At 66.8% G+C, this 57027-nt stretch carries 52 protein-coding genes and 2 pseudogenes (2 of these 54 running past the window's edge); 21 read left to right on the top strand and 33 right to left on the bottom strand.

Going from position 1 to position 57027, the window contains the following annotated elements; translation table 11 throughout:
• From ACLMAL_RS20885 to ACLMAL_RS20870, 4 genes are all read right to left on the bottom strand, one after another.
• Positions 1-16, bottom strand: partial view of a low temperature requirement protein A gene (locus ACLMAL_RS20885; protein WP_412000606.1) — the beginning only. The gene continues 1133 nt to the left of window position 1, outside the view; 16 of the gene's 1149 nt are visible here — the first part of the coding sequence; its start codon is at positions 14-16; the stop codon falls past the left edge of the window.
• A 43-nt stretch (positions 17-59) separates the two neighbouring features.
• Complete coding sequence (locus ACLMAL_RS20880; protein ID WP_412000605.1) at positions 60-950, bottom strand: RNA polymerase sigma-70 factor; 891 nt, start codon at positions 948-950, stop codon at positions 60-62.
• Between the two features lie 91 nt (positions 951-1041).
• On the bottom strand, positions 1042-2214 hold the full coding sequence (locus ACLMAL_RS20875; protein ID WP_412000604.1) for an NAD(P)/FAD-dependent oxidoreductase: 1173 nt from the start codon (positions 2212-2214) through the stop codon (positions 1042-1044).
• A gap of 205 nt (positions 2215-2419) precedes the next feature.
• Complete coding sequence (locus tag ACLMAL_RS20870) at positions 2420-3115, bottom strand: NAD(P)-dependent oxidoreductase (protein ID WP_412000603.1); 696 nt, start codon at positions 3113-3115, stop codon at positions 2420-2422.
• Positions 3116-3217: 102 nt separating this feature from the next.
• Here ACLMAL_RS20870 and ACLMAL_RS20865 point away from each other — a divergent pair, with 102 nt between their 5' ends.
• The 5 genes from ACLMAL_RS20865 to ACLMAL_RS20845 all read left to right on the top strand — a co-directional run bounded on the left by ACLMAL_RS20865 (position 3218) and on the right by ACLMAL_RS20845 (position 7965).
• Positions 3218-3706 (top strand): MarR family winged helix-turn-helix transcriptional regulator, encoded by a 489-nt coding sequence (locus ACLMAL_RS20865; RefSeq protein WP_412000602.1) that lies wholly within the window; start codon positions 3218-3220, stop codon positions 3704-3706.
• A gap of 358 nt (positions 3707-4064) precedes the next feature.
• Complete coding sequence (locus tag ACLMAL_RS20860) at positions 4065-5588, top strand: multicopper oxidase family protein (RefSeq protein WP_412000601.1); 1524 nt, start codon at positions 4065-4067, stop codon at positions 5586-5588.
• 162 nt (positions 5589-5750) lie between these two features.
• The gene (locus ACLMAL_RS20855) at positions 5751-6482 is read left to right on the top strand and encodes an ABC transporter ATP-binding protein (protein WP_412000600.1); all 732 of its coding nucleotides are present in this window, start codon (positions 5751-5753) and stop codon (positions 6480-6482) included.
• Positions 6479-7273, top strand: a complete 795-nt coding sequence (locus ACLMAL_RS20850) for an ABC transporter permease (RefSeq protein ID WP_412000599.1) — start codon at positions 6479-6481, stop codon at positions 7271-7273. Before ACLMAL_RS20855 ends, ACLMAL_RS20850 begins: the two co-directional genes overlap by 4 nt.
• Before the next feature lie 50 nt (positions 7274-7323).
• A complete protein-coding gene (locus ACLMAL_RS20845; RefSeq protein WP_406238261.1) occupies positions 7324-7965 on the top strand; it encodes a TetR family transcriptional regulator in 642 nt (213 codons plus the stop codon).
• A gap of 110 nt (positions 7966-8075) precedes the next feature.
• On the opposite strand, the gene ACLMAL_RS20840 is transcribed toward ACLMAL_RS20845, so the two are convergent.
• From ACLMAL_RS20840 to ACLMAL_RS20825, 4 genes are all read right to left on the bottom strand, one after another.
• Positions 8076-8309 carry a Trm112 family protein gene (locus ACLMAL_RS20840; protein ID WP_412000598.1) on the bottom strand — a complete coding sequence of 78 codons (234 nt, stop codon included), beginning with the start codon at positions 8307-8309 and terminating at the stop codon, positions 8076-8078.
• A gap of 21 nt (positions 8310-8330) precedes the next feature.
• Positions 8331-8828: a GtrA family protein gene (locus tag ACLMAL_RS20835; RefSeq protein ID WP_412000597.1), complete on the bottom strand. Its 498-nt coding sequence runs from the start codon at positions 8826-8828 to the stop codon at positions 8331-8333.
• On the bottom strand, positions 8825-11077 hold the full coding sequence (locus ACLMAL_RS20830; RefSeq protein ID WP_412000596.1) for a hypothetical protein: 2253 nt from the start codon (positions 11075-11077) through the stop codon (positions 8825-8827). The genes ACLMAL_RS20835 and ACLMAL_RS20830 overlap by 4 nt, the downstream gene beginning before the upstream one ends.
• A gap of 120 nt (positions 11078-11197) precedes the next feature.
• Positions 11198-13438, bottom strand: a complete 2241-nt coding sequence (locus ACLMAL_RS20825; protein WP_412000595.1) for a hypothetical protein — start codon at positions 13436-13438, stop codon at positions 11198-11200.
• Positions 13439-13584: 146 nt separating this feature from the next.
• On the opposite strand from ACLMAL_RS20825, the gene ACLMAL_RS20820 reads away from it, so the two are divergent.
• Both ACLMAL_RS20820 and rffA read left to right on the top strand, forming a co-directional pair.
• Complete coding sequence (locus ACLMAL_RS20820; protein ID WP_412000594.1) at positions 13585-14682, top strand: glycosyltransferase family 2 protein; 1098 nt, start codon at positions 13585-13587, stop codon at positions 14680-14682.
• On the top strand, positions 14672-15811 hold the full coding sequence (rffA, locus tag ACLMAL_RS20815; protein WP_412000593.1) for a dTDP-4-amino-4,6-dideoxygalactose transaminase: 1140 nt from the start codon (positions 14672-14674) through the stop codon (positions 15809-15811). Before ACLMAL_RS20820 ends, rffA begins: the two co-directional genes overlap by 11 nt.
• A 2-nt stretch (positions 15812-15813) precedes the next feature.
• On the opposite strand, the gene ACLMAL_RS20810 is transcribed toward rffA, so the two are convergent.
• From ACLMAL_RS20810 to ACLMAL_RS20800, 3 genes are all read right to left on the bottom strand, one after another.
• Positions 15814-16413: a class I SAM-dependent methyltransferase gene (locus ACLMAL_RS20810; RefSeq protein WP_412000592.1), complete on the bottom strand. Its 600-nt coding sequence runs from the start codon at positions 16411-16413 to the stop codon at positions 15814-15816.
• 162 nt (positions 16414-16575) lie between these two features.
• Positions 16576-19524 (bottom strand): acyl-CoA synthetase, encoded by a 2949-nt coding sequence (locus ACLMAL_RS20805; protein WP_412000591.1) that lies wholly within the window; start codon positions 19522-19524, stop codon positions 16576-16578.
• A gap of 175 nt (positions 19525-19699) precedes the next feature.
• Complete coding sequence (locus ACLMAL_RS20800) at positions 19700-20485, bottom strand: hypothetical protein (RefSeq protein WP_328411849.1); 786 nt, start codon at positions 20483-20485, stop codon at positions 19700-19702.
• A gap of 304 nt (positions 20486-20789) precedes the next feature.
• Here ACLMAL_RS20800 and ACLMAL_RS20795 point away from each other — a divergent pair, with 304 nt between their 5' ends.
• The 5 genes from ACLMAL_RS20795 (at position 20790) to ACLMAL_RS20775 (ending at position 26060) form a co-directional block, all read left to right on the top strand.
• Positions 20790-22196: a family 2B encapsulin nanocompartment shell protein gene (locus tag ACLMAL_RS20795; RefSeq protein ID WP_412000590.1), complete on the top strand. Its 1407-nt coding sequence runs from the start codon at positions 20790-20792 to the stop codon at positions 22194-22196.
• Between the two features lie 15 nt (positions 22197-22211).
• Entirely contained in the window at positions 22212-23729 is a 1518-nt protein-coding gene (locus tag ACLMAL_RS20790) for a family 2 encapsulin nanocompartment cargo protein terpene cyclase (protein WP_412000589.1), read from the top strand.
• 41 nt (positions 23730-23770) lie between these two features.
• Positions 23771-24643 carry a geranyl diphosphate 2-C-methyltransferase gene (locus ACLMAL_RS20785; protein ID WP_412000588.1) on the top strand — a complete coding sequence of 291 codons (873 nt, stop codon included), beginning with the start codon at positions 23771-23773 and terminating at the stop codon, positions 24641-24643.
• Positions 24640-25209 carry an isopentenyl-diphosphate Delta-isomerase gene (gene idi / locus ACLMAL_RS20780; RefSeq protein WP_412000587.1) on the top strand — a complete coding sequence of 190 codons (570 nt, stop codon included), beginning with the start codon at positions 24640-24642 and terminating at the stop codon, positions 25207-25209. Before ACLMAL_RS20785 ends, idi begins: the two co-directional genes overlap by 4 nt.
• A 500-nt stretch (positions 25210-25709) precedes the next feature.
• Positions 25710-26060 carry a hypothetical protein gene (locus tag ACLMAL_RS20775; RefSeq protein WP_406238235.1) on the top strand — a complete coding sequence of 117 codons (351 nt, stop codon included), beginning with the start codon at positions 25710-25712 and terminating at the stop codon, positions 26058-26060.
• On the opposite strand, the gene ACLMAL_RS20770 is transcribed toward ACLMAL_RS20775, so the two are convergent.
• The 3 genes and pseudogenes from ACLMAL_RS20770 to ACLMAL_RS20760 form a co-directional block, all read right to left on the bottom strand.
• Positions 26061-26789 carry an aspartate/glutamate racemase family protein gene (locus ACLMAL_RS20770; RefSeq protein WP_412000586.1) on the bottom strand — a complete coding sequence of 243 codons (729 nt, stop codon included), beginning with the start codon at positions 26787-26789 and terminating at the stop codon, positions 26061-26063. It lies immediately after the preceding gene.
• Positions 26789-28286 (bottom strand): annotated as a pseudogene (locus ACLMAL_RS20765) (NCS1 family nucleobase:cation symporter-1). Before ACLMAL_RS20765 ends, ACLMAL_RS20770 begins: the two are co-directional and overlap by 1 nt.
• Before the next feature lie 86 nt (positions 28287-28372).
• A complete protein-coding gene (locus ACLMAL_RS20760; protein ID WP_412000585.1) occupies positions 28373-29095 on the bottom strand; it encodes a GntR family transcriptional regulator in 723 nt (240 codons plus the stop codon).
• 137 nt (positions 29096-29232) lie between these two features.
• On the opposite strand from ACLMAL_RS20760, the gene ACLMAL_RS20755 reads away from it, so the two are divergent.
• The gene (locus ACLMAL_RS20755; protein ID WP_412000584.1) at positions 29233-30405 is read left to right on the top strand and encodes a serine hydrolase domain-containing protein; all 1173 of its coding nucleotides are present in this window, start codon (positions 29233-29235) and stop codon (positions 30403-30405) included.
• 104 nt (positions 30406-30509) lie between these two features.
• A complete protein-coding gene (ilvA, locus tag ACLMAL_RS20750) occupies positions 30510-31730 on the top strand; it encodes a threonine ammonia-lyase (RefSeq protein WP_412000583.1) in 1221 nt (406 codons plus the stop codon).
• A 50-nt stretch (positions 31731-31780) separates the two neighbouring features.
• Here ilvA and ACLMAL_RS20745 read toward each other — a convergent pair whose 3' ends face one another.
• From ACLMAL_RS20745 to ACLMAL_RS20685, 13 genes are all read right to left on the bottom strand, one after another.
• A complete protein-coding gene (locus tag ACLMAL_RS20745) occupies positions 31781-32755 on the bottom strand; it encodes an ABC transporter substrate-binding protein (RefSeq protein ID WP_412000582.1) in 975 nt (324 codons plus the stop codon).
• Positions 32756-32809: 54 nt separating this feature from the next.
• Positions 32810-33853: an ABC transporter permease gene (locus tag ACLMAL_RS20740; protein WP_412000581.1), complete on the bottom strand. Its 1044-nt coding sequence runs from the start codon at positions 33851-33853 to the stop codon at positions 32810-32812.
• 34 nt (positions 33854-33887) lie between these two features.
• A complete protein-coding gene (locus tag ACLMAL_RS20735; RefSeq protein WP_412000615.1) occupies positions 33888-34667 on the bottom strand; it encodes an ATP-binding cassette domain-containing protein in 780 nt (259 codons plus the stop codon).
• Positions 34668-34896: 229 nt separating this feature from the next.
• Positions 34897-35199 (bottom strand): DMT family transporter, encoded by a 303-nt coding sequence (locus tag ACLMAL_RS20730; RefSeq protein WP_412000614.1) that lies wholly within the window; start codon positions 35197-35199, stop codon positions 34897-34899.
• A gap of 31 nt (positions 35200-35230) precedes the next feature.
• On the bottom strand, positions 35231-36652 hold the full coding sequence (argH, locus tag ACLMAL_RS20725; RefSeq protein ID WP_412000580.1) for an argininosuccinate lyase: 1422 nt from the start codon (positions 36650-36652) through the stop codon (positions 35231-35233).
• Between the two features lie 97 nt (positions 36653-36749).
• Entirely contained in the window at positions 36750-37952 is a 1203-nt protein-coding gene (locus ACLMAL_RS20720; RefSeq protein ID WP_412000579.1) for an argininosuccinate synthase, read from the bottom strand.
• Between the two features lie 517 nt (positions 37953-38469).
• Positions 38470-38985: an arginine repressor gene (locus tag ACLMAL_RS20715; protein ID WP_328411815.1), complete on the bottom strand. Its 516-nt coding sequence runs from the start codon at positions 38983-38985 to the stop codon at positions 38470-38472.
• An 87-nt stretch (positions 38986-39072) separates the two neighbouring features.
• The gene (gene argF, locus ACLMAL_RS20710) at positions 39073-40014 is read right to left on the bottom strand and encodes an ornithine carbamoyltransferase (RefSeq protein WP_412000578.1); all 942 of its coding nucleotides are present in this window, start codon (positions 40012-40014) and stop codon (positions 39073-39075) included.
• On the bottom strand, positions 40011-41249 hold the full coding sequence (locus ACLMAL_RS20705; protein ID WP_412000577.1) for an acetylornithine transaminase: 1239 nt from the start codon (positions 41247-41249) through the stop codon (positions 40011-40013). Before ACLMAL_RS20705 ends, argF begins: the two co-directional genes overlap by 4 nt.
• A complete protein-coding gene (gene argB, locus ACLMAL_RS20700; protein ID WP_328411811.1) occupies positions 41246-42181 on the bottom strand; it encodes an acetylglutamate kinase in 936 nt (311 codons plus the stop codon). The genes ACLMAL_RS20705 and argB overlap by 4 nt, the downstream gene beginning before the upstream one ends.
• A complete protein-coding gene (argJ, locus tag ACLMAL_RS20695) occupies positions 42178-43410 on the bottom strand; it encodes a bifunctional glutamate N-acetyltransferase/amino-acid acetyltransferase ArgJ (protein WP_412000576.1) in 1233 nt (410 codons plus the stop codon). The genes argB and argJ overlap by 4 nt, the downstream gene beginning before the upstream one ends.
• Entirely contained in the window at positions 43407-44465 is a 1059-nt protein-coding gene (argC, locus tag ACLMAL_RS20690; protein WP_328411807.1) for an N-acetyl-gamma-glutamyl-phosphate reductase, read from the bottom strand. The genes argJ and argC overlap by 4 nt, the downstream gene beginning before the upstream one ends.
• A 364-nt stretch (positions 44466-44829) precedes the next feature.
• Entirely contained in the window at positions 44830-45537 is a 708-nt protein-coding gene (locus ACLMAL_RS20685; RefSeq protein WP_412000575.1) for an ArsR/SmtB family transcription factor, read from the bottom strand.
• A gap of 64 nt (positions 45538-45601) precedes the next feature.
• Between ACLMAL_RS20685 and ACLMAL_RS20680 the strand changes: the two genes are divergently transcribed.
• From ACLMAL_RS20680 to ACLMAL_RS20665, 4 genes are all read left to right on the top strand, one after another.
• On the top strand, positions 45602-46405 hold the full coding sequence (locus tag ACLMAL_RS20680) for an isocitrate lyase/PEP mutase family protein (RefSeq protein WP_412000574.1): 804 nt from the start codon (positions 45602-45604) through the stop codon (positions 46403-46405).
• 109 nt (positions 46406-46514) lie between these two features.
• A complete protein-coding gene (locus ACLMAL_RS20675) occupies positions 46515-47099 on the top strand; it encodes a dihydrofolate reductase family protein (protein ID WP_412000573.1) in 585 nt (194 codons plus the stop codon).
• Between the two features lie 11 nt (positions 47100-47110).
• Positions 47111-47452, top strand: a complete 342-nt coding sequence (locus ACLMAL_RS20670) for a YciI family protein (protein WP_412000572.1) — start codon at positions 47111-47113, stop codon at positions 47450-47452.
• The gene (locus tag ACLMAL_RS20665; protein ID WP_412000571.1) at positions 47445-48689 is read left to right on the top strand and encodes an RNA polymerase sigma factor; all 1245 of its coding nucleotides are present in this window, start codon (positions 47445-47447) and stop codon (positions 48687-48689) included. Before ACLMAL_RS20670 ends, ACLMAL_RS20665 begins: the two co-directional genes overlap by 8 nt.
• 207 nt (positions 48690-48896) lie before the next feature.
• Here the strand turns inward: ACLMAL_RS20665 and ACLMAL_RS20660 are convergent, their stop codons facing one another.
• Positions 48897-49613, bottom strand: coding sequence for an SDR family oxidoreductase (locus ACLMAL_RS20660; protein WP_412000570.1), 717 nt, complete (start codon positions 49611-49613; stop codon positions 48897-48899).
• 108 nt (positions 49614-49721) lie between these two features.
• Here ACLMAL_RS20660 and ACLMAL_RS20655 point away from each other — a divergent pair, with 108 nt between their 5' ends.
• The gene (locus tag ACLMAL_RS20655; protein WP_412000569.1) at positions 49722-50627 is read left to right on the top strand and encodes a LysR substrate-binding domain-containing protein; all 906 of its coding nucleotides are present in this window, start codon (positions 49722-49724) and stop codon (positions 50625-50627) included.
• Between the two features lie 157 nt (positions 50628-50784).
• On the opposite strand, the gene ACLMAL_RS20650 is transcribed toward ACLMAL_RS20655, so the two are convergent.
• Positions 50785-51276 carry a pyridoxamine 5'-phosphate oxidase family protein gene (locus ACLMAL_RS20650; protein ID WP_328411791.1) on the bottom strand — a complete coding sequence of 164 codons (492 nt, stop codon included), beginning with the start codon at positions 51274-51276 and terminating at the stop codon, positions 50785-50787.
• Between the two features lie 64 nt (positions 51277-51340).
• Here ACLMAL_RS20650 and ACLMAL_RS20645 point away from each other — a divergent pair, with 64 nt between their 5' ends.
• Positions 51341-52327: a helix-turn-helix transcriptional regulator gene (locus tag ACLMAL_RS20645; protein WP_412000568.1), complete on the top strand. Its 987-nt coding sequence runs from the start codon at positions 51341-51343 to the stop codon at positions 52325-52327.
• A 29-nt stretch (positions 52328-52356) separates the two neighbouring features.
• On the opposite strand, the gene ACLMAL_RS20640 is transcribed toward ACLMAL_RS20645, so the two are convergent.
• Complete coding sequence (locus ACLMAL_RS20640) at positions 52357-53568, bottom strand: epoxide hydrolase family protein (protein WP_412000567.1); 1212 nt, start codon at positions 53566-53568, stop codon at positions 52357-52359.
• Between the two features lie 63 nt (positions 53569-53631).
• Between ACLMAL_RS20640 and ACLMAL_RS20635 the strand changes: the two genes are divergently transcribed.
• Positions 53632-54600, top strand: a complete 969-nt coding sequence (locus tag ACLMAL_RS20635) for a helix-turn-helix transcriptional regulator (RefSeq protein ID WP_412000566.1) — start codon at positions 53632-53634, stop codon at positions 54598-54600.
• Positions 54601-54633: 33 nt separating this feature from the next.
• On the opposite strand, the gene ACLMAL_RS20630 is transcribed toward ACLMAL_RS20635, so the two are convergent.
• The 3 genes and pseudogenes from ACLMAL_RS20630 to ACLMAL_RS20620 all read right to left on the bottom strand — a co-directional run.
• A complete protein-coding gene (locus ACLMAL_RS20630; RefSeq protein ID WP_412000565.1) occupies positions 54634-56097 on the bottom strand; it encodes a GntP family permease in 1464 nt (487 codons plus the stop codon).
• Between the two features lie 91 nt (positions 56098-56188).
• A complete protein-coding gene (locus ACLMAL_RS20625; RefSeq protein WP_412000564.1) occupies positions 56189-56812 on the bottom strand; it encodes a bifunctional 4-hydroxy-2-oxoglutarate aldolase/2-dehydro-3-deoxy-phosphogluconate aldolase in 624 nt (207 codons plus the stop codon).
• A pseudogene (locus tag ACLMAL_RS20620) lies at positions 56809-57027 on the bottom strand (N-acyl-D-amino-acid deacylase family protein) (it continues 1391 nt past the right edge of the window). The gene ACLMAL_RS20625 and the pseudogene ACLMAL_RS20620 overlap by 4 nt, the downstream one beginning before the upstream one ends.

The raw sequence follows: 57027 nt of genomic DNA, 5'->3' as shown, positions 1-57027 counted from the left end.
TGGTCTCGCTGGTCACCGCAAGATCGTAAGGCGACTGGCGGTTTTCCGCCGTCCGTACCTCAGCCGAGGGTGTCGGTCCCCATGTACAACCCCTCGAGCTTGTGCGGATTGACCTGGAAGCGGAGGTTCTGGATCCGGCCGTCGACGATGTCGTAGGTGAAGGCGGCGCCGGGGTTTCCACCGATGAGGGCGAGCGCACCGAGTTCGCCGTTGATGTCGGCGGATTCGAGGGCGAAACCGGCCGCGACCGGTTTGGCCAGCACGCCCAGGATCCAGCGGGCCACATGGTCGGGGCCGTGCAGTGGACGCCGCGCCGCGGTCACCACGCCGCCGCCGTCGGACCACGCGGTCACATCGGGGGCCAGCAGATCCATCAGCGCATTGAGGTCGCCGCCCGAGCACGCGGCCATGAATTGGTCGGTGATGTGCGCCCGCTCGGCCTTGTCGGTGTCGAACCGCGGACGACGGGACTGCACGTGAGCCCTGGCCCGGTGCGCGATCTGACGGACCGTGGTCTCGGGCTTGTCGAGGGTGTCGGCGATTTCGGCGTGCGAGTAGCCGAAGACCTCACGCAGCAGGAAGACCGCCCGTTCGACCGGGCTCAAGGTTTCCAGCACCACCAGCATCGCGGTGGAGACGGTGTCGGCCAACTCGGTCTCCTCCGCGATATTCGGCGAGGTCAGCAGCGGCTCGGGAAGCCAAGGGCCGACGTAGGTTTCGCGGGTGGCCTTGGCGGAGGTCAGCCGGTTCAACGACAGGTTGGTGACCGTGCGGACCAGATAGGACTTGGGATGCTGAACAGTCGACTGATCGGTGTCGTTCCACTTCAACCAGGTGTCCTGGAGGATGTCCTCCGCATCGGTGACGGTGCCCAGCATCCGGTAGGCGGTGGCGAACAGCAGCCGCCGATGTTCGATGAAGGGATCCTGTGCCGGCGTTCGGTCGACCATCGACGGTTCCACCTCCCCGAGTATTCAGGCCGTACAAGTCAGGTGAACCTATCGCCCGCCATAGGGTGTGCGGCGGGCGGTATGCGTGGCGTCATGCTGTCGCACGGGTGGCTTCGCCGCCCTTGGACAGCTGCACCGACATCGTCATCTTCTTGCTCATCTTGAAGGTCGGTACCGGGCTGCTGCTGACGGCCTCCTTGTAGATCACCGCGGCACGACCGGTCAGGTAGAACCGGCCTGCAGTGTCGTCGACCTTGGTGAACTGGATGACCGCGTCCTTGCGTCCCAGGCTGACCGGCTGATGGAAGTAGCCGAAACGGAACGGCTCGACCTTCTTGCCGCGCAGCGCCCGCGCGATGGCGTCGGCGGTGTATGCGGCGGTCGGCATGCCGGACTGGCAGGTGCCGTGGACCTGGCCCCAGACCTGGCGCACCGCGGCAGCATCGCCGATGGCGTGAATATTCGGGTGCGACACCGACCGTAGGGTCGGGTCGACCACGATCAGACCGCGCGCGTCGGTTTCGATGCCCGCCTGGGCGGCCAGTGGAGACACGCGGACGCCGGTGGTCCACAGCGTCAGATCTGCGGGAACCAGTGCACCGTTGGCCAGCTCGACCGCGTCCGGCAGCACCTTGGTGACGGCATTGCCGATCTCACGTGCGACACCGAGACGGTCCAGCGCCTTGTTCAGGTAGGCGCGGGCCCGCTCGCCCATCATCGCGCCGGGCTCGGTGCTGCTGATCAGTGTGACCTTCAACCTCGGGTGGTTCTCGGCGATTTCGGCCGCGGCCTCGATACCGGTCAGGCCGCCGCCACAGACCGCGACGGTGCCGCCGTCGGCTTCGGCTGCCGCGAGGTGTTCGGACAAACGGTGCGCGGTGCGGGGATCATTCAGGGTCCAGGCGTGGTCGGCGGCGCCGGGCACGATGGTGGTATCGGTGCTGCTGCCGAGGGCGTAGACGAGGGTGTCATAGTGCAGGGCCGCGGCGCCGTCGACGATGACCCGCTGTCCGACCGTGTCGATGGAAGTGGCCCAGCCCTGGACGAATTCGACGCCGGTGCCCGCCAGCAGGACCGGGATCCGGTGGTCGGCCAATTCCTGGCCCGCCGCGATCTGGTGCATCCGCAGCCGCTCGGTGAACCGGGCGAACGGGTTGACAACGGTGATCTTGGTGTCGAGTTTGCGCGTCCGCCGGGCCAGCCGCACAGCGGCGAGCATGCCGGTGTAGCCGGCGCCGAGGATGACGATCCGCTGCGTGTTCATGGCGCTTCTCCCATGGTCCATGTCACCGGTTCGGGGTTCGTTGGTTGGTGACGACCATGGGACAAACAACGGCCGCGGAACGTGACAGCCACCCTTTGTGATCCACGCCACTATGCCGAAACCAGCCAGAAAACGGCTGCGACCAGCTCGAACACGGAGTAAGCCAGCAACTCGCGCCGCGGACGACCGGTCCCCACGCCCTGCATCAGCTCTTGCCGAGCGCCTCCTTGCGGATCAATTGCAGCAGGCTCGGGTTATCGGTTGTCGTGACGACCCCGACGATTTTGCGCACGAATCGGTCGTCGCCGACCAGCCGGAGCAGACTCGCTGCCAGATCGATGCGCGCGGTATAGCGACTGTCGACATGCCCCTCGACCATCGTGTAATCCGTGACGGCGGGCAGTTCGTACAGCCCGCCGGGACGCACGATCGTCCACTCGAGATCGCTGGCCCGCAGCAGCGTTTCCATTCGTCGCATGTCGTCATAGAGGGTCTTGCCCATGACCCGCACGATGTAGGGCTGTAGCACTCGGTTGAAGAGGAACCCGGCATCCGAGTAGGGCTTCGGGTCGACCGCACTGGACGAAACCACACCGATGCGACGCACGCCGTGGCGGTGCATGGCGGCCACGATGTTGCCGACCCCGGTGGAGTAGGTGGTGATCGCCCCTTTGCCATAGGGCACGCCGAGCGCGGAAAGCACGGCGTCGGCGCCCGCGATGGCCGTGTCGACCGATTCCAATTGGTGGACATCGCCCCCGAAGACGACAAGCCGCTCGTGGGCGATCGGGAATTCGGCCGGCCGCCGCGTGACGGCGACGACGTCGTGGCCAGCGTCGAGGGCCTGGGCGGTCAGCAGCCGGCCGGTGGGGCCGTTGGCTCCGAAAACGATGATGCGCATGGCGGATTTCCTTCTGCAGATGTTCGGCACGCCTCTGGCGCTCGTTCATCCGAGCGCCGTATCATATGAGAATCATATCATCTATTTTGAAGGTCATACAATATGAATGACGTATCAAATGCAGATGCGCGGCGGCATCGACAGTCGGCGCGCGCAGTCAAAGAGTCGCTTCGCGACCTGAACATCCAACTGTCGCTACTGAATCGCCAGTTCGGAGCCAGGGTCGAACTCAAGGACGCCGACTGGAATTGCCTCGATCTCATCAACCGGCACGGCCCGCTCAGCCCCGGCGCGCTGGCCAAGCTCGCCGGCCTGCACCCGGCAACCATCACCGGCGTACTCGATCGACTGCAGCGCGGCGGCTGGATCACTCGCGAACGCGACCCCGACGCGACCGATCGCCGCGCCGTCACCGTACGCGCGACCCGCGACCGCAATCCGGAGATCTATCGCATGCTCTCCGGCATGAACACCCGCATGGACGACCTCTGCGAGCGGTACAGCGACGCCCAACTGGAGGTGATCGCGGACTTTCTGCGCCGCACCGCCGAGGCAGGGCGCGACGCGACCGCCGAACTCGCCGACGACTGACTCGCGACGAATTAGTCTGCGGTTCAACCATTTCCGGTTGCCGCGCGACGAGATACGGATGCGCCGCGGCTCGGTGATGGGTGAACAGACGATCATCGACCAATTCTCCGCGTTCGATGATCACGCGCCGCCCGGACCAGGCGCGGCGGGAGTGGATCGAAGCGGGCGTGTGCCTGCGCACCGGCACGGTGATCTGCACCGAGAAGGCCTCGGACACCAAAGAATTCGAACACACCAGCCCGCGCGGGTGTGGCAGACATCGACAATCGGTGAGTAGCACGTATCAGGGGCCGGGTCAGGGGTGAAATAGGGACGCTCCCCGATGTGTCCGGACGGTCCGGATTCCTACTGTCGGTGCATGTCTTCGGTTCCTCGACCGCGCTGGTGGCGACGGTTGCTCATCGGCGTTGTCGCATTCGCGACGGTATTCGTGCTCGCGGTGGGCGGCGGCGTCACCTGGGTGTATGTCAACGCGGTCGTCTCCACGGTCGACAGCACGAAATTCGAGAACGAGCTCGCTGTTCCGCCGCTGGCGCAATCGCAGCCGCGGCCGGACGGCACCCGGGTGTTCGAGCTCGATATGCGTTCGGGGCGAAAGGAATTCCGGGCCGGTCAGACAACGGACACGTGGGGATTCAACGGCGACTACCTCGGCCCGACGTTGCGGGCGAAGCGTGGCGAAAAGGTCGAGGTTCGAGTCCGCAATTCGCTACCCGAAGCCTCCACCGTGCACTGGCACGGCATGCATCTGCCCGCGTCGATGGACGGTGGCCCGCATCAGATGGTGGCGGCGGGAGCGACATGGACGCCGCAGTGGACGATCGATCAGCCCGCCGCGACGCTCTGGTACCACCCGCACCCACACGGCGCGACCGAGCAGCACGTGCGGCGTGGACTGGCGGGTATGTTCCTGCTCGACGACGAGATCTCCGAATCGCTTCCGCTGCCGAGCAATTACGGCATCGACGATCTGCCGGTCATTGTGCAGGACGTGAAGTTCCGCGGGGCCGCACTCGATTCGGGACATGCCATCTTCCGTGACGTCGGGTTCCTCGGCGACCAGACGATGGTCAACGGCACCCTGACGCCGTACCGCAATGTCGGTGACGAGCTGGTCCGGCTCCGATTGCTCAACGCCTCCCCCGCACGCGTCTACACCTTCGGCTTCGCCGACAACCGCTCGTTCTCCCTCGTCGCCACCGACGGCGGACTGCTGGAACGCCCCGCCACGCTCGACCGGCTGCAGCTCTCACCGGGCGAGCGGGCCGAGATCGTGGTGCGGGTCCGTCCCGGTGAGCGCACGGTACTGCGCAGCAACAAGCTCGACGCCGGACTCGACTTCTGGACCGGCAGGTTCGCGGGCGGCGACGACTCGTTCGACATACTCGAGCTGCGCGCGGCCGCAGCGCTGCGCCCCTCGCCCGAACTGCCCGCGACACTGGCACATCCGTCCACCCCGGACGGTACCGATTCGGTGCAGGAACGTCGCTTCGAGTTGAACCTGAGCGGGATCAACGGCCAGAAGATGGCGATGGACCGGATCGACCTGACCGTCACACGAGGCACTACCGAGACCTGGATCGTGCACAACAACGACGGGATGCCGCACAACTTCCACGTCCACGATGTGCAGTACCGAGTGCTGGAGCTGAACGGTACACCGCCATCGACAGCGCTGACCGGACCGAAGGACACCGTCTTTCTGCCGCCCAACGCCACCGCGAAACTCGCCATGCGGTTCGACGGACCGGCCGATCCGAACTCGCCGTATATGTATCACTGCCATCTGCTGTGGCATGAGGATCAGGGCATGATGGGCCAGTTTGTCGTGGTCGAGCCAGGACAATCCGCAGGCAGGCCGCCATCGCATCACGGCCACTGACCGAGGCACGCACCCAACCCGGGATCCATCGAGGCAAGGCTCGATACCCGTGGCGACATGCCGGGCTGTGCGCACGACCAGCCGCTACCTCTTGTCCAGACGTCCCCGTCGCGCTAAATTCATCACACAGTGAATTCAACACTCGATGAATTGAGGCGTCCCATGATGGACCTGCACTCATCCCCCGCCGTAGATGTCAAGAACCTGACGGTCAACCGCGGCGGCCGCGAAGTTCTGCACGATGTCTCACTGACGATTCCGCGCGGTTCGATCACCGGACTGCTCGGGCCGTCCGGCTGTGGCAAGACCACACTCATGCGCAGCATCGTGGGCACGCAGATCGTGGAATCCGGAGAAATCTCGGCGCTGGGGTTGCCCGCGGGCAGCAGAGAACTCCGCCACCGGATCGGCTACGTGACACAGGCGCCGAGCATCTACTCGGACATCAGCGTCCGCGAGAATGTGACGTACTTCGCCGCGCTGTACGGCCGCGACCGCGACGCCGTCGATACGGCCATCACAGCGGTCGGGTTGCTCGAAAACGCACACCAGCGTGGCGACGAACTCTCCGGCGGCCAGCAGACCCGCGCCTCACTGGCCTGCGCGCTGGTCGCCCAGCCCGACATGCTCGTCATGGACGAACCAACCGTCGGCCTCGATCCTGTACTACGGGTGGATCTGTGGAAGCAGTTCCACGAGTTGGCCGCCGCCGGAACGACGCTGCTGGTGTCCAGTCATGTGATGGACGAGGCCGAACACTGCGACCAATTGTTGCTGATGCGCGAAGGCAAACTGCTCGCGCAACTGAGCCCGGACGAACTGCGAGCCAGAACCGATGAACAGAACCTCGAACAGGCCTTCCTCTCCTTGATCACGATGGGACAGAACTCATGAGCGCCGTCATGGATCTCACCGCGCGCCGGACGCCCACCCTGCGTCCCTATGTCGCGACAACCTCCCGCATCCTGCGCCAACTGCGCAACGACCACCGCACCGTCGCCATGATTCTCGTGGTGCCCGCGCTGCTGATGACCTTGCTGTACTTCATCTACAAGGACACCCCGCAGAACCCGCTCAATCCCGTGCCGCTGTTCGACCGCGTCGGCATGAGCATGCTCGGCATCCTGCCGTTCATCGTGATGTTCCTGATCACCGCCATCGCCATGCAGCGCGAACGCACCTCGGGCACGCTGGAACGGCTGCTCACCACGCCACTGTCGAAGATCGATCTGCTGGCCGGATACGGCTCGGCATTCTCGGTGGCCGCGGCCGCGCAGGCCGCAGTGGCATGCCTGGTCTCCTTCGGGCTGCTCGGCCTCGACGCGGCAGGCAGCCCGGGCTGGGTTGTGCTGATCGCGATGGTCGACGCGGTATGCGGGGTCGCGCTCGGCTTGTTGGCAAGCGCCTTCGCGCGCACCGAATTCCAGGCGGTGCAGTTCATGCCGGTGGTGGTCGCGCCGCAGATCTTCCTGTGCGGCTTGCTCGTTCCGCGCGGACAACTGCCCGGCTGGTTGGAGGCGATCAGCAATGTGATGCCGCTGAGCTATGCGGTCGATGCGCTGCACGAGGTTTCGAGCCATCCCGAGGCGACCGCGGCGATGTGGCGCGATCTGGCCGTGGTCGCCGGGTTCGCTGTGGTGGCGCTGTGCCTCGGCGCGGCCACCCTACGGCGGCGAACCCCGTAATGCCACGCGATAGCGTGGCAGCGGGTGATGGGGCGACGGAAGGCGATGGTGTGACGGCCGGCAACGGAACTACGGCAGGCAATGGCGAGCGCGCCACCCGCACCGGGCGCAGGCCCGGACAGTCCGGCGCTCGCGAGGCGATCCTGACCTCGGCTCGGGCCCGGTTCGCCGAGGTCGGTTTCGACAAGACCTCGATCCGTGCCGTGGCCACCGACGCCGGGGTCGATCCGGCGCTCGTGCACCACTATTTCGGGACCAAGCAGCAGCTCTTCGCCGCGGTGGTCGAGCTGCCGGTAGACCCGGAGGCCACGCTGCGCATCATCGAAGGGGTGCCGCTGGATCAGCTCGGCGCGACCATCCTGCACGCGGTGGTGAGCGTCTGGGATTCCCCTGCCGGTCCCGGGGTGGTCGCGGCGGTGCGAAGCATGCTCGGCGGCAGCGACATCTCGCTGGCAAGGTCGTTCGTGCTCGACATCGTGCTCGAACGAGTCCGGTTGCGCATCGCAGCCCCGGACGACGACGGCCGCGCCCGCGTCGCGCTGGTCGCCACGCAGATGATCGGCGTGCTCGTCGCGCGCAAGATCCTGGAAGTGGAGCCGGTCGCCTCCATGCCCATCCCGGAGCTGGTCGCCGCCGTCGGCCCCACCCTCCAGCGCTACCTCACCGGCGAAATCGATCCCGCCACACCGTAATTCCGTAAGTCAACGATTCGTAGACCGGAATGTCGCTGGGACAGAGAGGAATCGGCGCACCGACGAGTCCGGTGGCAACCCCGCGGGGTGTGCCACCGGGTCAGCTCCTGTCAGGCGTCGGTGTGCTGACCGGTGAACGCGGTGTGCTCGGCATCGGTGACGTCGCGTGCCTCGTCGATGAGCAGCACCGGAATGCCGTTCTCGATGGGGTAGGCCCGGCGCAGGCGCGGGTTGTAGAGCGCGGTGGCGCCCTTGTCATCGCGGACCAACAGCAGCGGACCCTTGTCCTGCGGGCAGGCCAGCAGGCTCAACAGGGTGGCGTCCAAGGCGGTTTCCTCCGGCATGATCGATAACTTACCCGTCGCCTACAACTGCTCCGCACCGGAACCGGTCGACGGCGACAATGCCGCCGGTTCCCGGCGGAACGAGATGTAGCGATGGCCGAAGAAACTCACGATCGCGACGAGCCCCATCACGACGACCGCCGCGGGCTTGTCGGGAAAACCCAGCACCGAGACGGCCAGTTCCAGCAGCACGATATTCAGCAGCAGCCCACCGGAATTCACCGCGACGAAGCGTAGAAAATCACGGACGACGTGGCCGCGCACCCGGAACACCAAAGTGCGGTGCAGCACGAACGCGATCACGATGCTGATGCCGTAGGCCGCGACCACCGCGACCGACGGCGGTACATCGGGGCCGAGCACCGCAAGCCAGGCCACCGTCAGCGTCATGCCCAATGCCGTGTTGAAGCCGCCGACCACCGCGAAGGCGAGCTCCTGCCTGCGCACCAGGCGCAGCAGGGGTCCGGGATCCTCGGTTCCCGTCGCCCCCGCGTGGGCTCCGGCCTCCCCCGCGCTCACTTGATCGCGCCGACCAGGTCGGGTTCCGGCGTCGGGCGGTCCGCGCTCAGCGGCACCGATGTGCCGCCGCCCGGCTCGTCATCACGACGTCGGGCACGCAGCGACAGCCACTGCATCGCACCTGCCCCGAGCAATCCGAGCAGCACGGCGCCGACGCCGAGCTTCCAGCCGGGCGGGCGCCAGGTCAACTCCAGGTCCGCATTCTTCGTTCCTGCCGGAATATCCACGGCGACAAAGGTTTTTGCAACCACCGTGAAAGGGACCTCACGACCGTTGAGCGTCGCGCGGTAGCCGGGCCAGCCGAGCCTGGCGAACACAACACGTCCGCCCTGCTCCGAACTCACCCGCACGCTACTGGTCGGATCCGACTCCGAGACCGAGGTCGCGGTGCCGCCCGTGACCGCGGCGACGCGGCCGTTCCGGGTGGACAACAGCCCGCTGTCGCGCTCCAGGACTGCGATGTACTTCTCGTGCCCCGGGGAGTCGACCCACCGCCAGCCGGGCGGCGCGGGCTGGTTGCGCGCATCCGGGTACAGCGCCTTCTGCAGCACCACCCGGTCGACCTTCATCAGGTCGACGATGGTCTTGCCGGTGGACGGCTCGGTGGCGAAAGCGCGACGGTAGGCGTCGGGGCAGACGCTGGTGTCCCATCGCATGCAGAGCATCTCGCCGAACCAGAAGTGGCCGTTGGGGGTGTAGCCGCTGACATAGGTCAGCTCGAGGTCTTTGGCGTAGTTGCCGAAGACCAGCGACCCATACGCCCCCTGAAGGGTCCGTTCGCCCGGCCGGATCAGTCCCCGGTCCGCGAGTTGCAGTGTGGTGCCCGCGAAATCAGGGAAGGCGGCCTTCATCTCGGAACGACTCTGCGGCAGGTTCCAACTCATCGGCGTCGGCTGCGCCGCGTGCACCTGGAGGAACGCAATCGGGAACACCGAGACGATGATCAGCACACAGGCCGCGGCCGCGCCGCGGCGCACACCGAGCCACACCACTGCAGCTCCCAGGGCTGCGATGCCCAGGGCCGCGACCACATGCCACACCACCTTGTCCGGCGCCGCCGAGAACGATCGCAACCACAGCACCCCGATCAGCACGGCCGCCGCGATGCCGCGTCTGCGCCGGTCGGCGAAGGTCGCATAGCGCCCGAGCAGCACGCACACCAGCACCAGCAGCCCGAGGGCCAGCATCGGCAGCACCCTGGCGGGCCAGCGCAGCGGGCCGATGGTGCCTGGGCCCGCGGTCCACATCAGCGCCATGATCGCGACGAGCGCGATGGCGGTGAACTCACGCCAGTTCTCGCGCGCCTTGCGCCAGTCGATGAAGGCCAGCGCCGGGATCAGGAACCAGGCGATATAGACCACCGGCATCGGCTGCACATAACCCCACCAGGAGCTGTACGCGGGCAGCGTGCTCGGCAGACTGGCATTGAGCGACTCCGACCACGGCACCGTCAGGAACTGGTCATTATTGATCTGCGCGGTCCCGCGCCAGGTCACCTTCGCCGAGAGCATGCTGGGCAGGTAGGTCGCCACCCCGGCCACCGCCGCGGCACCCGCCACCGCGAGCAGTCGCACCGACGGCAGCCACTTGCGTTGGTAGACCACCTCGCCGACGGCCACGGCACCGATCATCAGACCTGCCTCTACGGCGGGAAAGATGTACTGCACCGAGATCGCCAGGTACAGGAAGACGAAGGTCGGGATGGGCCCGCTGCGACCGCGCGCGTAGCGCACACCCGAAGCCCAGGCGTGCACCAGCCACGCGGTACCGGTGAATGCGGTGTACCAGCTGGCCTCGTCGAAAAACAACAGCCACCCGGTGAAGGGGATCGCGATGCCGGCAACCGCGGCCCACGGCAGCTTCGCGCCGTACTCCACGCAGATTCGGTAAACGCCGAGCCCGAGAACGATCGCGAAGATCAGCTTGATCACCGTGGTGTAGACCGCAACATTGTCCACTGAGGGCGCGATCAGATCGATCAGCAGCTGCGGCGGATTCAGCAGACCCGCCTCCTCGATGGTGTAGTTGCCCGCCATCCAGTGCTCGGGGACCATCGCGGGGAACTGCCCGTCACGCAGCTGACGGCCGAGCATTACCCACAACGGCGCATATTGCGACTCACTGTCATCGGTGTAGAAGTGCCGGACGTTCGCCAACAGCACCGCACCGTATCCCGCAATCACACCGAGTGCGGTTATGAGACCCCACCTGTACACGTCCCGCCGGGCGGGGGCGCTACTTTCCACCACGAGTTCCAGACCCTACAGCCCGCCGCGGCGAGTAACGGAATGCGCACCGTGAGCCGGCCGCTGCCCACACCGTGACCGCCGCGCCCCTCGGCGTCCCGGTTACCGGATGCGGGTCAGCGTTCACGAAACAACGTCCGCCAGTTCGCGTTCGGGTTCACCGGTGGCGCGGTCGTCGGCAGACACCGCGGCATCACGACGCCGCGACCGCACATACAGCCACTGCAGCGCGCCGACACCGAGCACCCCGGCCGCCATCGCCGCGATACCGACCTTCCACCCCGGCGGACGCCAGGTCAGCACCAGCTCCGCGTCGTGGGTGCCTGCCGGAATATTCACGGCGACGAAGCTTTTCGCGACCACTTCGATCCGGATCGGCTCGCCGTTCAGGGTGACCCGGTAGCCCGGCCAGCCGAGCCGCGCGAACACCACGCGACCGCCGTCGGCCGAGGACACCCGCACCCGGCTGGTGGTGCCGGTCTCGGAGATCGATGTCGCTGTCGCGTTCTTCGCGTCCGCGACCCGGCCGTTCACCGTCGAGATCGGGCCGTCCACCCGTTCGAGCACCGAGATGTACCGCTCGTGGCCGGGGTAGTCCACCCACTTCCAACCCTCGGGAGCGGGCTGGTCGCGGGCATCGGGGAACAGCGCGCGCTGCAGCACCACCCGGTCCAGCTTCATCAGATCGACAAGCTGTCGTCCGGTGGTCGGCTCCGGGGCGAACATCCTGCGGTAGGCGTCCGGGCACACACTGCTGTCCCAGCGCATGCAGAGCAACTCGCCGAAGTAGAAGTGACCCGTCGGGGTGTAGCCGTTGACGTAGGACAGGTCGAGCGATTTGGCGTAGTTGCCGAAAACCAGCGAACCGTACGCGCCTTCGAGGCTCTTGTCCGCGGGCCCCAACAGCCCGCGCTCGGCGAGCTGGATGGTGTTGCCTGGGAAGTCGGGGAACGCGGCGGCGGCCGCCGAGCGGTTGGTCGGCAGATTCCATGTCATCGGGGTCGGCTGAGCGGCCCTGACCTGGAAGTAGGCGATCGGGAACATCGCGGCGATGGTCAGCGCGCACGCCGCGGCCATGCCCTTGGTGCGATCGAGCCACACCACCCCCGCACCGAGCGCTGCAATCGCGACGGCCGCAAGCACATGCCAGATCACGCTGTGCGGATCGGCCGAGAAGGATCGCACCCACAGCAGCCCGATCAAGACCCCGGCGGCGACGCCGCGATTCTTCAGGTCTCGCACCGTGCCGTAGCGCCCGAGCAGCACGCACACCAGCACCAGCAGGCCGATGGCGAGCATCGGCAGTACCCGCACCGGCCAGCGCAGCGGACCGATCGAACCGGGTCCGGCGGCCCACATCAGCATCAGGACCGAGAAGATCGCGACCGCGCTGAGCTCCCGCCAGCTTTCCTTGGCGCGTCGCCAGTCGATGAACGCAAGCGCCGGGATCAGGAACCAGGCGATGTAGGTGACCGGCATCGGTTGCACATAACCCCACCACGAGGTGAAGGCAGGCATCGAACTCGGCAGGCTGGCGTTGAGCGATTCCGACCACGGCACCGTGAGGAACTGGTCGTTGATGATCTGTGAGCTGCCGCGCCAGGTCACCTTCGCCGACAGCATGCTCGGCAGGAAGGTCAGCAGACCCGCGAGACCGGCGCACGCTCCCGCGACGGTCAGCCGAGCGACCGGCTGCCAGCGGCGTTGATGGACAAGCTCGCCCACCGCCACGGCGAACAACATGATTGCGGCCTCCACCGCAGGGAAGATGTACTGCGTGGAGATCGTCAGATACAGAAAGACGAAGACCGGAATCGGTCCGCCCGTGCCGCGCGTGTAGCGCACCGACGACGCCCAGGCGTGCACCAGCCACGCGGTGCCGGTGAGCGCGGTCATCCAGCTTGCCTCGTCGAAGAACAGGAAGAACCCCGACAGCGGGAACGCGATACCCGCCGCCGCCGACCACGCGGGCCGACCGCCGTAGGCCAGGCAGATCCGATACACCCCGAGTGCGGCGATGACGGCGAAGATCAGTTTGACGACGGTCGCGTACAACGCCATGTTGTCGACCGACGGCGCGATCAGATCGATCAGCAACTGCGGCGGATTGAACAGCCCCGCATCGTCCATCGTGTTGTTGCCCGACATCCACCGCTCGGGCACCAGCACCGGGAAGGTGCCGTCACGCAACGACCGGCCCAGGCCGATCCACAACCCGGTGTACTGGGATTCGGTGTCGTCGGTATAGAAGTGCCGGACGTTGGCGAGCAGGACCGCGATATACCCCGCGACCGCCCCGATCGCGGTGATGGCTCCCCAGCGGTACACGTCTCGCCGCGAATCGAGCGCTGCACTATCCGTCACGAGTTCCAGACCCTACCGTGCGCGATGCCGCTTGGCATCGGTCGCAGAAGCCGAAACCCGCACCGTGCTAGAGTTCTGGGCGGCTCGGGCTCTGCTGTCCAGCGGGGAGTACCGGCACGCACCGTTAGCGAAAGTCGATCCAGCTGATGCCGATTCCCACTACTTCCACGCCCCGCACCGATGCCGCAGCGCCGAACGGCAAACCCCGCCCCGATGCGGGCAGCGCGCACACGGTGTCCGTCGTCGTGCCGATCTATCGGGGCGAGGACACCATCAGCAGGCTGGTCGCCGAATTGCACGAGCTGACCGTTCCCACCGAGACGCCCGGCGGCGCCGTCTTCACGATCGACGAGATCATCCTGGTGCACGACCACGGGCCGGATCGGTCCGATGTGGTGTTACAGGAGCTCGAGCAGACCTACCCCGAGGTCCGCACCGTCTGGCTGAGTCGTAATTTCGGCCAGGACGCCGCGACCATCGCCGGCATGTCCGCCGCCCGCGGCAGCTGGATCGTCACCATGGACGAGGACGGCCAGCACGATCCCCGATTCATCGGCACCTTCCTGGACGCGGCCCTCGCCGAGCGCGCCGATCTGGTCTATTCGAGGCCAACCAACACCCGCCCGCACGGTTTCCTGCGCAACCTCACCTCGCGCGGCGCGAAGATCGTGCTCGCCACAGTGTTCGCGTTCCCGGATTCCACCCGGTTCGAGAGCTACCGGCTCATCCGCGGCGCCATCGGCCGCCAGCTCGCCGAGGTCGCCTCCAACGGCGTCTATCTGGATGTCGCGCTGACCTGGGTGGTCGGCACCGTCGCCCAGGTGCCGGTCGAGCTGCGCGCCGAGGGCCGCGAGGAGTCCGGCTACAACTACCGGCGGCTGTTCTCGCTGTTCTGGAAGATGGTGCTGTGCAGCGGTACTCGCGGTCTGCGGCTGGTCAGCCTGCTCGGTGTCACGCTGGCGCTCGCCGGTGGTGTGATGGCGGCGTTCGTCGTCTACGAGGCGCTCACCGCCGAAAACTGGGCGCCGGAGGGCTGGGCCTCGATCATCGTGGTGCTGCTGCTGGTGTCCGGCGCGACCCTGTTCTCCCTCGGCCTGATCGCCGAATACCTCGGCGTCGCTTTGCATATCCTCGTAGGCAAACCGCTCTACCTGACCGTCGACACACCGACGCCGCGCCCGGCGGATACCCGGGAACCGTCCATGACCGCCGCCAGCAGGGGGATCGACCGGCTTGAGCACTGATCGCGTCATTTTCAGCCGCCCGTTCCGGGCACGCCGCGAATTGGCCAATCTGGAGGCCGTGCTCGGCTCCGATCACAGCCACGGTGACGGGCAGTTCACCGCCGCCGCCACCGCCAAGCTGAAGACCATCACCGCCGCGCCGCACGCGCTGCTGACCACCTCGTGCACCTCCGCGCTGGAGATGGCAGGCCTGCTGTTGGAGCTGGGCCCGGACGACGAAGTGATCGTGCCGAGCTTCGCGTTCACCTCCACCGCGACCTCGATGGCACTGCGCGGGGCCACCTGCGTGTTCGCCGACATCGACCCGGAGACCGGCAATTTGGACCCGGACTCCGTCGCCGCGGCGGTCACCGAGCGGACCAAAGCCGTTGTCGTCATCCACTACGGCGGCGTCGCCGCCGAGATGGACCGGCTACTCGCCCTGGCCGACGCGCACGGTTTCGCCATCGTGGAGGACAACGCGCACGGCCTCGGCGCCAGCTGGCGCGGCCGCCCGCTCGGCACCATCGGCAGCCTGGGCACGCTGAGTTTCCACGACACCAAGAACGTGCACTGCGGTGAGGGCGGCGCGCTGCTGCTCACCGACGAGATCCTGATGGCGCGCGCCGAGATCATCCGGGAGAAGGGCACCGACCGCGCCCGGTTCCTGCGCGGCGCGGTGGACAAGTACTCCTGGCAGGATATCGGCTCCAGCTATCTGCCCAGCGAGTTGAACGCGGCGGTGCTGGACGCGCAGCTGGACGAATTCGACACCATCCAGGCAGGACGGCACCGGGTGTGGGACTCCTATGCCGCGGCGCTGCCGGAGTGGGCGCGCCGCAATGACGTTCGCCTCATGAGCGTGCCCGACGACCGCGCACACACCGCGCACCTGTACTACCTGCGCACCCCCACCGAGGAACGCCGCGACGACTTGATCGCGCACCTGGGCGCACGCGGCATCTCGGCGCCGTTCCACTATGTGCCGCTGGATTCCAGTCCCGCCGGCCTCAAGCTGGGCCGGACCCCGCAGCCGTGCGTGCGCAGCGCCGAGTTCTCCGGCACCATCGTGCGACTGCCGCTGTGGCCCGATCTGACCGACGAGCAGGTGGCCCGCGTCGTCGACGCCGTCACCGCGTTCACGGTCTGATCTCACGCCGAGAGGACGAACAACTTCTCTCGGCCGCCCGCGATCAGCGACTGCTCGACCACACGCGACTCGTAGGCGCGAAACAACGCGTCCAGGGTCGCTTCGGTGAACCGCTGCGCCTGCGCGCCGTCGCCCGCGTCGGTGAAGCGCTGGCCGATCGCGGCGAGCACCCGGTTATTGCTGGAGGCCAGATTGCGGATCGGCTCGGCGATGATCACCTGCTTGCCCGCCGCGGCCAGCATCCGGTCGATCAGCGGTCCCGGCTCGGGCAGGAAGTGGTACAGGCTGGCCTGCATGATCACGTAGTCGGCTTCCGGCAGCGCAGCGTCGGAGTGCAGATCCCACACCGCACCGCGGCCGCCTGCGCGTCGCACACGCGCGATGAATCGCTCGTTGAGATCGAGGCCCGTGTAGTCGACAGATTTACCGCGCAGATAGCGGGCGTGCAGCGTGGCAGGCCCACAACACACGTCCAGGACGCCGGCTCCGTCGGGAACGATGGCGGCGATGGCACGGTATCTGGCTCCGTAGTGGCGGCCGTACAACCCACGCATCGCCAGCTCGTAGACGATTCTGTTGCGATAGATAAGGCTCGTACCCACAGTTTCCTTGTAAGGTTCCGTTTCAACATCGGCGGCCACCACGGATAGTACGGTGAAAACCTGCCGACTATCCGATCGACCCGGCCGTTGCCGGGAATCCGGTAGTACGACAACATGATTCGGCCCCCGATCGGTTTCCCGAGCGGGGGCCGAAATCGTCGGTCAGCCGCCGAGCAGCGTCCGCGCGCACACCTCGGTGAGCATCTCGTAGGACTCCGACGCCCGGTTGTACCACCAGGTTTCGGGACCTGCTTCCGGCCGCCCGGCGGCCTGCACGGCGCGGGCGGACGGGCGGTAGGACGAGCTGCGCGGGATATCGTCCACCACGTACACCAGATCGGGGCGCTGGTGATGATCGAGCACCTGCAGCGCCTCGGTCACATCCTTGGGTTCGAGCCGGAAACCGTAGCGAACACTGACGGCGGCCACAGCGAGGCAGTGACCGCCGACTGGCAGGCCGTACGCGACCTCCATGTCGACCGCGGTGATGTCGTTGAGGGCGTCCACGATCGGCTGGGTGTACACCGGCCCGCGCGGCGTGCGGATCACCGTGTCGGTGCGGTCGACCAGCCAGTAGTCGCCGTCGCTGTCGCGCCGGAACAGATTCTCGGTCGGCATCCATGCGTCGCCCGCGGTGAACAGGCCGCGCAGGCCGCCGTCGGACAGGTCGACGCCGTCGGAGGCCTTGCCGATCAGCAGACCCACTTCATTGTCCGCGCAGCGGCGGGCGAAACCGGATTCGTCCACCAGGACCTGATCGACGATCGGGTCGTAGGCGACGAGTTCCACCTTGGCCGTACCGGGCACCGGCCTGCCCTTGCAGCCCGCTTTGACGCCGGTCACGTTGGCCAGCACCACATCGCCCTCGATGGAGGCGTAGAACTCCAGCACGCGGGCGGGGTCGAATTGTTCGGTCGTGCGCCGCCACAGGCCCGCGGGCATGCCGGAGCCGATGAACAGGCGAATCGGGTGCCGGTGCCCCGCGGGGAACACCTCGGCATCGAGGATGTCGCGCAGCATGGTCCAGGTGTAGGTCACCACGGTGACGCCGTAACGGTGCACCTCCTCGGCGAAGCGGGCCGGGTCGAGCGATCTGGCGAGCGCGATCCGGCTGCCGCCCGCGATCGCACCCCCGAGGCTCACCAGCAGGCCGGACGAATGATGCAGCGGGGCAAGGCAGTACACCGTGTCCTTGCGATCGAGATCGGCCGAGGTCGCGGTGCCGATCGCCGAAAGCGCCCAGCGATGGTTGGTGATGTACTTTGCCTCCAGCCGATCGCCGGTGCCGGTCACCAGGACGAAGGCAAGTTCGCGGGCCAGGCCGGGATTCGGCCGATACCAGGCAGGCAGCCGCACCTGGCCGGGATCGATCTGCTCGAGATCGATCACGTTCTCACCCTGCCGGATGTCGAGTCCACGTGTCTCGCCGCCACCGAGCACCAGCACCCTGGTACCGGTGGCCGCCGCGGTCCGCAGGTTCTCCGGGTCCGCAACCAGTGTCTTGATGCCGGTGAGCTCGATCGCCCTTTCCAACTCGCCGCCAGGGGCGAGCAACACCGCGACCGCACCGAGACGCGAAAGCGCCGCGACGGTCGCCAGCGCGCTCGGCCGGGTCTCCATCACCACGCCGACCCGCATCGCGGGACGGATACCGACCGAGACGAGGCCGCGCACCACATTATCGATGCGGACATTGACCGAGGCGTTGGTGTGCACGCGATCGTCGAACAGGAAAAGATCGCGCAACGGCGCCCGCTGCGCCTGCTCGGCAAGCAACCGCCCCAGCGAAACCCGGGTGTGCGGCTGGATCATCCCGAGCCGGGTCAACCGCGGCAGCGCCCGCGCCGCCTCACCGACCAGCTCGACCGAGCCGCGCACGGTGTTGTTCGCAATCCCCTCCAGCGCCTTGCCCATGCCCGTGCCGGCCTCGGCCAGCGTGCCGACGGTGTGCACAACACGGGTGGCCGCCGAGAGCGGCCGGTTGCTTGCGACATGCTCGGCCATCGGCGTGATCTCCGGCGGCAGCGGCTGGCCGCCGTCCATCCAATCGACCCACTGCCGGACAAGAGGCCAGGTGTGGTTGGTGGCCATGCTGCCCGCGACGAGGCCGAAATGCCCTGCCACCAAACTGGCTTCGTACACCTCGGCGTTGGGCGCGGCCCGCACGATGCCACGCACCGCAGCGGGCTGGCCGATATCGTCGACCTCACCGACGAACGCCAGAATCGGGCATTTCAGTTCGGCAAGCGAAATCGGCTGATCGCGAATCACGAAGCCGCCGAGCATCAACCGGTTGTGCGCGACGAACTGCTTGAGCAGATCGGCGGCCGCCGGGCCCGCGTAGCCGACCCAGCCGTCGTTGTTGAGGAACCGGCGCTGACGTTCCTTGGGCAGCAACGCTTCCCGGTCGTGCAGCTGGCGCAGGAAATCGATCCTGGACTTCGCGGTCTTCACCGGGTCGAGCAGCTGGAAGCCGATGCGCACCATGGAATCGGTGATCGGCAGCCGGGTGACGACATGGTCGGCGAGGAACTCCGCGACATCCGACACCATGCCGTACGGGAGCCCGAAGGGCATGCCCGCGACCACGTCGACCGGGCTGCCGAAGGTGACAATGCTCGCCACACCCTTGCCGTAGCGGTAGGCGGAGGTCTGATAAGCGAACATGCCGCCCTGCGAGTACCCCATCAGGTGCACACTGCTGCCGGTCGCCTCGCTGACCGTGTCGATCGCACTGCTGATCGCGAGGACATGATCGGCCAGATCCCGTTCCCACCCACCCTCTTCGCTCGCGGGTGATCCGAAATCGACCACCCAGCAATCGATTCCGCCGCGATGCAGAATCCCGACCGCGCCGTCCTCGGCGTTGACGTCCCAGATGTCGGCGTTCACCATCAGCGGCGGCACCAGCACGGCGACCGGCCGGCCCGGTGTCGCATCGTCGGGGAAGTAATGGCGCAGGCGATACATCCGTCTGCGTTCGACGACCTCGAACGGGGACGATTCGACATCGTGGGTCAGCCCACCGAAGCGGATGACTTCCAGGCCGTTCTGGGCGGTCGCCATCAACCGTTGCACCGACCCGACCATATCCTTTGCACTGAACTTCACGATCGCTCCCAGCCCTACCAAGAAACGTGACACGCATCACACACCCCGACGTGTTCAGACGAGCTTCCCACATCGTGTATCCATTATGTGTCGGCTGTGACCCGTTCCATGACAGGCCGCGCGGATCAGCGGCGATATGTGACCGAACCGGCCGGTTTTCTCGGTCGGGAGGGCATCAGCGACGCATGACGTTCACATACATGCTCTCGAATGGCTCCGGGCTCACACTCAGATCACCGCGGAACGGCAGATCCATGGCGGCGATCAGGAAAATCATCGCGCCGAGAAAGAAAGCGAAGAGGCCACCGAGCAGCAAATGCGCCCCGCGATGCAGGCTGAACAGGCACAGCAGCACCAGATTGACGGCCGCGCCGACCAGAATGGTCCACCACAGCACACCGGGCACACCACCGGTGGTTGCATTGATGCGATGCCGTCGTTGCTGATCGAACGTGGCGAACTGGTCGATCGTCGCCGCGTGCACGATCTCCTGGGCATTGTTCTGCGGCTGAAAGGTCAGCAGATGCTCCTGAAACCTGGTCACCAGGGCGGTGCCCCCGATCGGTTCCTCGCCCGCACGCAGCGCGGGCCAAGCCACGGTCAGTGTGTTGTCGGTGTAGTCGACCAGGTCTTGGCGCAACTGAGAGCGCTGCGGCTCCGGATAAGCGCCCGCCTCCCGGTAGAGCGTGCCGAGGGCGGCGGCTTCATCGGCGACCACGCCCTGCGCCGCATCGTAGGACTGGTAGGTCGCGGCCGCGATCAGACCGAGTAGCAGGCCATAGAACACACCGCCGACAGTGAGCACCATGGTGACCGAGTCGTTCTTGCCAGGTTCGGGGCCGAGCGTCCGCAACACGTACGGACGGGTCACCAGGATCGAGCCCGTCGTCAGCACCACGCACGTTCCGGTGATGATGAGGAAGTCCAGCCAGATGGGCAGCGTGTAGATCCAGGTGAACATGACATCTGAAGATAGCTATGCCACAGCCATCCGTCCGCGAATCCGTGATTCATCCCAGGACGTTACGTGCCGTTATCGTGATCGAGGGCATGTCGTGACCATCCGAAACCCGTTGTGCCAACATCGACTCCACGATCTTCGACATTCCTCTGCGCGTGCTGGTGCACCCGTTCTACGATCGATGCCGTCTGGAACGCACTGTCGCGTAAATCAATTCACTCGAGTGTCTAGTTTCTGCTGTGCAATCGAAGCGCCACCATCACCGTCGACCGTCACGGTGACCATCTCGAGGTGAGGACAACGCATGACCATCGAAATGCCAGTCCAAACGGATAATCACGTACGCAAGAGTCTCAGCACCGCCGCGGCACGCCCGCTCGCGACCACCACCAAATCCGAGCCGCAAATGCAGGGCATCAGCTCCCGCTGGCTCACCCGCATGCTGCCATGGACGCAGGTCAGCAGCGGTACCTACCGTGTCAACCGGCGCCTCACTCACACCGTGGGCAACGGCGAGGTCGAATTCGTCGTCGACGGTTCGCAGGCCAGGGTTATTCCGCTGGAACTCCAGGAACTTCCGCAATTGCGGGACTTCGACGACGAGGAAATACTGCGCGCGCTCGCGCAGCGATTCGAACAGCGCGATCTCGAACCGGGAACTGTCGTAGCGGAATTCGGCAATCCGATGAATCAGGTCCTGCTGATAGTGCACGGAAAACTCAGCAAGATCGGCACGGGAGAATACGGCGAACCGACCATGCTGGGAATGCTGGCGGGCGGTGATTTCTACGGCGATGAAACACTCACCAACCCGTCCGCGATTTGGCCGGTCACCGTCAAAACCGTGACAAGGACAACGATGTTGGTCCTGCCGCGGCAAACGCTGGACGAAATACTGGAATACACACCGGCATTGCGTGAGCAATTGTCCCGCGTCGCGACAGCACCCGCCCAGCCACAGAACTCCAAGGGCGAGGCCAGCATTCTCATCTCCTCCGGCCATTCCGGAGAACCCTTGCTCGACGGCACGTTCGTCGATTACGACGCCTCCCCGCGCGAATACGAGTTGAGTCTTGCGCAGAGCGTGCTGCGGGTACACACCCGCGTCGCGGATCTGTTCAACGATCCGATGAACCAAGTCGAACAACAGCTGCGGCTTACCATCGAGGCGCTCTACGAACGCAGGGAAGACGACCTCGTCAACAACCCGGACTTCGGCCTGCTGCACAACTGCGATCTGAAGCAACGCATCTACACCGAATCCGGCCCGCCCACCCCCGACGACATGGACGAGCTGCTCAGCATGCGCCGCAGCACGAAACTGTTTCTGGCACACCCGAAAGCGATCGCCGCCTTCGGCCGCGAATGCAGCAAGCGGGGACTGTATCCCGATCCGGTCGAGGTGGACGGCCATCGCGTTCCGGCCTGGCGCGGGGTGCCGATCTTCCCGTGCGGCAAGATCCCGGTCAGCGGCACCCAGACCACGTCGATTCTCGCCATGCGCACCGGCGAGAAGGACCAGGGCGTCATCGGCCTGCACCAGACCAACATTCCCGACGAGTACGAGCCGAGCCTCAACGTCCGATTCAAGGGCATCGACGATCAGTCGATCATCTCCTATCTGGTCAGCTGCTACTACTCGGCGGCCGTGCTGGTGCCCGACGCACTGGGTGTGCTCGACAATGTCCTGGTCGCCCGGCAGGCCGACTGACGGGGGTGATGAGCGATGTCGGTGCTCTCTCGCGCCGCGGCGCCCGCTGCCACGCACGATCTGGCCGCTGCCGTCGCCGCACTGCTGTCGAATCTCGATAACACCGCCCCGGCGATGCTGCCATTGGAGGGTATCGGCGCGTCGGCGGAAACCACTGTGCCGAAACAGGATTCGCGTTCGGTCTCGCAGCCGCCCGAACGTGCGAGACCGAGCCCGATCAGACTGCTCGGCCCGAGCGGCCTCGGCGCTGCGGCGCTGCTGCTAGAGCCGCCGGCGGCGGTCGAATCGAACCGACCCGGTCCGGATGCGGCCGGTCCCGAACCGCCGCCCCCGACCCGACCCGGTCCGGCGACACCGGACACCCTGCGTGTACTGGCCGTTCCTGCGGCCGGTTTCGAACCATCGCGCGTGGCGCCCCTGGGCGCCTCGATTCCCGTCGCCGTGACGCAGGGGGTCGCGCCGACGGGATCGACCCGATTCCGAATACCGTTGGGAACCAGTGGATCAGCAACAAAATCAGCACATCTGGGCGGCACCGGATCGGCGATTCCGCCGCTGTACTGCCCACCTCCGGTCCGTGACGATCCGGCACTCGCCGCACTGGTCAACGACGGACTCATCCAGTGGGCGAAGGAGATCGGCCTCTACGCCGGACGGCTGGAGGAGCTGCGGGACGCCGACTTCGGCCGGCTGATCATGCTCGCCCATCCCGACAGCAACGATCCCGACCGGCTGCTTGCCGTTGCCAAATGCGCGGTCTCCGAATGGTCGGTCGACGACTACTACTGCGAGGAGGGAGCAGACGACACGGCACCGGACGGCACCCCGTCGAATGCGGCGACCGAACTGGGCCCGAAGCTCGAACTCGCCGCCGCTGCAATGGATCCCGTGCATCTGCCGGCGTGCTATGCGCCCCGGCTCGAGCAGGCGCTGCAGGCCGATCCGATCCTGCGCGCATTTCGCACGTCTTTCGAGCATCTGTCCCACTACGCGACCCCGGCACAGCTCGCCCGCTTGCGCACGGAGATCGCAGGCTGGTTCATCGCACTGGCTGCGGAAGCGGGTTGGCGCGCATCGGACCGGATGCCACCGGTGTGGGAGTACCTCACCAACCGGCAGCCGCACAGTTTCCTGCCGTGTATGGCGCCGATCGATGCGGTCGGCGGCTACGAACTCCAAGCCGCTGAATACACCGATCCGCGGGTGCGCCGCGTCGTCACCACGGCCGCGCTGGCCAGTCAGATGGTGAACGACCTGTATTCGATGGCCCGCGAGGATCTTTCGGGCGGACGGGAATTCAACCTCCCGACGGTGCTCGCCGCCGAGGAGAAATGCTCACGCCGGGAGGCGGTGCTGCGCACGGCGGAAGTCCACGACGAGCTCGTGCACCGGTTCGAGCACGAGGCGGGCGCACTGGCCGCCGTCGGCTCGGCCGAACTACGCCGATTCCTCGGCGGCCTGTGGGCATGGATGGGCGGCAACCGCGCCTGGCATGCCGACAGCAAGCGCTACCACGATGCATCCCACCAGTAATCGCGACAACGTGAAGTAGTACAGCGAGAGGATGATCCGAGATGACCATGCTCAACCCAGACACCGGCGCCGTGCTCCGTACCCACTATCAGAAGTCTGTTGCCGAGTACTGGAACAACAATCCCAATGACGACCGGGTCAATGTCAAGCTCGGCGAGGTGGACGGGCTCTTCCACCATCACTACGGCATCGGCGACCCCGATTTGTCGGTGTTGACGGGACCGGAGGACACCCGCGAGGAGCGGATCGTCAAGGAGCTGCACCGGCTCGAGACCGCACAGGCCGACATCCTGCTCGATCATCTCGGCGACGTCCGACCGGGCGATCGGCTGATGGACGGTGGATCCGGCCGCGGCGGCACCAGCTTCATGGCCAATCAGCGGTTCGGCTGCCAGGTCGACGGCGTCACCATCTCCGAGTATCAGGTCGGCTTCGCCAACGACCAGGCCGCGCATCGCGGCGTCGCGGACAAGGTGCGCTTCCACTTCCGCAATATGCTCGACACCGGTTTCGACGCCGGCGTGATGCGCGGCATGTGGACCAACGAAACCACCATGTACGTGGACCTTTTCGAGCTGTTCCGCGAGTTCTCGCGGCTGCTGGAGCCGGGCGGACGCTATGTCTGCATCACCGGCTGCTCCAACGATGTGACGGGCGGGCGGTCCTCGTCGGTCAGCTGGATCGACGCCCACTACGGTTGCATGATCCATCCGCGCAGTGAGTACTTTCGGGCGATGGCCGAGAACAATCTGGTGCCGATCGACGTAGTCGACCTGACCGCAACGACCATCCCCTACTGGGAGCTGCGCAGCAAGTCCGAGCTGGCGACCGGTGTGGAGCAGCCCTTCCTCACCGCCTACAAGGAGGGCAGTTTCCAATACCTCATGATTGCCGTCGATAAGGTGGGGAGGTGACCGAGACGCTCTCCCAGCCATGGACCGACCGCGAGGCGCTGCCCGTCGAACTCGTCGACGACGCAGGCCACGCGGTCGGCGCGTGCCCGGTCGGACAGGCCCATCAGGCGCCGGGCCTGCTGCACCGCGCGTTCTCGGTCCTGCTGTTCGACGACGCGGGCCGGGTGCTGTTGCAGCAGCGTGCCGCGGTGAAGACCCGGTTCCCGCTGCTGTGGGCCAACACCTGTTGTGGCCACCCGGCACCCGGCGAGCCGGTGGTTGCCGCCGCCGCGGTGCGCCTCGACGAGGAGCTGGGCCTGGCCACCGACCTCACCGAGGTCGGCATCTACCGGTACCAGGCGGAAGATCCGGCCACCGGCCGCGTCGAACACGAATGGGACCACGTGCTCATCGGCCGTCTCGACGCGAGCGCGCCGCGCCCCGATCCCGCCGAAGTCGCCGACTACGCCTGGCTCCAGCCCGACGCACTGCGTGACGCGTTGGCCGACGAACCGGAGAGCTACACCCCGTGGCTGGCGGGCGTGCTGGACATCGCCGAGAAGGCGCACCGCCGCACTGGACAGTAGTCCCGCTCACCCGTCCGATGCCGGTGCGCACGCCGGGCCCGAGGTAGTCACCGACCATCATCTCGTCGGCGGCGATCCGGGCCCGGCTGCCTCGACCGGAGTAGCCGCCCACTTCCAGGGGCCAACCGCCGGCTGCGTCATCGTCATCGCCCATTGCTCCACAGGGTTGGTTTCACCCGTTCGACCAAGTGATCTCGCTGGTGATCGGTCCGGTGACGGGGATGTAGGCAGTCCGACATCGCGCAGGAACTGGTCGAGACGAGCAGAGAGAATCCTGCACCATCCCTGCGGTCCTGGTCCGGCACACTCGGCAATGCCTTGCTCGGCTATTGCCGCAATATCGTTGGATGCGCATATCCAGGTAGGTGCATGCGCTCTGCTGCGACGCTTGTCACACTGCACAAAACCTTCGGGAACTCACAGGAAGGGCACAGGCTTTGGCCAGGCATGTCTCCGATGCTTGCCTGAGTACGAGCTCTTGGCAATCAGTGAGGTGCACGATGGTCGAAGTCGAAGTCACGGATACCAAGGTGACGGTCCACGTGCTCGGCGGGCACCGGCTGCTGGCACTGCGCGAGCAGCTGACCTTCGATCTCTCGGATATCACCGAGGTCACCACTGCCGAGGTCGACCTGCGTCCGCCGTGGGTACGAGCGCCGGGAACCTTCTTCCCCGGAGTGATCGCGGCAGGCACCTATCGCGGCAGGCATCGCAAAGAATTCTGGGACACCAAGTTCAACGGGCGAGCCATCCGGATCGAGCTGGCAGGCGCCGACTTCACCCGGGTCGTCGTCGATGTCGACGACCCCGATGCCGCACTGCATGCGCTGACCTCCGCTGTCGCGGCCTGATCAGGCTCCGAAGGAGCTCAGCAGCCCGGAGTAGGTCTTGGTCGGCGGCGCGGCGAACTCTCCCCGCCCCGACTTGCGCACACCGAGGGTGAGCAACGACTGCACGGTCAGGGTCGCGGCGGCCACACCGTCGACCACCGGCACACGGATTTCGTCGCGAATGTGCTCGCACAGATCGGCCATTCCCGCGCAGCCGAGCACGATCGCGTCGGAACCATCGGCTTCCACCGCCTCCCGGCAGGCCTCGGTAACGATTTTGCGTGCCTGCGGATCCGTTTCCAACGCAAGCACCGGTATCTCGCAGGCGTGCACGCCCCGACAGAAGCGCTGCATGCCATAGCGTTGCGCCAGTTCTTCCGCGCGACCGATGGTTCGGTTCAACGTGGTGACGACACTGAACCCGCGGCCGAGATGGCTGGCCGCGTGCATCGCCGCCTCCGCGATGCCGATCACCGGGCCACCCGCCAGTTCCCGGGCGGCATCGAGGCCGGGGTCGCCGAAACACGCGATCACGTACCCGTCTATGCCCTCCTGCTCGCCGCGCTGGATCGCGGCGAGCAGGCCCGGGATGCTCAGGGCTTCGTCGTAGTGACTTTCGATCGAGGCGGGTCCCATCTCGGAGGTGACCGCGTCGAGCCAGGTGCCGGAGCCTGCGACGGCCTTGGCACAGCGCTCGATCGTCTCGGTCATCGCCCGGGTGGTGTTCGGGTTGACGACCCGGATACGCATCAGGCAGGAACTCCCTGCACTGCCGACCTGGTCCGGCCGGCCAGCAGGTAATAGACCGCGAACCCGATGCCGCAGCCGATGAACCAGCTGTACTGCGCGGCGGTATACATGCCGGTGACATGTTTGGCGAGCACCGGGACCACCGCGACGACGGCGCACGACCGTCGCGATGATCGCGGCGAGGTTGTATCCCTTGCTGTACCAGTAGGTTCCGGTCTTCGACATGGTGAACAGATCGTCGATGATCACTTTCTGTTTGCGCACCAGGTAGTAGTCGGCGATGAGCACACCGAACAGTGGGCCGATGAAGGCGCCGAGCACCTCGAGGGTGTAGTGGATGACGTCGGGGTTGTTGTAGAGGTTCCACGGCGTGATGAGGATCGACCCGACCGCGGCGATCATGCCGCCCGCCCGCCAGCTGATTCGCTGCGGGCTGACATGGGAGAAGTCGAACGCGGGTGAGATGAAGTTGGCGACGATATTGATGCCGATGGTGGCGATGGTGAAAGTCAGCGCACCGAGCACGATCGCGAAGGTGCTGTCGATGCGCGCGACGGTCGCGACCGGATCGGTGATCAGTTCGCCGTAAACCGGAACCGTCAGCGATGCGGTGGTGACCACGAGCAGCGAGAACAGCAGGAAATTGACCGGGAGGCCGAGCAGGTTGCCGCGCCGCACGGCCGCAAAAGACTTTCCGTAACGGGAGAAGTCGCCGAAGTTGAGCATCGGACCGGAGAAGTAGGACACCACCAGCGCGATAGCGCCCAGCATCACCGGCACCGAGGCCGAGCCGGTGTACTTCACTTCGCCGAGCTTCAGGTCGACGGCGCTCCAGCCCGCCTTGGCGATGAGGTAGCCGCACAGCGCGAACATCACGACATATACAGCGGGACCGCAGAAGTCGATGAATTTGCGGATGGACTCCATGCCGCGCCAGAACGCACACGCCTGCACCACCCACAGCAGCAGGTAGCTGCCCCAGCCGAGCAGCGAAAGCCCGAGGAAACCGTAGTCACCGACAACCGCATAGGGCGCGAGCGACGGAAAGGGTTTCACCAGAACAACATCCAGCGCTGCGGAGGCCAGGAAGGTCTGGATGCCGTACCAGGCCACCGCGATCAAGCCGCGGATGGTGGCGGGGATATTCGCCCCGAGCACTCCGAAAGCGCTGCGGCACATCACCGGATAGGGCACGCCCGTCACCTGGCTCGGCTTGGCGACCAGATTGCAGAAGAAGTAGACGATGGTGATGCCGATCAGCAACGCCGCGAGCACCTGCCAGCTGGCCAGACCGAGCGCGAACAAGCTGCCCGCGGTGACGTAGCCGCCGACGCTGTGCACGTCCGACATCCAGAACGCGAAGATGTTGTAGGAGCCCCAGCTCTGCTTGCGCAGCGGCGCGAGATCCTCGTTGGTCAGTCGTGGATCGTAGGCGGGTGTGGCAGGCGCGGCCGTCTCCGGCGGCGCGGGCACCGCGGTGGTGAGCATTTCGGTCATGGTGTTTCCCGTCCGAAGGTGAAACTGTGATCCCGAACGACGGTAGGAACCGCGCATTGCCCACCCATTGCACGGTTATTGCCCGGCTATTGCGCGGCAGATATATCTTCCGGCGCCAGCAGCCCGGTATCGGTGGGCAGGGTCGCGATAACCGTTTCAAGCCTGCGGTGATGGCGTTCGGCGATGAGCAGCAGGCGATCGACGTCACGGGCGAGGAAGGCGTCCATCATCAGCGCGTGGTCGGTGTGCAGGCGGATCCGGTCGGCGCGGCTGATGTGCACCATCGACTGCACCGGTTCGGTGACATTCCACGCCGACTCGAGCATGTGCAGCAAACGGAACATACGTGACGGCCGGGTCAGTGCGACATGGAAAAGTCGGGACTGCCGATGGTAGGCGACCGGGTCGTCGTCCCGGATCGCATGCTCCAGAAGGGTGTTCACCGCTATCAGGTGCGCGCGATCGGCGTCCGATGCGTTCATCGCCGCCACCGCGAGCGATGCCGTCTCCAGGGTCTCGCGCACGATGTACATTTCCCGCAGCTCGTTGGCCGTGAGCTGGGCCACCGTGTAGCCGCCGTGCGGTTGATGGGTGACAAGGCCCTCCCCCAACAGCGTCTTGAGCGCTTCGCGGACCGGGATGTGGCTGACTCCGAACAATTCGGCGACCTCACGCAGCGGGATCACCGTGCACGGTGGCACGGCCCCGTCGAGGATCACCCGGCGCAGTTCGCCGAGAATGATCTGCGGCCGGCCCGGTTCATCGACAACCAACCTCGCGAGCAGCGCCGAACGTCTCCGTGGAGGCATGTCGACCACCGTAGGTGAGCCGTGTTGCGTTTTCGGTCCCTGATGTGACGGTGAGGAAAATGCAGGCTCGGACGGCCGTCGAGCGGGAATTCGACCTGCCATACGCTGTATGGATCCCGAACGGCAAGGATTACTCGATGACCACTCTTCCGACAACTCAAACCGTCGATCGGCGCTTCGTGAGTCTGGTCGCCGAATTCGACCGGTTGTTCCGGCGGCCCTCCGACGGCGGCGGATCCCTCGTGGTCTACCTGCGCGGCGAACCGGTGGTCGATGTCTGGGCCGGTTTCGCGCACCCGGGGGTGCCGTGGGCGCACGACTCGGTGGCCATGGCGTACTCCACCGGCAAAGGTGTCGCCTCGACCCTGCTGCACCGGCTTGCCGAGCGCGGCCTACTGGACTACGACGAGACCGTCGCCACCTACTGGCCCGAATTCGGTGCCGCGGGAAAGGAACTCATCACCGTGCGCGCGTTGCTGACCCACCGGGCCGGGCTGCACCGGCTGCGCGGGCTGCTGCCGGGTCCGGTGGACCGCTTCCTGGACGACGCCGCGGTGACAGCGGCGCTCGCCGCCGCGACCCCCGATTCACGACACCTGGTGACCAGCGGCTATCACGGAATCACCTTCGGCCACTTGGTCGCCGAGCTGGTACGCAGGATCAGCGGTGCGACATTCACCGATGCGCTGCGCACCGAAATCGCGGAACCGCTTGCCGCAGAGGATCTCTGGTTTCGTGTACCAGCATCCGAGCGCGGCAGGATCGCCACCAACTTTCCCCGGCTGACCGTCGCGGGCCTCGACTGGGACAACGGCGCCCGGCTCATGTCGAGGACCAGGTTCGCCGCGGCCGCCGACACCACGCCGCAGGGTTTCGCCGACCTGGTGTCCGATCCGCGCCTGCACGATTCGGTCATGCCCGGCGTCAACGGTGTCTTCTCCGCGCGCTCGCTGGCCCGCGTGTACGGCGCCCTCGCCAACGGCGGCCGACTCGACGGCTTCCAGCTGCTGCGATCCGAAACCATCGAGCTCATCACCCGACGCCAAGTCTTCACCCCCGACTATGTCCTTGCCTTCCGCATCCCCTGGGCCCTCGGTTACCACGGGGTCCCGATGAAGCCCTCCAAAGCCGAACCCGTCTCAGCCTTCGGCCATTTCGGCCTCGGCGGTTCGGGAGCCTTCGCCGACCCGGCCACCGGTATGTCCCTCGGCTTCGTCACCAACCGCCTCGGCGGCAAGCTCACCCCGCTCGGCGACGCCCGCCTCGCCCGCCTCGGCGCCATCGCGCATAACCTCGCCAAGGCTGCGTGAGAGACGCCCTACGGTGTGCCGCTCACCGTCCCCGACTCCAGCGACGGGCGAGAAAGCCAACACAAGTTGCTGCCGGTCGAGGTGTGACCTGGCAGCATGGCGACATGGAGTTGCTTGGGCTGGATCGGATCAAGGCGGCTGCGGCGCTACTTGCGCCGGTGATTCGGCGGACGCCGGTGGTGGCATCGCGGGCATTGTCGGAGCGATCCGAGACCGAGGTGTGGCTCAAATGTGAGAACTTGCAGCGGACAGGGTCGTTCAAGCCGCGCGGCGCCTACAACAGGATCGCGAATTCGAGCCTCGAGGAGCGGGCCAATGGTGTGGTCGCGGCGAGCGCGGGCAATCATGCGCAAGGAGTAGCCTGGGCGGCGACGTCACTCGGAATCGAGTCGACGGTGTTCATGCCGGTGGGTGCATCGCTGCCGAAACTGGCGGCCACCAAGGCATATGGCGCGAGGGTGCTGCAAGTGGGCGAGACCGTCGATGACGCGCTCGACGCGGCGCTCGACTTCGCGGAGCGCAGCGGGGCGACGTTGATCCATCCGTTCGACCACCCTGACATCGTGGCCGGGCAGGCAACGGTGGGGCTGGAGATCCTGGATCAATTGCCCGAGGTCGGGACGGTGCTCGTGCCCACCGGTGGTGGCGGGCTGCTCGCCGGTGTCGCGGTCGCGCTGCACCATCTCGCCCCGCAGGTGCGGGTGATCGGCGTGCAGGCCGCCGAGGCTGCGGCCTGGCCCGATTCGCTGGCGGCAGGCAAGCCGGTCCGGGCCGGGCGAATGTCGACGATGGCCGACGGCATCGCAGTCGGGCTACCGGGTGCGGTGCCGTTCGCGCACGTTGCCGAGTACGTGACGACCATGCTGACCGTCGATGAGGACGCACTGTCCAAGGCGCTGCTGTTGTGTCTGGAGCGAGGAAAACTGATCGTCGAACCGGCCGGCGCCGCTGCGGTCGCGGCGTTGATGAGTTACCCGGTGGCGGAACTCGGACTGCGCGGACCGGTCTGCGCGATCCTGTCCGGCGGCAATATCGACCCGCTGCTGTTGACGCGGCTGATCGGCCACGGCCTGAGCGCCGCGGGCCGCTACCTCGCGGTGCGAGTGACAATCGTGGATCGTCCCGGTGGACTCAGCAGCCTGCTAGGCGTGGTCGGGAAGACGGGAGCGAGCGTGGTCGACGTGGCGCACTCGCGCACCGGCACCTGGCTGGCCCTGAACGAGGTGGAGGTATCGCTGACGCTCGAGACTCGTGGACCGAACCACCGCAACGACGTCCTCGATGCCTTGACCGAGTCCGGATATGTTGTCCGCGTGGAAGATTGAGGGAAGGTGCCGACCGCCGGCACGGTCGGCACCTCCCGCTCAACGACTGCTCAGCACTTTCTCTTGTAGAAGTACTTCGCGTTGGCGTCCATATCCGCCTGAGTGATCGCGACCATGTCGGTCTGGATGTTCCTGGTGACCGGCTTGCCCTCCAACGCAGCGACAGCTTGGTCGACACCCTTGGCTCCGATGCCACCCGGGTCTTGGGCGATCAGCGCCTGCACGGTGCCCGCCTTCAGGTCCTCGATCTGTTTGGGGCTTGCGTCGAAGCCGACCAGTTTGACTTGGCCGAGCTTGTTCGCATTGCGCAGACCGGTTGCCGCGCCCTCGGCCGAGCTCAGGTTCGTCGCGAATACACCGGCAAGGTCCGGGTGGGCGGCGAGCGTGGCGGTCACGATCGAGGCGGCTTGGGCGGCCTCGTTGTTGTTGTACTGCACGCCCAGCGAGGTCATGCCGGGATAGTGCTGCAGCGCCGCCTCGAAGCCTTGGGCGCGTGCGTCGGTGGTGGAGGTGCCTGCCTTGGTGTTGATCACCAGTACCGGCCCCTTCTCCCCGACCAGCTTCGCCAAGGTGGCGGCCGCGAGTTCGCCACCCTTCTTGTTGTCGGACGAAATCGACGACAGCGCAACGGATGTGTCGTCGAGCGCGGTGTCCACTTCGACGATCTTGATCCCCGCGTTCTTGGCCTGCTCGATCGGATTCGCCATCGCCGTTGCGTGTGTCGGCGCGATCAGGATGCCGCCGGGCTTGTTGGCCATCACCCCTGTCAGCACCGGCGTCTGCGATCCGGCGTCGAACTTGGTCGGCGCCTGGGTATCCAGCTTGTAGCCGAGCTTCGTCGCCTCGTCCTGTGCGCCGCACTGCATGGAGATATAGAAAGGTTCGTCGGCGACGCCGGGAATGAGAACCAGCTTTTTGGCGTCCGTCCCGCCGGAATTGCTCACTTCGCCACTACACGACACGACCATCGTGCCGACCGCAACTATCGCGCCGATCAGCACCGCGGTCCGCTTCGCCACCCTCATCCGGCCACCTCCGCCTTTATTTTCTTCTCGCGCAGTGTTGTCGACTGCCTACCTCTATCGGTCCCGCGCCCTGCGGCGGAGCTGGTCGAACCACACCGCCCCGACCAGAACCGCGCTCACCGCGATCGGCTGCCAGAACACCGGCACCCCAGCGATGACGAAACCCTTGCGCAGCACCGAGGGAATGAACACCCCGATCACGGTGCCCAGAACGGTGCCGACGCCGCCGAAAAGGCTGGTCCCGCCGATCACTACGCCCGCGATGGCATCCAGATTGTCGGTGCCGTGGCCACCGATGGTGGTGGTGCCGAAGTAGGCGAGGTTCATGAAACCCGCCAGCCCGGCGAGCAATCCCGTCATCAGATAGACCAGCACGAGGTGGCGGGTGACCGCGATCCCCGAGCGGCGCGCGGCCTCTTCGTTGGAACCGATCGCGTAGGTATAGCGGCCGAACCTCGTGGTGTGCAGCACCCAGGCAGCGAGCACGGTGACCACGGTGGCGACCAGCACCAGATTCGGCACACCGCCCAGTGAGGTGCCGAACCCCAGTGAGTTGCGCAGATTGTCGGGCACGGTCCTGGTGTCGACGCCGCCGGTGATCAGCTGCGCCGCACCGAGTGCAGCGCCGAACGACCCGAGCGTGACGATCAACGGCGGAATCTTGGCTTTGGCCACGAGCAGCCCGTTCAGCAGTCCCCAGATCCCGCCGCCGACAACGGAAATCAGGAACCCGAGACCGATGATGCCCCAACCCGCCGCCGTGGCATTCTCATCGGGGCTCAGCCATTCCATGGTTTTGGCCCCGAGCACCCCGGCGAAGATCAGCACCATCCCGACCGAGAGATCGATGCCCGAGGCGATGATGACGAAGGTCATCCCGACCGAAAGCACCAGCAGCACAGACATTTCGATCAGCAGGGTCTGCAGGGTGAAGCGGGTGGGAAACGCATCGGGCCGAATCACGCTGAACGCCACGCACAAGCCGACGAGCACAACACCGATCCACACCGTGCTCGCACCGAGCAGTCGTTGCAGCACAGTGCGTTCGGGCAGTTCCCGGCCCTTGCCATCGACACTGACGGCTTCGTCGTTGCTCATGCAGCCCCTCGCTTTCCGAGCACTGCGCGGCGCCTCACGGTGCCTCCTCGGGCGTCAGTGCACCGGTCATCGCACCGACCAACTGCTCCAAGGTGACCTCTGCTGCGGTGAAGCGAGCCACCCGTCTACCCAGCCGCAGCACCTCGATGCGATCGGCGACGGCCAGCACCTCGGGCATGTTGTGGCTGATGAGCACGACCGCGATGCCCTGGTCGCGCACCCGACGGATGACGTCGAGCACACGCTCGCGCTGGACAACACCCAGCGCCGCGGTCGGCTCGTCCATGAACACCACCTTGCTCGCCCACATCACCGCCCTGGCCACGGCCACGCTCTGCCGCTGCCCACCCGAGAGCGACCCGATCGGCACGTCGGTGTTCTGCAGGGTGACGCCGAGTCGGCGAAAGTGGTCGACCGCCCGGCTTCGCATGGCCGATTTGTCCAGCATGCCGAGCTTGCCCGCAAGCCCGCGCCGCAGCAGTTCGCGGCCGAGGAACAGGTTCGCGGCGGGGTCGAGGTCGGGGGCCACCGCCAAATCCTGGTACACGGTTTCCACACCGAGCTTCCGCGCGGCGGTCGGCGTAGGCAGCAGCACCGGCCTGCCGTCGAGCAGGATGGTACCGCCGTCTGGTTGCTCGGCTCCGGAAAGGCATTTCACCAGAGTCGACTTGCCCGCACCGTTGTCACCGATGAGTGCGACGACCTCGCCTGCTTTGGCCTGAAAGTTGGCACCGCGCAATGCCTGCACGCTGCCGTAGTGCTTGGCGAGCCCGGCAGCCTCCAGCACCACAGTGGCAGCGCCCGGCGTTCCCATGACCTCGCCCTCATCGCCCGAGGTCATGGGGTACATCCGCGTGGACTCAGCTGAGCAAACGTCCAGTCCATCGCCCGATGTTACGTTCGGCTCCCTGCCGATCGGGACGTATTCGGGAAAATGCAGAGGGCGCAACGCCACTCACGCTCAGCAACCCGCCGCGGGTCACCAACCGGCCGATCTCGGTGGGTCGCTGGTGGTGCGCAGTGAATCCCCGGCGGATTTCCGATCAGTGTGCACCGCCGAGCTCGAGCGCAAGCACACCGAGGATCACCAGGCCGATGCCCCCGATCTGCACCGCGGTCAATCGCTCATCCAAGAACAGCACTCCGATGACGGCGATCGCGGCGACACCGACGGCCGACCAGACCCCGTAGGCGACACCGATCGCCATACCGCGCTTCAGCGCCTGCGACAGGAAATAGAACGCTGCGCCGTAACCGATGACGACAATGATCGAGGGCACGAGCTTGCTGAATCCCTCGGAGATCTTCAGCGAAACGGTCGCGGTCACCTCGGACGCAATGGCCAGCCAGCCGGCGCGATAACCGGGGTAACGACAGTCACGCCAGCCAGCCGCGCAATTCCCCTGCCGTGCTGCGGATTTCGTCGATCTGCTTCGCGACCTGGACACCTGCCGTGCCGCCGCGGGCGTTGCGCGAGGCGATCGACCCCTGCACTGTCAGCACTTCGCGGACCTGCGGCGTCAGTGCCGGGTCGACGGCCGCGAACTCCGCGTCGGTCAGCTCGTCGAGCCCGACGCCGCGCGCCTCGGCAGCGCGGACACAGCCACCCGCCGCCTCGTGCGCAACGCGGAACGGGACACCCTGGCGGACAAGCCATTCGGCAATATCGGTCGCGAGTGTGAAACCGGCGGGGGCGAGTTCGGCCATCCGGTCGGTGTGGAAGCTCAGCGTCGAGACGAGGCCGGCGATGGCAGGCAGCAGCAGTTCCAGCTGGGCGACCGAGTCGAACAGGGGTTCCTTGTCCTCCTGCAGATCCCGGTTGTAGGCGAGTGGTTGCGCTTTGAGGGTGGCGAGCAGACCGGTGAGGTTGCCGATCAGGCGTCCTGCCTTGCCGCGGGTGAGTTCGGAGACGTCCGGATTCTTCTTCTGCGGCATGATCGACGATCCGGTGGACCAGGCGTCGGCGAGAGTGATGTAGCCGAATTCCGGTGTGCTCCAGATAATGACCTCTTCGGCCATCCGACTGAGGTCGACACCGGTCATGGCCAGCACGAACGCCGCCTCGGCCGCGAAGTCGCGGGCGGAGGTGGCATCGATCGAATTGGCCGCCGACGCGTCGAAATCCAGTTCGGCGGCAATCGCCTCCGGGTCCAGACCGAGCGAGGAACCTGCCAGCGCCCCGGAACCGTAGGGCGACACCGCCGCCCGCTTGTCGAAGTCACGCAGCCGGTCGATATCGCGCAGCAGCGGATGGGCGTGGGCGAGCAGATGATGTGCGAGCAGCACCGGCTGCGCGGCCTGCAGATGCGTCTTGCCAGGCATCACCGCGTCGGGGTGTGCGGCCGCCTGGGCGACAAGCGCGTCGACCACCTCGAGCAGACCGGCCGCGACCCGACGGACCGCGTCGCGCAGCCACATCCGGAACAGCGTGGCCACCTGGTCGTTTCGCGACCGCCCCGCGCGCAGCCTGCCACCGAGCTCGGTGCCGACCCGCTCGATCAGTCCCCGCTCCAGCGCACCGTGCACATCCTCGTCGGACTCCGCAGGTCCGTAGGCCCCGGAGTCCACATCGGCGGCAAGGCGATCCAGGCCGTCGAGCATCGCGGCGAGATCGGATTCCGACAGCAGCCCGGCCTTGTGCAGCACCCGTGCGTGCGCCTTCGACGCGCGAATATCGTAGGGAGCCAGCACCCAGTCGAACTGCGTCGACTTGCTGAGCGCTGCCATCGCTGCGGCCGGACCGGACGCGAAACGTCCGCCCCAGAGCGCCCCTTCGTTGGTGCTGCCGCTCTGCGTCATCGTGTGCTGTCTCCTGACGGTCGGAAGTCGATCATCGGTGGATGCGCCGGCTACGCAATCCTCGAGGTCGGCGCATGCGCACCGACCCCGAGGCCGCCTACTTCTGATTCAAATCGCGCCGCGCCGCGACCTTCGAGGACAGGCCGTGGATCTGCACGAAGCCCTTGGCCAGCGACTGGTCGAAGGTGTCGCCCTCGTCGTAGGTGGCCAGGTTGAAGTCGTAGAGCGACTGCTCGGAGCGGCGGCCGTTGACCACGACGGAGCCGCCGTGCAGCACCATACGGATGTCGCCGGAGACGTGCTCCTGGGTTTCGGTGACGAAGGCGTCGAGTGCGCGCTTGAGCGGGGAGAACCACAGGCCGTCGTAGACCAGCTCGCTCCAGCGCTGCTCGACCTGCCGCTTGTAGCGACCGAGCTCACGCTCGACGGTGACGGCCTCGAGCTCCTGGTGCGCGGTGATCAGGGCGATGGCGCCGGGCGCCTCGTAGATCTCGCGGCTCTTGATGCCGACGAGCCGGTCCTCGACCATGTCCAGGCGGCCAACGCCCTGCCGTCCGGCACGCAGGTTCAGCTCGATGATGGCCTCGAGCACGGTGACCTGCCGGCCGTCGATCGCGACCGGGACACCCTTGTCGAAGGTGACGATCAGTTCGTCCGGCGCCTCGAAGTTCACCGTCGGGTCGGCGGTGTAGTCGTAGACGTCCTTGGTCGGCGCGTTCCAGAGGTCTTCGAGGAAGCCGGTTTCCACCGCGCGACCGAACACGTTCTGGTCGATGGAGAACGGCGACTTCTTGGTGACGTTGATCGGCAGCGAGTTCTCCTCGGCGAAGGCGATGGCCTTCTCCCTGGTCCAGGCGTAGTCCCGGACCGGGGCGATGACGTTGAGATCGGGCGCGAGCGCGCCGATGCCGACCTCGAAGCGCACCTGGTCGTTGCCCTTTCCGGTGCAGCCGTGGGCGACGGTGCTCGCGCCGTGGAACTTGGCGGCCTCGACGAGGTGCTTGACGATCAGCGGGCGGCTGATCGCCGACACCAGCGGGTAACGGCTCATGTAGAGCGCATTGGCCTGGATGGTCGGCAGGCAGTAGTCGTCGGCGAACTCGTCGCGTGCATCGACGACGATCGCCTCCACGGCGCCGCAGTCCAGTGCTCGCTGGCGCACCACGTTCATGTCCTCGCCGCCCTGGCCCAGGTCGATGGCGACGGCCACCACCTCGGCACCGGTCTCCTTGGCGATCCAGCTGATCGCGACGGAGGTGTCCAGCCCACCGGAGTAGGCGAGTACGACGCGCTCGGACATGTCTATGTGCTCCTCGGATTTCGTGCTTGTCTGTGGTCTTGTGCCCGCTTCGGCAGGCGCGTATTCGGGGGCCGGGCCTACGTCCCGGCAGCCTGCACCGTTCTACAAATGATTATGCACGACTATGCAAGCCCATTCACAACCGGGGTCGAGTCGGGCCCGCTTCCGGCGGAAATAGATATTCCGCGTTGCGCGAGCTGTATGCGACGAGTCGAGCCTGCCAGATTGCACGCCGCCGCCGCAGCACGACGATCGCACCGGGTGGGAAGCGGCGCGGACCAACAACGGCGTGCTGGACATAGGCCGAGCCATCGTCGAGCTCATCGATGACCTGATCACTTCCGGCACCACCTGCCGCCGGGCCAGGGCAGCCCCGGCGGCGGCCGATATCCCTTCGACTGAGCCGACCGCACAGATCCCGGCCGATCGGCCGGGTATGCGGGCGAGTGGCACACCATGGTGTGCGTGCACGGCGGGTCGCCACGACGATGTGCCACTCACGACGGACACGTAAGAGTCAGGCGAGTTCTTCTATTTTGGCGGCCAGTTCGGCGCCGGTGAACGGTTCGCGGGCTATGACGGCGATGGTGTCGTCGCCTGCGATGGTGCCGACTATGTAGGGCAGGGCAGCGCGGTCCAGGGCACTGGCCAGGTAGTGGGCGGCGCCGGGTGGAGTGCGCAGGACGGCGATATTGCCGCTGGCATCGGTGGAGACGAGCAGGTCGCCGAGGAGCTTCGAGAGGCGGTCGGTGCCGCCGGTGACGCCGCGTACGGGGCTGCCGTCCTCGGGGACCACATAGACGCCCGCGCCGCCGTCGGCGGCGCGCAGTTTGACCGCGCCGAGTTCGTCGAGATCACGCGACAGGGTGGCCTGGGTGGTCTCGATGCCCTCGGCCGACAACAGCGCGGCGAGCTCGGTCTGGCTACGGACCGCGTGCGCGAGCAGCAGTTCGATGATGCGGGACTGACGTCCGGCGCGGGTTCCCGCGATCGCGGGCCCCGGCTTGCCGGGTTCCGGGCGGGTCACACTCATCGCGCCACCTCGCCCCTGGTTCGCTCGCTCACGATGCCACCTCGTCGACGCCCGCCGGCGACGCGCACTGCAACACGACTCTCTCGCTCACGCCACACCCTCGTTGCGCTTGGCCAGCAGCCACACCAGCAGCGCCTTCTGCGCGTGCAGCCGGTTCTCCGCTTCGTCCCAGACGACGCTGTGCGGACCGTCGAGCACCGCGTCGGTGATCTCCTCGCCGCGATGGGCGGGCAGGCAGTGCAACACAACGGCATCGGACTCGGCATGGGCGAGCAGTTGCTCGTTGAGCTGGAACGGACGGAACGGACCGACCCGGTCGAGACCGTCGTTCTCCTGGCCCATCGAGGTCCAGGTGTCGGTCACCAGCGCGTCGGCGCCCTCGGCGGCGGCCACTGGGTCGCCGGTGAGCGTGATGGTCGCACCGGTTTCGGCGGCGCGTTTGCGGGCGGCCTCCAGAATCCAGGGCAGCGGCTCGAAGCCTGCCGGCGCGGCGATGGTGACGTTCAATCCGGCAGTGACGCCGCCCAGCAGCAGCGAGTGCGCCATATTGTTCGCGCCGTCGCCGAAGTAGGTGAGGTTGCGGCCGACCAGGCTGCCCTTGCGCTCGGTGAGCGTCTGCAGATCGGCGAGCACCTGACAGGGGTGGAATTCGTTGGACAGCGCGTTCACCACCGGAACCGTTGCGGTGGCGGCCATTTCGTCGAGGCGGACCTGCTCGAAGGTACGCCAGACAATGGCGTCGACATAGCGCGACAGCACCGTGCCGGTGTCGCCGAGGGTCTCCTCGCGCCCGAGCTGGGTGTCGCGGCCGTCGACGACGACCGCGTGCCCGCCGAGCTGGGCGATGCCCATTTCGAAGGAGAACCGGGTGCGGGTGGAGTTCTTCTCGAAGATCACCCCGACGCCGCGCGGACCCGCCAGCGGCCGATGCGAGAACGGCGCCTTCTTCAGTTCGGCGGCCAACGCGAGGATTTCGGCCTGCTCGACCGGGGTCACATCGTCGTCGCGTAGGAAGTGGCGCAGGCTCATCCCTTGGCTCCCTTCGCATCTTGGGCGGCGCCGTCCAGAATGTCGGGCAGGTCGGCGACAAAGTTGTCGGACTGGGTCTCGGTGAGGACCAGCGGTGGCGCGAGCCGAATGATGTTGGGCTTCGGCGCGTTCACCAGATAGCCCGCCGCCCGCGCCCTGGCCTCGACCTCGGCCGAGACGTCGTCGGTGAGCACAATGCCGAGCAGCAGACCCGCACCACGCACGTGGTCGACCAACGGGTGCTCGAGCAGCTCGATACCATCGCTGAGCCGCTTGCCGACCGACTCGACATGTGAGAGCAGGTCCAGTTCGTCGATAGTGCGCAGCACGGCGAGTGCGGCCGCGGCGCAGACCGCGTTACCGCCGAAAGTGGTGCCGTGCAGTCCGGGAGTCAGCAGATCGGCGGCCGGGCCGGTGGCAAGCACCGCGCCGATCGGCAGGCCGCCGCCGAGACCCTTGGCCAGGGTGATCACATCCGGCACGATGCCGGAAGCCTGATGCGCGTAGAACTTTCCGCAGCGTCCGATGCCGGTCTGCACCTCGTCGAGGATCAGCAGCGCACCGTGCCGCGCGGTGATCTCGCGCGCCTTCACCAGGTAGTCGACGGGCGGCACGACGACGCCGCTCTCCCCCATGATGGGTTCGAGGAAGACCGCGGCCGTGTCCTCGTCCACCACGGCCGCCAAGGCCGCCGCATCACCGTAGGGCACGTGCACGACGCCGGGCGGCATCGGCTCGAACGGTGTCCGCTTCGACGGCTGACCGGTGAGCGCGAGCGCGCCCATGGTCCGGCCGTGGAACGCCTCCTCGCACGCGACGAGCTTGCGCCGACCGGTCAGCCTGGCCATTTTGAACGCGGCCTCGACGGCTTCGGTGCCGGAGTTGCAGAAGAACGCGCGGCCGTGCCCGTCACCGAATTCGCCGTCACCGAAATGCGCGAGCAGCCGTTCGGCCAGCTCGATCACGGGTTCGTTCGCGTAGATGTTCGATGTGTGCCCGAGCGTGCCGAGCTGCTGGGTGACCGCCTCCAAAATCGCGGGGTGGCCGTGCCCGAGGCTGTTGACCGCGATGCCGCCCAGGAAGTCGAGGTAGCGCTTGCCGTCCGCGTCGTAGACCACCGCGCCCGCACCGCGCACCAGCGCGATCTTGGGCGTCCCGTAGTTCTTCATCAACGCGTCGGACCACCGCTGCTGTAGTGCGGCAGTGTTGGTGACTTCGTTCGCTACTTCGCTCATGATTTCGTTCCGTTCGGCGGGCCGGCACCGTCCGAACTGGACAGCACGGGCGACACCATCGTTCCGATTCCTTCTCCGGTGAACAGTTCCAGCAGCACCGCGTGCGGCACCCGGCCGTCGATGACGTGCGCGGTCGGCACTCCCCCCTGGACGGCGCGCAGGCAGGCTTCCATTTTCGGCACCATGCCCGCGTCCAGACTCGGAAGCAACTTCGCGAGCTCGTCGGCGTCGATGCGTGAGGTGAGCGACGCGCGGTCCGGCCAGTTGGTGTACAGGCCCTCGACGTCGGTCAACACCACCAATTTCTCGGCGCCGATGCCCTCGGCGAGCGCGGCGGCAGCAGTGTCGGCGTTGATGTTGTGCACCACGCCGTCGGCATCGGGCGCGATGGTCGAGACCACCGGGATGCGGCCTGCGGCGATGAGGTCGAGCACGGCCTCCGGGTTCACCTCGGTGACATCGCCGACCAGACCGATGTCGGTCGGTGCGCCGTCGATGTCGACGGTGCGCCTTGTCGCGGTGAACAGTCGCGCGTCCTCACCGGAGATGCCGACCGCATACGGGCCGTGCGCGTTGATGAGCCCGACGAGCTCCCGCCCGACCTGGCCGAACAGCACCATCCGCACCACGTCCATCACCTCGGGTGTGGTGACGCGGAAACCGCCGCGGAATTCCCCGTGCAGGCCGAGCTTTTTCAGCATCGCACTGATCTGTGGCCCGCCACCGTGCACCACCACCGGGTGCACGCCGACGGTGCGCAGGAACGCCATATCGGCGGCGAAGGCCCGCTTGAGCTCCTCGTCGACCATGGCGTTGCCGCCATATTTGACGACCACGATCTTGTCGCGGAACTTCTCCAGCCACGGCAGCGCCTCGGCCAGTACGTGTGCCTTGTCCAACGCCGAAAGGTCGTGGAGCACTTGTCCACTCATGAGCTATAGGCCGAATTCTCTTCGACATAGCCGTGTGAGAGGTCGGTGGTGCGGATCATGGCCGTACCGTCACCGACGTTCAGGTCGATGTGCACGTCGATGTCCATGCCGGACAGGTCGACCTCGCGCGCGCCCGGCGCACCGATGCCGTCGATGCACACCGGGTTCCCGTTGAACGACACCGAGATCCGGTTCGGGTCCAGGGTGATCGGCGCGATGCCGACGGCGGCGAGCACCCGGCCCCAGTTCGGGTCGGAGCCGAACAGCGCAGTCTTCACCAGACTGTCGCGGGCCACGGCGCGCGCGGCGATCAGCGCCTCGTCCTCGCTGACTGCGCCGGAGACGATGACCTGCACACGCTTGGTGACGCCTTCCGCGTCGGCCATCAACTGTGCGGCGAGATCGTCGCAGACCGCGAGCACCGCGGCGTCGAGATCCTCCTGGGACGGGGTGACCTCGCTCGCGCCGTTGGCAAGCAGCAGCACGGTGTCGTTGGTCGAGCAGGAGCCGTCGACGTCGAGCCGGTCGAAGGTGAGTCGCGTCGCGTTGCGCAGCGCCCGATCCAGCTGGTCCGCGGTCACCGCGGCATCGGTGGTGAGCACGACCAGCATGGTCGCCAGCGAGGGCGCGAGCATGCCTGCGCCCTTGGCCATGCCGCCGACGTTCCACTTGTCCTGATGGTGGAAGGCCGCTTCCTTGGGCACGGTATCGGTGGTCATGATCGCGTGTGCCGCGTCCAGGCCGCCCGACAGGCCGCCGCCCATCTCGTGCACGATTTCGGTGACCGCGGGAATCACCTTGTCCATCGGGAGCCGGTCACCGATCAAACCGGTCGAGCAGACGGCGATTTCGCCCGCGCCGGTCTCGGTGCCCCAATTGCTCAGCGCCTTGGCCAATTCCTCGGCCGTCTGATGGGTGTCCTGGAATCCGCCGGGACCGGTGCAGGCATTGGCGCCGCCGGAGTTGAGAATGACCGCGCGCAGCCGACCGGACCCCAGCACCTGCTGCGACCACAGCACCGGCGCGGCCTTGACCTGGTTGCGGGTGAACACACCGGCGGCCGCGTACTCCGGTCCCTCGTTGAGAACCAGGGCCAGATCGGGTTTCCCGCTGGCCTTGATGCCCGCGGCGATACCTGCGGCGCGGAAACCGAGCGGTGCGGTGACCCCCTGGGTCCGGACCAGCTTGCCGCCCGAGCCCTCGGTCGATGTCCCAGCGGTTGTCGTCACGGTGCCACTCCTACGGTGGAAAGTCCTGCGGTCTCGTCGAATCCGACGGCCAGATTCATGGATTGCACCGCGGCGCCCGCGGTGCCCTTGGTCAAGTTATCGATCGCGCCGATCACCACGAGCAGGCCCGCGTCGGTGTCCACCGCGACCTGCAGCGTGACAGCATTGGAACCGAGCACCGAACCTGTCTGCGGCAGTTGACCTTCCGGCAACAGATGCACGAACGGTTCGTCGGCGTAGGCCTTTTCGTAGACCGCGCGGGCCTGCGCGGCGTCCACCCGCGTCGGTGCGGTGCAGGTGGCGAGGATGCCGCGCGGCATCGGCGCAAGCACCGGCGTGAACGAGACGGTGACATCGGTTCCGCCCGCCGCCTTCAGGTTCTGCGAAATCTCGGGGGTATGTCGGTGCGCGCCGGCGATGCCGTAGGCACGTACCGAACCCATGACCTCGGACCCGAGCAGGCCGACGTCGAGCTTGCGGCCCGCGCCCGAAGTGCCGCTCACCGCGACCACATTCACCGTCGGCTCGACGATGCCCGCCGCGATCGCCGGTGCGAGCGCCAGGCTCGCCACCGTCGGGTAGCACCCGGGGACGGCGATCCGACTTGCACCGCGCAGCTTCTCGCGGCCGCCGGGCAGCTCCGGCAGACCGTATGGCCAGCTGCCCGCGTGGGGACTGCCGTAGTACTTCTCCCATGCTTGCGCGTCGGTCAGCCGGAAGTCGGCGCCGCAGTCGATGATCACGGTCGACTCCGGCAGCAGCTGCGCGATGGCGGCGGATTGCCCGTGTGGCAGCCCGAGGAACACCACGTCGTGACCGGCCAGCTCGTCGGCGGTGGTGGGAGCGAGGACGCGATCGGCCAGCGGCAGCAGATGGGGCTGATGCTCCGCCAGCGCGCTGCCCGCGTTCGCCCCTGCGGTCAGCGCGCCGATGACAAGGCGCCCGTCGCGGTATGCCGGATGCCCGAGCAAAAGGCGCAGCACCTCGCCGCCCGCGTACCCGCTCGCACCGGCCACCGCGACCCGCAACACGGGTCCGTCCGCTGAATCAACCATGTGATGATTATGCACGATTATGCAAGCCCATTCATGAACGGGGTGGCTTGCCGCCGATCGATCGCGCGATCAGCGGGAACATCAGCAACGTGGTCGCCCCCGCGGCCACCAGGTGAAGGCCATATCCTGCGTCATCAATCCAGTGCTCATCGCAACCTGAGTAACCGCGACGATGATCGGCAAACCTCTGTCGCCGCATACAACGCCGGCTGAGCACGCTCGAGCAGCGACGGCAGGTTTGCGCCGTGCCGGATGTAGCACCCGCGTACCCGAGACCGGCAGGCCGACGGCGACGGCGACGGACAGCACGAGGACGGGGACGGCCGCACCGATCCTGTGGCTGGTGAGCTGGTTCCTGTCTGGTCTACCGCAAGGGCGCAGGATCGATTCCGAGTGTCTCGGCGAGACCGGATTCGCCCTCGTGTGTGAGACGGATGGCGCGGCCGTTGCCGACCCGGTGGATCCAATCGAGGTCCTGAAGACGGCGGCACAGCTGCGCTCCGGCGGCGCCGCCGAGGTGAGTGCGTCGCTCGGTCCAGTCGAGGCAGGGTCGGGCGACGGGCCTGCGGGTGGCGTGCAGCCAGGCTCGGTCGATCCCCATGGGGCCGGTGAGCCAGGTCAGACCCGCAGCAGTCAGCGCGAACCCGCTGTCACTGTCGAGCAGGCCGCGGGTGGTCATCGCGTCGGTGATCGCCACGCCGAGGCGTCCTGCGAGGTGGTCGTAGCAGGTGCGGCCGCGCGCGAGCGCGGCAGCGACGGTGGCCGCGCGCAGCCCTGCCAGTTCGGTGCGCGGCGGGTCGAGGTGGGTAACCATCGCCTCCAGCAGCTCCGCCACCTGGGGGTTTGCCAGCTGAACATAGCGGTGTCGGCCTTGGCGGCGTTCGATGAGCAGACCGCCGTCGAGTAGCCGGTTCAGGTGTTCGGTGGCCGTGGACGGCGCGACACCGGCGTGGCGCGCCAGTTCGCCCGCGGTCCAGGCGCGGCCATCGATCATCGCCAGGCACATGTCGGCGCGGGTGCGGTCGGCGAGCAGTACCGCCAGTCCGGCCAGTTCGGCTCCTCGGGTGTGCACCACTCCATGATGGTGCGCTGTTGTTTCGGCGGCCACCGAAACAACAGCGGGATACGGTCACGGCATGAACGCCGATCAGCCCACGATGAACAAGCCGAAAATCTTCCACGAGCTGCATCACCGGGACGAGCCGCTCGTACTGCCGAACGCCTGGGACTTCGGCTCCGCGGCGGCGCTGGTGGCCGAAGGGTTTCCCGCAATCGGCACCACCAGCCTCGGGGTCGCCGTCGCGGCAGGACTGCCCGACGGAACCGGCGTCACCCGCGACGAAACACTTGCGGTGGCAACACGACTCGCGCGCCTCGCGGTGCCGGTGACCGTCGATATCGAAGGCGGCTTCAGCGAGAACCCCGGCGAAGTGGCCGACTATGTCGCCCGGTTGGCCGAATTGGGGATCGCCGGAGTGAACCTCGAAGACGGCCGGTCCGAAAGCACACTCGCCGAGCCCGGCCACCAGGCAGAGCTGATCGGCGCGATCAAGGCCCGCACGCCGGAGCTGTTCGTCAACGCTCGCGTCGACACGTATTGGCTTAAGCTGCAACATGATTCGACGCTTGCCCGGGTCGGCCGGTATACCGACGCCGGTGCCGACGGCATCTTTGTGCCGGGCATGACCGACCCGGTCGAGATCACCGGCCTGGTCGCCGCGACCGCGCTGCCCGTCAATATCCTGTACGCCGCCAACGGCCCATCGATCGCGGCCCTCGCCGAGTTGGGCGTGCGCCGGATCAGCACCGGCTCACTGCTGTACCGCACGGCGCTCGCGGCCGTCGTCGACGCCGCCCGCGCGGTGTGCGACGACGGCCCGTTCACCATCGAGGTTCCGACCTATCGGGAGGTGCAGGCCATCACCGCGTCTGATGCGTGACACCGAGCGAACTCGGCGGAAGAAAATCCCCGGCGATGTCGATCCGGTGCCGACCCGTTCGTGTAGGAGGTGAGGCCGGCAGCGCGCCGGCACCTGGGAAGGAGCGGATATGAGCAGGATCATTGCCGTCGAAAACCTCACCCTCGACGGAGTCATGCAGGCGCCGGGGCGTGCCGATGAGGACCTGCGGGACGGATTCCGGCACGGCGGTTGGGCCCATCGATACAACGACCCGGTGCAGGCCAGGGTGCTGGGCGAGCATATGGCCACCCATCAAGGCGCACTGCTGTTCGGGCGGCGGACCTATGCGGACTTCTACGGATTCTGGCCCCACCAGACCGACAATCCGGTCTCCGAGGTGCTGGACAAGACCGAGAAGTTCGTCGCGTCCCGAACGCTGACCGAGCCGCTGCCCTGGCAGAACTCGACGCTGCTGCCCGGCGACGCGGTCCGCACGGTAGTGGGGCTGCAGCGGGATCAGCCCGACCGTGACCTGGTCGTGCTCGGCAGCGGCAACCTGCTGCAAACGCTGATGCGGCAAGATCTCGTCGACGAATATCTACTGATGATCCATCCGATCCTGGTCGGCAGCGGACGGCGGTTGTTCGAGGGCACCGATCTCGGCGAACTTCGGCTCACCGCGTGCATCCCGACCACCACCGGCGTCGTGATCGCTACGTATCAGCGCAAGTGAGGAGCGTCGAGATGAAGCAGTATCTGCTGAGCATCTACCAGTCCGAAGGGGGTGTGCCGCCGGACAATCTGGACGAGATCATGCGCGAGCTACACCGCGTGAACGACGAGATGCGCGCGGCGGGCGCATGGGTGTTCGCCGCGGGCCTCAATGCGCCGAGCACGGCCACCGTGCTGCGCGCCACCGGCAATGATGTGCTCATCACCGACGGTCCGTACGTCGAGAGCAAGGAATACATCGCCGGATTCAGCATCATCCGGGCCGCCGATCTCGACGAGGCACTGGGATGGGGCAGCAAGGTCGCCACGGTGCTCGGCCTGCCGATCGAGATCCGGCCGCTAGAGGATGGCTGACAACGCCACGGTGACGCCCGCGGTGATCGAGGACGTGTTCACCGAACACTACGGTCGCGCGGTGGCGAGCTTGATCCGCGTCTTCGGTGACATCGGCGTCGCCGAAGACGCGGTACAGGACGCCTTCACCACTGCCGTGCAGCGGTGGCCGGCCGAGGGGCTCCCGCCGAGCCCGCCCGGATGGATCATCACCACCGCACGCAACCGGGCGATCGATCGACTGCGGCGCGAATCATCCCGCCACGACCGACATGCCGAGGCTGCATTGCTGCACGCCGAAGCCGAACCGGTCGACGACGGCGCGATCGGGGACGACCGACTCCGCCTGATCTTCACTTGCTGCCATCCCGCATTGGCCGTCAATGCCCGAGTTGCCCTTACCTTGCGGCTGCTCGGTGGCCTGACCACTGCCGAAATCGCCCATGCCTTCCTGACTTCCGAGTCGACCATGGCGCAGCGGCTCGTCCGCGCCAAGGGCAAGATTCGTGACGCCCGCATCCCCTACCGCGTCCCCGGTGACGCGGACCTGCCCGATCGCCTCCGCTCGGTATCGGCCGTGGTCTACCTGATCTTCACCGAGGGGCACACGGCCAGCTCGGGTTCCCGCCTGGTTCGAGAAGACCTGTGCGCCGAGGCGATTCGTCTCGGGCGTCTGCTCGCCGTGCTCATGCCCGACGAACCGGAAGTCCACGGGCTGCTCGCGCTCATGCTGCTCACCGAATCTCGCCGCGGCGCGCGCACCACACCCGACGGTGCACTGATACCGCTGCCCGAGCAGGATCGCACCTGCTGGAACCGCACCCTCATCGCCGAGGGACACGCCATCGTGCGAGAGTGCCTGCGGCGCAACCAACCCGGCCCCTATCAAATCCAAGCGGCGATCAACGCGGTCCACACCGACGCCACCGACGCGGCATCGACCGACTGGCAGCAGATCCTGCACCTGTACGACCAGCTGGTCGCGATGGCGCCCAACCCCGTGGTGTTGCTCAATCGTGTGGTGGCGGTGGCCGAGGTCGACGGCGCACGCACCGCACTCGCCCTCCTCGACGACATCGATGTGGCGAATCATTACCTCTTCCATGCCATTCGAGCCGACCTATTGCGTCGCCTCGGCCGCACCGCCGAGGCAGTAGCGGCCTACGACCGAGCCATTGCCCACACCGAAAACCTTGCCGAACAAACCTTTCTCCGGTCCCGCCGCTCGGCGATCGCGGCAACAGCCCACGAAGACTGATCCCGCCCGCCCCGCTGCGCGAAACCGAGAACGGCTTGCGTGCAGCGGTTTGCCCGGGGCGACCGATTGACGCAGGAGGAAAGGTCGCGGTGGGCGAGCGCACCGAATGGGCGGCCGTTTCGGTCGCCGACTCCTCGAGCACCGTGCACCGGCGGCTGCCGGTTCCGGACGCGGCGCCGGTCGTGGCGGCCGCCGCCCAGGTGCGCGTCACGTCAGCCGACCACCCCCGTCGACGTGCAGGGTGGTGCCGGTGAGGAATGGGTTCGTCAGGGCGAGGAGAGCCGCCGCGGAGATGTCGGCCGGCAGGCCGACGCGGCGGGCGGGGTTGGCGGCGGCGACGTCGGCGAAGAAGCGGTCCTTGGCCGCCATCGCGTCCCACGCGCCCGAGTCGACGATGCCCGGCGACAACGCATTGACCCGGATGGGGGCCAGCTCCACCGCGAGCGCCTCGGCGAGGAAGCTCACCGCGCCATTGGTGGTCGCCATGACCGCGCGTCCCGGGGCCGGCCGCCACGCGGCGACGCCGGAGAACAGCAGGATCGCACCGTCTTCGCGGATTCGGGGCGCGAAGTGTTTGGCCAGCAGGATCGGACCGATGACCTTGGCGTCGAATGCGCGAGCCACCGCCGCCCGGCCCAGTTCCGTCACCGGTCCGTTGGCGTGGGCCGCGGCCACCGACACCAGGTAGTCCACGTCGCCGATCTGCTCGGCCAGCCGCCGGATGGACTCCTCCGCGCCGAGGTCGACCCGGGCGGTGCGCACGTGGTCGCCGAGTATTGTCTGCGCCGTCCCCAGCGCGCCGGTGTCACGGCCCGCGATGATCACCGTCGCGCCCGCAGCGACCGCATCGGCCGCGATCTGTCTGCCGATGCCCGAACTACCGCCGATGATGACCAATTTCTTGCCGTCCATCGAGTCTGTCATGGGTCTCCTTCGGTAGTTGTTGTCCTTCACCGAAGTCGAACGCAGCACCACGATCGAGCAATCCCGTCGTGATATCGATCTTTCCTGTGTCTCCGATAGAATTTGCGAATGCCAACATTGCGAGGGCTGGAATGCTTTGTGGCCGTGCTGGATTTCGGCTCGGTGACCGAGGCTGCCGCGCGCCTGCACATGTCACAACCCGCGTTGTCACATCAGATTGCGGCATTGGAGCGAGAAATCGGCACCCCGGTGGTCGAGCGACTGCCTCGTGGGGTGCGTCCGACGGCGGCGGGACGCGCGATCGTCATGGACGCGCGAGCCGCACTGGCCGCGGCCGAGCGGGTCGTGGCCACCGGCCGAGCCGTTGCCCGCGGCGCCGAGGGACAGCTGCGCATCGCGTGCGCGGAGAGCATGACGGCCGGGTTGCTCGCACCGGTGCTGCGGGCGTGGCATCGCCGCCATCCTGGCGTTCACCTCGCACTGACCGAGCTGGCCAGCGCCGATGCTCTCGCCGAGCTGGTGGCCGCGGGCGAGGTCGATATCGCGATCGGTCCGCGACCGTCGCGGTGGGATGGGCCCATCGATGTGATCGGCGAGGAAGAAATCGTCGCCGCGATGGCCGGTGACAGTGCTCCCGCCACCCCCATGACCTTCGCCGACCTCGCCGCGGCGCCGATGGTCCACTATCACCCCGACAACGGACTCGGCAGCTGGATCGACGAGACCGCCGCCCGCAACGGCGTCACATTGACCGCTGCCACCCGCACCAAACAGGCAACCACCGCCGCACAGCTGGCAGCGGCCGGCCTCGGTGTCGCACTGGTGCCGACGACCGCGCTGACCGCAACCTTCGCGGGCGCGGTTCGCAGCATCGCGCCGTCGCTGACCCGCGCCGTCGTCTGCCTCACCACCACACCGAACGACCCACTAGTCCAGCGGTTCCGCACAGACATCCGACACCGCGGCATCCCGGTGCCCGCACCGATCACCGCACAACTCACCCCGCCACATTGATGCGCTGTCCACACAACAGCGCCGCAAGATAATTACCTGCGGCGCGCCTCGACAGCGGACTCGGCGGAAGGCTCCATCGATCATCAACGGCAACCGGTCGCCGCGGTATCGGCCGACGCACGAAACCAGCCGGCCGATCCCCCGCCATCGCACCCGCTCAGTGCTTGCGCACCACTCGCTCCCCCTGGCCCGGCTTCCAGATGGTGATGTCCAAGTGGTCGTCGACTACTGCGACGGTCGAGGCGCTGGTCAGGTCCGCGACGAAGAAGTGGTCGAATTCTTGCCCGCGGAGGTCGAAACCGCTGTCGTCGAAGAGCTTCTGCGCGAAACGCGCATGGACTTCTTTGTCGCGGAGATCGGTGACGGTGCCGAAGAGTTTGGCGTCGCCGTCACCGACCTTGGTGTCCACCGTCGCGGTGTGCAGGCAGAAGCGCGGGTCGCGCTCCAGGTCCTTGAATTTCGTCGTGTCGGGCATACCCACGATCGTCAGCATGTCCTCGAAGATGATCGGCTCGACAGGGCTGATCCTGGGGAAACCGTCGGATCGGAGCGTGCCGAGCATGCAGAGGTTGCCGGTGGCTTTGTGCCGACGGGTGAACACCGCGGCGATCTGGGGCGCTTCTTCGGTGAACTGGCTCCAAGTGGTCATATCGACGACTCTATGACCAAACCTTGACACCTTCTGTCAGGGTTTGGCGACTAATCTCGAATTCATGAGGGCAAGCAGATTGGTCCAGCTGCTGTTGCTGCTACAGACGCGTGGCCGGTCGACAGCGCCAGAGCTGGCGGGTGAGCTGGGGGTGTCGGTGCGCACGGTCTATCGCGATATCGATGCACTCTCGGCGGCCGGTGTTCCGATCTTCACCGAACCGGGGCGGGCAGGCGGCGTCCAGCTCGTCGACGGCTACCGGACCCGGCTGACCGGACTGACCACCGAAGAGGCTGACGCCGTACTACTGACCGGATCACCCTCCGCTGCAGCCGATCTCGGCCTCGGCACCGTGCTCGCGACGGCGCAGCTCAAGGTGCTCGCCGCACTACCGCCCGAATTGCGCGGCCGGGCAACGCGAATCGCCGAGCGGGTGCATATCGACGCGCCCGGCTGGTTTCATCGCCCTGAGGAGACGCCCACGCTGGCGGCGGTCGCCGATGCGCTCTGGCACGATCGCCGGCTCGCGGTGCGCTACCTGCGCAAGGACAAGGTGGTGGAGCGGCGCCTAGATCCGCTTGGCCTGGTATTGAAAGCGGGCACCTGGTACCTGGTCGGACGGGACGGGACCGCGATTCGTTCCTACCGCGTCGGCCGTATCGCCGCCGCCGAGCCGACTGGCGAAACATTCGACAGGCCAGATGATTTCGACCTGGCCGCGCACTGGTCCGAAGCAGCCGACGATTTCGCGCGGTCGATGCTGCGGGTGCGGGCCCGCTGCCGGATCGCCGAGGGGCACGTGCGCCTGCTGCGACTCGGCTTCGATCCGGCCGCGGTGACCGAGGCATTGGCGTCGGCGACACCGCCGGACGCGCAGGGCTGGGTGGAGGTCACTCTCGGCGCAGAGTCCTATCCCGTACTCGCACACGGCATCCTGCCGCTCGGCGAGTACGCGGAGATCCTGGATCCCCCCGAGTTGCGCGCCCAACTCGCCGCGACCGCGGCGGCGATGGCCGACCGGTACAGGCGGCCGGCCGATCACCGGAATTGACGCGGCGGCTCGTCGTTCCTAGCCGCGTTTCACCGCAGTGAGCGGAAGAACTCGCGGACGTCGGCGGTCAGCAAATCGGGCGCCTCCATCGCCGCGAAGTGCCCGCCGCGATCGTATTCCGTCCAGCGCACGATGTTGTGGGCTTGCTCGGCCAGCTTCCGAATCGAATTGTCGCCCGGGAAGATTGCTGCACCTGTCGGCACTCCGGAGTTCCTCGAGTCCACGCCCCAGGAGTTCGATTCCCGATAGAGCCGAATCGAGGACGCGAAAGTCTTGGTGAACCAGTAGACGCTGACGTTGGTGAGCAGCGCGTCAAGATTCACCGCATCCTCCGGCAGCTCCTTCGCCGGATTCGTCCACCGCTGGAACATGTCGACGATCCAGGACAGCAGACCGACCGGGGAGTCGTGCATACCGATGGCCAGGGTCTGTGGACGGCCCGACTGCACCATGGCGTACCCGTAACGGGTGTAGCTGTCCGGCCCGGTCATCGCCTCCAGCCGCGCCTGATCCTCCGCGCTGTACTCGGATTCCGCAGCATCCCAGGTCGGTTCGGCTGGGCCCTGCGTCTGATCGCCGTCCCACGACTGCTCGTCGCCGCCGAAAGAGGGAATTGTGATCGGACCGTTCACGTGGATGCCGACGAGATGTTCGGTCGCGATGCGACCCAGTTCGGTGGATACGAAGTACCCGGCATCACCGCCCTGCGCGCCGTAGCGGTCGTAGCCGAGTCGAGCCATGAGTACGGCGACGACCTCGGCATATCGTTCGGTCGACCCGTCCCCCACCTTCGTGGTGGGGCCGGAGAACGCGAAGCCGGGCAGCGAGGGGACCACCACATGGAAGGCGTCGGCGGGATCGCCGCCGTGTGCGCACGGATCGGTGAGCGGGCCGATCACCTCCAGGAACTCGACGAACGAGGCGGGCCAGCCGTGGCTGAGCACCAGCGGCAACGCATCCGGTTCCGGTGAGCGCACATGCAGGAAATGCACTGTCTGTCCGTCGATTTCGGTAACGAACTGCGGGATCTCGTTCAGCCGCTGTTCGTGGGCGCGCCAGTCGTAGCGGGTGCGCCAGTACTCGGCGAGCGCCTGCAGATAGGCGACCGGCATGCCGTAATCCCAACCGACACCGGGCAGTTCGTCGGGCCACAGAACGTTCGCCAGCCGGGCGTTCACGTCGTCGATCTGATGCTGCGGGATCTCGATACGGAAGGGGCGGATGTCGTGTTCGCTGCTCATGACAACAACGCTATGACGCACTTAGGACAGGATCGTTCCTAAGCGTCTGGCATTCTAGTAGGCATGTTGGAAACCTCGGCGCGGCTGCTCAGACTGCTCGCGCTGTTGCAGACACATCGAGATTGGACCGGCGCCGCTCTCGCCGCACGGCTCGACGTCACCACCCGGACCGTCCGACGCGATGTGGAGCGCCTGCGGGAGCTCGGCTATCCGGTGCACGCCACCAGGGGGACGGGTGGCTATCGCCTCGGCGCGGGCACCGCGCTGCCGCCGTTGCTGCTCGACGACAACGAGGCCGTCGCGGTCGCCGTCGGCTTGCGCAGCGCCTCCGACGGCACGGTCGCAGGCATCGAGGAAGCCTCACTACGCGCGCTGACCAAGCTGGAACAGGTGTTGCCGCCGCGATTGCGGCACCGGGTCCGCACCCTGCGCGGCGCCACCGTTCGCGTCGGCGTGCCGGGTGCGGCAGTCGAGCCGGACACGCTGATGGCTATCGCCGAAGCCTGTCAGCGCCAGGAGCGGCTGCGCTTCGACTACCGCACGCACAGCGGGTCGGTCAGCGTCCGCTCGGTCGAGCCGCACAGCCTGGTGCACTTCAGCAGGCGCTGGTACCTCGTCGCCTGGGATGTCGACCGGGCCGACTGGCGCAGCTTTCGGGCCGACCGGATCGCTCCCCGAGTGCCGACCGGGCCGCGGTTCGAACCACGCGAAATCCCGGAAGGTGATGTCGCGGCCTATCTTTCACTGCAACTGTCGGCACTCAGCTGGCCATATCAGGCGACCGTGCTGCTGCACGTCTCCGCGACGGAAGCTGCCGGCAGCGTGTGGCCGGGCATGGGCGTGGTCGCGGCCGTCGACGAGCACAGCTGCCACCTGCACGTCGGCGCGGACACTCCCGAGGCACTGGTCTGGATGATCACTTCGCCCGACATCGACTTCACGCTGCTCAGTGGACCTCGGGAACTGGCCACCGCCCTACGCGCCCAAGCCATCCGCTGCGATCGAGCCCTGCGGAATTTTCCCTCGACCTGAAAACCCCGCTGGAGCCTCGATAGGTCGCGCTACTCAGCCGACAAGGGTGAAAAGCACCGCGGCTACCGCGAAACTCACCACCGACAGCACCGTTTCGAGCACCGTCCAGGTTTGCAGCGTCTGCTTCACCGTCAGGTTGAAGTACTTCGCGATGATCCAGAAGCCACCGTCGTTGACGTGGCTGAGAATGATCGAGCCCGCGGCGATCGCCATAGCGATCAACGCGATCGCCATCTGCGAATAACCGTGGCCCGCGACCAGCGGTGCGACGATGCCACCTGTGGTCACGATGGCGACGGTGGCCGAACCCTGGGCGATGCGCAGGCCGCAGCTGATGATGTAGGCCAGCACGATCACCGGCAGACCCGCGGCCGACATGGTGTCGGCGAGCGCGGTGCCGATCCCGGTGGCGGAGATGACCTTTCCGAAGAACGCGCCCGCGCCTACGACCAGCAGCAGCATGCCGACGGGCCGCAGCGATTCCGCGGTGAGGGTGCTGAGTTCCTGCACGCTGGACCCGCGGCGCACGCCGACCACGTAGAAGGCGACGAGCACCGCGATGAGCAGCGCGACCGCAGGCGTGCCGAGGAAGGTCAGCATCTGCAGCAGCTGCGAGTTCTTGTCCAGCCACTGCGTGCCGAAGGTGGCGCCGAGGATCAGCAGCAGCGGAATGGCGATGATGCCACCGATGACGGCGACCGGCGGCGCGGTGGTCTCGGTTTCGGTGGCAGTCGAGCCAGGATCCGTCGCGGTTCCGGGGCCGGCACCGGCGACCGCTGCCGGTTGCGTGGCCTCCGGCCGGACGAGGAACTCCTCCGGGACCTCCACGTGCACCCGCTTGCCGATGTAGCTGCCCCACACAATGCCCGCAGCGATGAATCCTGGTATGCCGCAGACGAATCCCATCAGGATCAGCCAGCCGAGGCTGACGCCGAGCAAGCCGCCGAGCGCGACCGGTCCCGGATGCGGCGGCAGGAAGGCGTGCGTCATCGACAGACCCGCGAGCATCGGCATCGCATACAGCACCAGCGACCGGCCACCACGCTTGGCGGCGACGTAAACCAGTGGCGCGAGTACGAAGATGCCGATGTCGAAGAAGACAGGGATGCCGAAGATGAGCCCGAGCAGGCCCATCGCCACCGGGGCGCCCTTCTCGCCGAACACGCTCAGCAGCTTGCCGGTCAACACATCGGCGCCACCGGAACGTTCGAGAATCGCGCCGAGCACCGTACCGAGGCCGATGATGACCGCGATGTGCCCGAGGATACCGCCGAAGCCGGTCTCCAGCAGGGAATCTCCCGGCTTGATCGCCGTGCCGACGATCTTCGACACCGGTAGTCCGGCGGCGAGGGCCAGCGCGAGCCCGGTGAGCAGCAGCGCGATGAACGGCTCCAGTTTGACCTTGATGATGGCAAGCAGCAGTACGGCTATCGCCAGACCGCAGAGCACGAGCAGTCCAGGGGTGGTGGTGCGCAGCCAGTCGACGGTGGCGTTCATGCCCGTGCCTCCCCGCCGCTCGGCCCGGGCATACGCCACTCGGCACTGTGTTGAATGGTTCGCTCGCTGGGCTCGCTCACGGGGGTACCTCTCAATTCATGGATCGAACGAATGACGCTGCACGCGTGGCGATGTCGGACCAGCGGCCTGCGGCGACGTCGGAAGGAGAAACGACATCGGTGCCCGCGGTGACGGCCACGGCGCCGTTGGCGAGAAATTCGGCGGCATTGCCCGCGTTGACGCCGCCCGAGGGGATGAGCGTCACGTCGGGGAAGGGACCGTGCAGGTCTTTCAGATAGCCGGGACCGAGTGCCCGCGCGGGGAAGATCTTGACCGCAGCGGCGCCGAGGTCGAGTGCGGTGAGCACCTCACTCGGTGTGAAAGCGCCCATCACCACCGGGATGCCGCGCCGGGTGGCGACGGCGGCGACCTCGGGGCGCAGCCCAGGGGTGACCAGGAACCGAGCGCCATTGTCGATCGCCGCCTCGGCCTGATCGGCGGTCAGCACCGTCCCGATGCCGAGCACGGCGGCCTCGGTCACGGCCGCAGCGCGCAGGCAGCCGAGCACACCCGGTGTGGTGAAGGTGAGTTCCAGCGCGCGAATGCCCGACCGTGCCAAGGCATCCGCCAACGCCGCGGGGTCCGGGATCTCCGGCGCGCGCACCACGCTGAGCACCCGGTCGGCGCGGATCACGTCGAGAGCGTCGGGGTTCAATACGTCTCCTTCCTGGCGGAATCCATGCGCAGCGCGCGGCCGGCGCGGGTGCCTGTCGGCGCACCGTTTTCGATGGCGAACTCACCGTTGACCAGCACGTGCTGGATGCCGCGCGCCTGCTGTTTCGGGTTGTCGAAGGTCGCGGTGTCGGTGACTGCGGCCGGATCGAACAGCACGAGATCCGCTGCGTACCCGGTGAAAACGAGCCCGCGGTC

It is taken from the genome of Nocardia sp. CWNU-33 (assembly GCF_046764895.1).
GTDB lineage: Bacteria > Actinomycetota > Actinomycetes > Mycobacteriales > Mycobacteriaceae > Nocardia.
Note: the sequence above shows the minus strand (reverse complement) of the source record. Positions and strands in the feature narration are given on the sequence as shown.

Excerpts from the sequence above, each read along its gene's own strand:
- ACLMAL_RS20855 (WP_412000600.1), top strand. The coding sequence starts at position 5,751 with ATGATGGACCTGCACTCATCCCCCGCCGTAGATGTCAAGAACCTGACG.
- ACLMAL_RS20665 (WP_412000571.1), top strand. The coding sequence starts at position 47,445 with ATGGCTGACAACGCCACGGTGACGCCCGCGGTGATCGAGGACGTGTTC.
- ACLMAL_RS20635 (WP_412000566.1), top strand. The coding sequence starts at position 53,632 with ATGTTGGAAACCTCGGCGCGGCTGCTCAGACTGCTCGCGCTGTTGCAG.
- argF (WP_412000578.1), bottom strand. The coding sequence starts at position 40,014 with ATGAGCCTGCGCCACTTCCTACGCGACGACGATGTGACCCCGGTCGAG.
- ACLMAL_RS20680 (WP_412000574.1), top strand. The coding sequence starts at position 45,602 with ATGAACGCCGATCAGCCCACGATGAACAAGCCGAAAATCTTCCACGAG.
- ACLMAL_RS20775 (WP_406238235.1), top strand. The coding sequence starts at position 25,710 with ATGGTCGAAGTCGAAGTCACGGATACCAAGGTGACGGTCCACGTGCTC.
- ACLMAL_RS20735 (WP_412000615.1), bottom strand. The coding sequence starts at position 34,667 with ATGGGAACGCCGGGCGCTGCCACTGTGGTGCTGGAGGCTGCCGGGCTC.
- ACLMAL_RS20745 (WP_412000582.1), bottom strand. The coding sequence starts at position 32,755 with ATGAGGGTGGCGAAGCGGACCGCGGTGCTGATCGGCGCGATAGTTGCG.
- argC (WP_328411807.1), bottom strand. The coding sequence starts at position 44,465 with ATGGTTGATTCAGCGGACGGACCCGTGTTGCGGGTCGCGGTGGCCGGT.
- ACLMAL_RS20880 (WP_412000605.1), bottom strand. The coding sequence starts at position 950 with ATGGTCGACCGAACGCCGGCACAGGATCCCTTCATCGAACATCGGCGG.
- ACLMAL_RS20865 (WP_412000602.1), top strand. The coding sequence starts at position 3,218 with ATGAATGACGTATCAAATGCAGATGCGCGGCGGCATCGACAGTCGGCG.
- ACLMAL_RS20795 (WP_412000590.1), top strand. The coding sequence starts at position 20,790 with ATGACCATCGAAATGCCAGTCCAAACGGATAATCACGTACGCAAGAGT.
- ACLMAL_RS20675 (WP_412000573.1), top strand. The coding sequence starts at position 46,515 with ATGAGCAGGATCATTGCCGTCGAAAACCTCACCCTCGACGGAGTCATG.
- ACLMAL_RS20820 (WP_412000594.1), top strand. The coding sequence starts at position 13,585 with ATGCCGATTCCCACTACTTCCACGCCCCGCACCGATGCCGCAGCGCCG.
- ACLMAL_RS20740 (WP_412000581.1), bottom strand. The coding sequence starts at position 33,853 with ATGAGCAACGACGAAGCCGTCAGTGTCGATGGCAAGGGCCGGGAACTG.
- ACLMAL_RS20650 (WP_328411791.1), bottom strand. The coding sequence starts at position 51,276 with ATGACCACTTGGAGCCAGTTCACCGAAGAAGCGCCCCAGATCGCCGCG.
- ACLMAL_RS20800 (WP_328411849.1), bottom strand. The coding sequence starts at position 20,485 with ATGTTCACCTGGATCTACACGCTGCCCATCTGGCTGGACTTCCTCATC.
- ACLMAL_RS20630 (WP_412000565.1), bottom strand. The coding sequence starts at position 56,097 with ATGAACGCCACCGTCGACTGGCTGCGCACCACCACCCCTGGACTGCTC.
- ACLMAL_RS20655 (WP_412000569.1), top strand. The coding sequence starts at position 49,722 with ATGCCAACATTGCGAGGGCTGGAATGCTTTGTGGCCGTGCTGGATTTC.
- argH (WP_412000580.1), bottom strand. The coding sequence starts at position 36,652 with ATGACGCAGAGCGGCAGCACCAACGAAGGGGCGCTCTGGGGCGGACGT.
- ACLMAL_RS20705 (WP_412000577.1), bottom strand. The coding sequence starts at position 41,249 with ATGAGCGAAGTAGCGAACGAAGTCACCAACACTGCCGCACTACAGCAG.
- ACLMAL_RS20870 (WP_412000603.1), bottom strand. The coding sequence starts at position 3,115 with ATGCGCATCATCGTTTTCGGAGCCAACGGCCCCACCGGCCGGCTGCTG.
- ilvA (WP_412000583.1), top strand. The coding sequence starts at position 30,510 with ATGGAGTTGCTTGGGCTGGATCGGATCAAGGCGGCTGCGGCGCTACTT.
- ACLMAL_RS20785 (WP_412000588.1), top strand. The coding sequence starts at position 23,771 with ATGACCATGCTCAACCCAGACACCGGCGCCGTGCTCCGTACCCACTAT.
- argB (WP_328411811.1), bottom strand. The coding sequence starts at position 42,181 with ATGAGTGGACAAGTGCTCCACGACCTTTCGGCGTTGGACAAGGCACAC.
- ACLMAL_RS20720 (WP_412000579.1), bottom strand. The coding sequence starts at position 37,952 with ATGTCCGAGCGCGTCGTACTCGCCTACTCCGGTGGGCTGGACACCTCC.
- ACLMAL_RS20755 (WP_412000584.1), top strand. The coding sequence starts at position 29,233 with ATGACCACTCTTCCGACAACTCAAACCGTCGATCGGCGCTTCGTGAGT.
- ACLMAL_RS20760 (WP_412000585.1), bottom strand. The coding sequence starts at position 29,095 with ATGCCTCCACGGAGACGTTCGGCGCTGCTCGCGAGGTTGGTTGTCGAT.
- ACLMAL_RS20850 (WP_412000599.1), top strand. The coding sequence starts at position 6,479 with ATGAGCGCCGTCATGGATCTCACCGCGCGCCGGACGCCCACCCTGCGT.
- ACLMAL_RS20660 (WP_412000570.1), bottom strand. The coding sequence starts at position 49,613 with ATGACAGACTCGATGGACGGCAAGAAATTGGTCATCATCGGCGGTAGT.
- ACLMAL_RS20875 (WP_412000604.1), bottom strand. The coding sequence starts at position 2,214 with ATGAACACGCAGCGGATCGTCATCCTCGGCGCCGGCTACACCGGCATG.
- ACLMAL_RS20670 (WP_412000572.1), top strand. The coding sequence starts at position 47,111 with ATGAAGCAGTATCTGCTGAGCATCTACCAGTCCGAAGGGGGTGTGCCG.
- ACLMAL_RS20770 (WP_412000586.1), bottom strand. The coding sequence starts at position 26,789 with ATGCGTATCCGGGTCGTCAACCCGAACACCACCCGGGCGATGACCGAG.
- ACLMAL_RS20840 (WP_412000598.1), bottom strand. The coding sequence starts at position 8,309 with ATGCCGGAGGAAACCGCCTTGGACGCCACCCTGTTGAGCCTGCTGGCC.
- ACLMAL_RS20860 (WP_412000601.1), top strand. The coding sequence starts at position 4,065 with ATGTCTTCGGTTCCTCGACCGCGCTGGTGGCGACGGTTGCTCATCGGC.
- ACLMAL_RS20640 (WP_412000567.1), bottom strand. The coding sequence starts at position 53,568 with ATGAGCAGCGAACACGACATCCGCCCCTTCCGTATCGAGATCCCGCAG.
- ACLMAL_RS20715 (WP_328411815.1), bottom strand. The coding sequence starts at position 38,985 with ATGAGTGTGACCCGCCCGGAACCCGGCAAGCCGGGGCCCGCGATCGCG.
- ACLMAL_RS20645 (WP_412000568.1), top strand. The coding sequence starts at position 51,341 with ATGAGGGCAAGCAGATTGGTCCAGCTGCTGTTGCTGCTACAGACGCGT.
- ACLMAL_RS20790 (WP_412000589.1), top strand. The coding sequence starts at position 22,212 with ATGTCGGTGCTCTCTCGCGCCGCGGCGCCCGCTGCCACGCACGATCTG.